We start from the raw sequence: 54,863 nt of genomic DNA on the forward strand, positions 1-54,863 counted from the left end.
TGATTTAATCCTATTGGCTTTGGGACCAACCGCGACTGTCCTATCCTATGATTTTTCTAAAATTTCAAATATTCAAATAATAGATACAGGAAATATGGATTTGGAATATGAATGGATGAAATTAGGGGTGGCTAAGCCAACCAAAATTGATCATAAGTATAGTATCGAAGTAAAAAACGGGACAGAGACTGTTGATATTGAAGACGGTGTCTATGAAAGTCAAATAATTAAGAGGATAGGTGTCAATGGTGTTTAAAATATCAGAAGTTCAATTACTCCAGTTTCTGTTACTAGTGCTACCATTCGTGGATACCCTCAATGGATATTTGAATAATGGTGCAAATGAATCGGGTCTATCTTTTGGGATCGTTTATCGAATCATCATATTGACTTGGTGTATATTTTTGCTTTTACGACATGGTATGCTGAAACAGGACTTTTTTTCTATGGTATTGATAATATTCGGTGTTGTATTAAGCTTCTTTTCAAGTCATAGTTCAGAATATTTTGTTTTACTATCAAAATTATTATTACCGATTTTACTGATTTTTGTATTTAAAATCTATACGTTTAAAGGTGTCCTACCTAATACTTTCTTTGAAAAAATATTTAGTTGGTGGAATTTATTGTTTGTTTTATCAATTTTAATACCATTTTTTTTGGGGATTGGCTTTAGAACTTATGGCGAGGGATCAGTTGGATTTAAGGGCTTTTATTATTCACAAAATGATTTGGGCATTGTGTTAATTTTGCTATTTGCCTATTCATTGATTAGAATATCTAGACATTTTAGTTTGATAAATTTGTTTCTCACTATGAGTAGTTTATTTTGTGGAATACTTCTAGGTCTAAAGAGTGTTTATATTATAGATTTCGTACTCATTATATATTTCATGTATAGTAAACGTCTCACTGTAACAAATATGATAAAGAATGTTATGTACACCATATTAGGTTTTTTTGCAGTCTATGGATTCTATATTTGGTTTTTTGAAGATATAAACGGAATCATTAAAAGATGGGAATATTTTCTAAATCAGAGTGAGTCATTTTTTTCGTTTTTTACAAGTTCAAGAATTGATCGTATTCCACGTGTATTTTCATGGCTTTCTGAAACGAATTATAGAGGTCTAATATTCGGAACCGGTTTGGAGTATACAAAAATAACTTCTAATTTTATTTCCTCGATTCAAATAGAAATGGATTTCTTTGATATTTTATTTCAATTAGGAATAGTAGGCTTATTAGGAGTATTGTCAGTATATTTTCAAACTGTCAAATCAAGTCCAGCACCAAAAATATATCAATTTATATTTGTTATTGCATGTTGTTACAGTTTTTTTGTAGGACATGTATTAGAATCGGCATTGTCAGGTATGGTTTTTGCAACCTTTGTTGGGCTTATTTTAGAAAAGGGACAGAACGAAAATGTTGACAAGAATGCAGTATATTAAAACCAATGTTATTTATGGACTAGTAAGCAGAATTGTATTCATATTATTAGAATTTATTGCGAGATTTTATTTTATAAAATTCTTAGGGAATGAGCTACTTGGAATTACCAATGTATTTATAAATATCTTACAGGTCCTTTCCGTAGCAGAACTAGGACTGAATAATGTTGTTATGTACAGTTATTTCAAGCCCCTTGCACAGAACGATTACAAAAAATTATCTCACCTAAATGGTCTTTTTAGATATATATATAACTGTATTGCGGCAACCATTTTCATTCTAGGTATGTGTATTCTTCCATTTGTACATATGACCATTAGTCTGGATAATGCTAATTTTAATGTATACTGGATTTTTTTCTTATTTCTGATAGATTCAGTATTATCATACCTATTTGTTTATAAAACTATTATTTTATCGGCTGCCCAAAAAAATTATATTATATCTAAATATGATATGATTTGTAATTCTATTAGAACGGTTCTACAAATAGTTGTTTTAGTTACTATTCAGTCATTCACAGTTTATTTTTTATTAAAGATTATTTTTACTCTAATAGCAAATTTATTGAAGGTGAGAATAGTAGATAAAGAATATCCAGAAATTAGCAATCATAATGGAAAGATTAGCAAGGTTGAACGAAATGAAATTTTTGATACGATAAAATCGGGCTTAATCTACAAAATTTCAGGGGTATTGTTAAATGGGACGGATAACATTATTATCTCTAGCTTTATTGGCACTGTTTATGTAGGGTTACTATCTAACTATACTATTTTAGCGACATCAATTATGTCATTCATCGTTGTGATTTTCTCATCAATGACTTCCAGTGTTGGAAATCTTCTTCATACAGAGGACAAGAAAATCTTATTAGATAGATTTGAAAGAATTCAGTCTGTAGCAAACTGGCTATCAATAGTTTTGATGACTTGTCTGTTCTTCTTATCCAGTGATTTTATTTTGCTCTGGATTGGTAAAGAGTATATAATGGATAGCACAACAGTTTTATGGCGTACAATGATATTTTACTTAGGATGCTTCTTACAACCAATATACATATTTCGAGAGGCAACCGGCCTTTTTCAAAAAACAAAATATGTCATGTTAATAACAGCAATACTTAATTGTATTTTGAGTATTATATTAGCCAATCTATATGGAGTAGATGGAGTATTACTCGCAACACTTATCTCTATATTAATGACTTATTTTTGGTATGAGCCATTAGTGCTTTTCAGAGATATTTTTGACGCTTCTCCTAAGCAATACTTTATCGAAATTTTTAAAAATTTTATTATCACCTTTCTGTTGATGGTCTTACTTTACATTTTTCCAATTGCTGTCAAGTCATGGATGGACTGGATTTTAAAAGGATTATTTATTTTTATTTTATCTAACCTTGCTGCATTTATGCTATATAATAAAAAATTAGGTATAAGTCGTTTAATAATAGAAAAGTTAAAAAATAATATTAGATAAAATAGCTGATGAACAAAATAAAGGAGATTAATTGCTGATTCAATCTCCTATAGACGACGTTAAAAAACTTATCTAGAAGACCAACGTAATGCGGTGGATGTCGAATCAAATCTCCTGGTTGTCTATTTTAGAAATTATTCTGAACAGTATTTCAAAACAGCGATGGCATCACATCAATAAGATACTAACTAAACTTCAAATTACTCCCAAGTACCTCTCAACTTCATTGAGGTGCTTTTTTCGGTGTTTATTGCGGTTCTTGCAGGCACCTCTCGCTGTCAGTTATTGTATCAACACACTTTCCTTATCTGTCTTCTTGTTTGCGACTCTAGATTCTTTAAAAAATAGGGCTTATCGTTTTAACGGAATCATGCTTATGCTAGTCATGGCATTTTTATATCTATATGTCAATGGATGGACCTGGTCAGGCATAACTTGGTGTGATATCATATCCGTTAATTTTCCTATACTTGCTGAAGTCTTTAATGACTTTGTGTTAGGAAATAACCCATAGGACTGAATTTTCCATCATTTCATGTTATAATACTTATTACGGATGAAAACGCTGTTACCTTTTTGCTGATGTAGAGAGGATATGGCTAAGAATGAAGAAGGAGTTTGTACATGTCTACAATTGATTTTAAAGCTGAAGTTGATAAGCGCCGTGAAGCCATGATGGCGGATTTGTTTACGATTTTGAGTATTAATTCAGAGCGTGATGATAGTCTAGCGGACAAGGAGCATCCATTTGGTCCTGGGCCTGTTAAGGCTTTGAAGGCCTTTCTTGAGATTGCAGAGCGTGATGGTTATCAGACACGTAATATTGATAACTATGCGGGTGAGCTAGAGTTTGGTGATGGTGATGAGGTTCTTGGGATTTTCGCCCATTTAGATGTGGTTCCAGCGGGTTCTGGTTGGGATACAGATCCTTACACACCTGTTATCAAAGATGGTCGTCTTTATGCGCGTGGAGCTTCAGATGATAAAGGGCCTACCATGGCATGTTACTATGGTCTCAATATCATTAAAGAATTGGGTCTTCCAGTTTCGAAAAAAGTTCGTTTTGTCTTAGGAACAGATGAAGAGTCTGGTTGGGCAGACATGGATTATTACTTCGAACATGCTGGTGTGGCTAAACCTGATTTTGGTTTCTCACCAGACGCTGAGTTTCCAATTATTAATGGGGAAAAAGGGAATATCACAGAGTATCTTCATTTCCCAGGTGCCAATGACGGTGCAGTAGTGCTTCATAAATTTGAAGGTGGTCTCCGTGAAAATATGGTTCCTGAGTCAGCGACAGCCTTGATCTCAGGTGATCTTGATTTTGATCAGTTGTCAGAAGCTCTCCGTACCTTTAATGCGAATAATAATGTGACTGGCGAAGTGTCTCAAGATAGCGAGGGCAATATTGCTATCACGATTAATGGGAAGTCTGCGCATGGGTCAATGCCATACAAAGGGGTCAATGGGGCAACTTTCTTGGCTAATTTCTTGAAACCATTAGCTTTTAATGGTGCAGCACGTACCTATATTGATGTGATTGCAGATGTGCTTCATGAAGACTTTGAAGCAGAGAAACTTGGTCTTGCCTACACGGATGATAAGATGGGTGCGCTTAGCATGAATGCAGGAGTCTTCTCATTCTTGAAAGAAGCTGAGGACAATACGATTGCTCTTAACTTCCGTTTCCCACAAGGGACAGATGAAAAGGTCTTGAAAGCCGGTCTTGAAAAAGTGGCTGGTGTTGAAAAGGTGACCTTGTCTGACCACTTGCAATCGCCTCATTATGTACCAGCTGATGATCCGTTGGTGACAACGCTCTTGTCTGTTTATGAAAAACACACAGGTCTTAAAGGTCATGAGCAAGTCATTGGTGGTGGGACTTTCGGTCGTTTGCTTGAGCGTGGTGTTGCCTTTGGTGCGCTCTTCCCAGATTCTATCGATACTATGCACCAAGCGAATGAATTTTCAGATGTTGAAGAGCTCTTCACAGCAGCTGCCATCTACGCAGAAGCTATCTACGAGTTAATCAAATAGACTTTTTAGTCATTTTTCAGAATTTCTTTGACAGTCATGTCATATTCCGCTATAATATTCTCAAATACAATAACCTTTAACCAAGTCCAGAGAGGCATGGAAGGTTGAAATCTGCGGATTTCGAACGGATGAAGACGTGTCTTTGGGGATACGACAGAGAGGACTGATCTCCTCATTTTCGTCAAGCCTTACCAACTCTGGTGAGGCTTTTTGTCTTGAAAAGGAGAGATCATGTTTGAACCCCGCCCTATTATTGCCCTTGATTTTCCCGATATGGCAAGTGTTAAACGTTTTTTATCCCACTTTCCTAGCGATGAGAAACTTTACCTCAAAGTCGGCATGGAGCTCTTCTATGCTTGTGGTCCAGAGATTGTGACTTACCTAAAGGAACAAGGTCATAGTGTTTTTCTAGATTTGAAGTTACACGATATTCCCAATACGGTTGAGTCTGCTATGAGAGTCTTGGCCAAGCTTAAGGTCGATATGACCAATGTCCATGCAGCTGGTGGTGTGGAGATGATGAAAGCAGCTCGTCGCGGTTTTGGTCATGAAGGTATCTTGATAGCTGTTACCCAGCTCACCTCTACCTCAGAGGAAGCCATGCAGGCCGATCAAAATATCCAAACCAGTCTGGTGGACTCGGTGCAGCACTATGCGCAGAAAACAGCAGAAGCTGATCTCGATGGTGTCGTTTGTTCTGCCCAAGAGGTCGCTGTGATTAAAGAGGCGACCACAGCCGGCTTTTTATGTCTGACGCCGGGCATTCGTCCTAAAGGTGCAGCAGTCGGCGATCAAAAACGGGTCATGTCACCTCAAGAGGCTCGCGCTATAGGCAGTAACTTTATCGTTGTCGGTCGCCCAATCACCCAAGCTGAGGATCCTTTAGGAGCTTATCACGCTATCAAGACAGATTGGAATGCCTAATTATTGTCGTTAATCATCATTACTAAGAGTCAGGGGAGTATCCTGTCTCTTGCAAACCAATAGAAGAAGGAGTTTTATCATGACACTTGCAACACAAATTGCTGCAGATTTGCTAGACATCAAAGCTGTTTACCTCAAGCCTGAAGATCCTTTCACCTGGGCATCAGGTATTAAGTCACCGATTTATACGGATAATCGTATTACCCTATCTTACCCTGAGACACGTGACTTAATTGAAAATGGTTTTGTTGAAACGATTAAAGAGCAGTTTCCGGAGGTTGAGGTCATTGCAGGAACAGCAACTGCAGGAATTCCACATGGTGCCATTATTGCCGACAAGATGGGGTTGCCTTTTTCATACATTCGCTCAAAGCCAAAAGATCATGGGGCTGGTAATCAGATTGAAGGTCGTGTGGTCAAGGGTCAAAAGATGGTCATTATCGAAGATTTGATCTCAACTGGTGGTTCTGTTTTAGACGCAGTTAAGGCTGCTAAGGAGGCTGGTTTAGAGGTTTTGGGGGTCGTTGCGATTTTCACTTACGAACTGCCAAAAGCTACAGCCAATTTTGACCAAGCTGGGGTGAAACTAGTCACGCTATCAAACTACAGTGAGCTGATCAAGGTCGCCAAAGTTAAAGGCTATATCACAGCTGATGAATTAATGCTTTTGAAGAAATTCAAGGAAAATCAAGAAAACTGGCAAGACTAAGAAGCGAGAGTTGACCAATCAACTCTCTTTTGTTACACTGAAACATAGCTAGCTATACAAAAATGATTTAGAGATGAAGGAGACATGACATGATTAAGAAAGAAAATAAAAAATTAGTGATTGATCTAGGACTTGGCTTAGTATTGTCTATCGTGATGCCCTTATCAGGGGCGCTATTGTCGGGCCATTTTACTTGGGAAAGCTTTTTGCAAGGGTTTGTTGTGGCCTTTGTGGCAGGTTATACTGTGATCGAGTTGACGCCTGTATTACGGTGGTCAGATGAGTGGACAAAAGGGATAGGCAATCGCGCCTTTCGCTATATTGCCAAGAACATGATTATAGCCGTTTTGACTGGTCTTTTGATTGGTGGTATTTCTGTCTTTGTAGAGCGTGGTTTTGCAGCTTTTCCGGGATTCTTCTTTAGACTTCCTATCATGACTGTGGTTGTCTTTGTGACCTTTTCGATTTGGCCACCGATTTTGTTTGCCTTGGTTGATCGATTTAGCGAAGAATGACAATCATTATAAAATGGCTCAGGGTCTTATCAGCGTGTTTGGAGTGTGTCTTTAGTTGAGCTTGACTATTGGTGGCATCTTGAGTAGGTGCTTCTCGCTCGATGAAGGGTACGCTACACCACAAGGCTGCTGTTTTTTATCAATGGCTTATCAAAGAGGAGAATCAGGTATTTGGCCTGATTTTTTATCTGATGACTTACCCGTCCCCTTTTTCATTTTTTGTTATAATAAAGTAATATTTGGAGGTGACTAACCATGCCGTATAAAGCATTATTGGAGTCTAAGGTAACGCCATTTTTAGAGACGGAGCGCTTTAAGCATTTTAAGAATCCCATTTTATCTGAAAAATATTATGAAAACTATATTTCCTACAAAGAACAGCCAGTTCTGGACATGTTAACCTCTGACTTAGCTTACTTAGCACACGAACAGACTGCCTATCCTAGCGACTATGCTATGATTTTTTTGGCTGAAAATGTTTCTTTAGATCAAGAGATCAGGGAGTATCTAGAGCATGAAGGGTTTGCATTGGAAAAGCATGTGATTTTTATCGCAGCTATTGACGATCTCAACTTGAGTGATAAAGACATTGCCCCCGTTACCATTAGCCCACTGACAGCTCAGACATTTTCGACTTATCTCGACTATGATTATCAGCATAATCTCCTTTACGGGCAAGCTTATGCGGATCAGATGAGAGCATTTAACGTTCAAAAGGGGTTAGCTTTATCAGAAAGTATCTACCTTGCCATGGAAGATGATCAGATTATTGGTGTTTTGACAGCATGGGATTTCGGAGACTATGTGGAAATGGATGATTTTCAGGTAGAAGAAGCTTTTCGTGGTCGAGGCATTGGTAGTGCCCTTCAAAAAGAAGCTAGTAAGGGACATCGTTATGCTATCTTGATCGCTGAAGAGATCAATCGCGACATGTACCAGCATCAAGCCTATCAAGAAGTGGCTTATTATTGGACAGCACTTAGAACTGGAAAGTAAGAAAAGGAGACAGTATGTTTCGAGATGCAACTGACATGGCTGAAGCGGTCAACAATCGTAAAGTATCTGCAAAAGAGTTAGTTCTAGATACCATTGATAAGGTGGAAGGTCTCAATCCTGGACTCAATGCCATTACCAGTACACGCTTTGAAAAAGCGCTAATGGAGGCTGAAACGCGTGATTTTTCGGATAAACCTTTTTCTGGTGTTCCTATCTTTTTGAAGGATTTAGGTCAGGAACAAGCGGGAGAGCCGTCAACGTCGGGATCAATTCTCTTTAAAGATTATTATGCGAGGAAGTCGGATTATTATGTTGAACGTTTGGAGGCACTTGGTTTTATTGTCCTAGGTAGGACAAATACTCCGGAATTTGGTTTTAAAAATATCTCTGATAGCCGTCTTCACGGTCCGGTTAATCTGCCTGATGATCCGACACGTAATGCAGGAGGATCTTCGGGAGGCGCAGCGGCAGTGGTTGCTTCAGGTATTAGCCCCATAGCAGCTGCTAGCGACGGTGGCGGATCCATTCGTATCCCTGCTTCTTTTAATGGACTCATTGGCCTAAAACCGACTAGAGGGCGTATTCCCGTTGGACCTGGGTCTTATCGTGGTTGGCAGGGAGCTTCTGTTAATTTTGCCCTGACCAAGACTGTACGTGATACCAGACGACTACTAGAGCACTTTCAAGTGTGTCAAATGGAGAGTCCCTTTGTGCTACCAAAGTTGAGCCATCAAGATCTCTTTACTCCCGTTCAAAAACCGTTAAAAATAGCTATTCAAGAGGAGTCTCCCATAGGTGGAGCTGTGTCTGAGGAAGCTAAACTGGCTTTAAAAAATGCTGCTAAGTTTTTAGCAGATTTAGGCCATGATGTCAAACCCTTAACTAAGCAGCCATTGGATGGGATCGAGGCTATGCGGTCTTACTATGTGATGAACGCAGTTGAGACAGCTGCCATGTTTGATCACATTGCTGCTAACCTGAAACGCCCCTTGGTGGTTGAAGATATGGAAGTCATGTCTTGGGCCTTGTATCGTAGTGGGCAAAAGATTCCTGCTAAAAGGTATTCACACATCCTGTCACGATGGGATCAGTACAGTAGGATCATGCATGCCTTTCATCGCAGCTATGATATCTTGTTATCGCCAACGGTGGCAGATGTCGCCCCTAAACATGGTCAATTTGCATTGTCAGAGAAACGTCGTGATCAATTGCTTCATATAGATGATTGCAGTCAAGAAGAACAACTAGAGTTGATCTGGCAGATGTTTTCAAAGAGTTTGGATTGGACGCCTTTTACACAGCAAGCTAATCTGACCGGTCAACCGTCGATTAGTTTACCAACTCATCGTACAGTAGCAGGATTAGCCATTGGCATACAGGCAACGGCAGCCAAAGGAAGAGAGGATTTGTTGATGCATTTGGCAGATGTGTTTGAAACGAGTAGCAGTCATTCATAAGCGAAATTTTTTAAGCAATAGTATTGAAAGCTTTGAAAAAAAAGAGTAAACTGATTCAGTAAGCATTTACATTTTTAAAAATACATGAGAAGGGCATGGTAATGATTAAAAAAGTTTCGACGCTATTAACTCTAGGTCTAGCAGCAAGCATCTTGGTAGCTTGTTCCAACAAGGAAGAGACCAAGTCTCAGTCAAATTGGGAAAAGGTTGAAGAAGCAGGTGTTTTAAAAGTGGCAACACCGGGGACGCTGTACCCAACTTCTTATTACAACGATGATAAGGAATTAACCGGTTATGAAATCGATATGTTAAATGAGATCGGAGAGCGCCTGGATATTGACATCGATTATCAAGAAATTGGTGTCGCAGAAGCTTTCACCTCCGTCGATAGTGGTAAGGTCGACATTGCTGTTAACAACTTTGATACCACACCAGAACGTTTGGAAAAATACAACTTTTCAATCCCTTACAAATATTCAGTAGGTGGCATGATTGTTCGTGAAGATGGCTCATCTGACATTACGGCTAAGGATCTTTCTGACTGGAAAGGGAAAAAAGCAGGCGGTGGTGCTGGTACCCAGTACATGAAAATCGCTGAAAAACAAGGAGCAGAGCCTGTTATCTATGATAATGTGACCAACGATGTTTATCTTCGTGACGTGTCTACAGGGCGGACAGACTTTATTCCTAATGACTACTATACACAGAAAGTTGCGGTTAAGTTTGTTACAGAACAATACCCTGATATCAAAGTTAAGCTTGGAGATGTGCAGTACAACCCAACAGAGCAAGGGATTGTGATGAGCAAGACTGATAATTCTCTTAAGAAAAAATTGGACAGTGTTATCGAAGAGATGAAAGAAGATGGTACACTGAAAGCTATTTCTGAGAAGTATTATGGTGGCGAAGATTTGACAGAACCTAAGAAAGGCACTGAAAATCTGCCAACAATTGACGTTTCAAAACAAAACTGATGGTTTGATAGTGATAAAGATGTCGTAGAAGAAGGACTGGGCTAGAGTTCAGTCTTCTTTTTATGGCAGTGTTTAGGCATTTTTATGAGGAGGTATCATGTCTATTAATTGGCAAGCACTGCTTAATCCTGAATTGGCAATAGAAGCGATTCCAGTCATTTTAGAAGGACTGCCTTACACGATTGCCTTATCTCTTATTGGTTTTTTACTTGGCACTTTTTTAGGCTTTTTTGTGGCTATTTTTAGGATGTCACCTATTCTGCCTTTGAGATGGTTGGCTATGATTCATGTTTCCCTTATGCGTGGCATTCCGCTAATGGTTCTCTTATTTTTTATCTATTTTGGACTGCCTTTTATGGGGATCGAGTTGGATGCGATAGCTGCGACGATTGTTTCCTTTACAGTGATGTCCAGTGCCTATATTTCGGAGATTATTCGTTCGTCATTAGCAGCGGTTGATGTGGGACAGTGGGAAGCCGCACGTTCCTTGGGATTAAGAACGCCAACGATTTACCGCAAGGTGATTATTCCTCAAGCCATACGAATCGCGCTACCACCACTCAGTAATGTGCTCTTAGACATGGTGAAAAGCACCGCACTAACAGCTATGATTACTGTTCCAGAAATGTTCAATAAAGCTAAAATCATCGGTGGGGCTAAGTCGGATTATATGACTGTCTATATTGTTGTTGCCCTCATGTACTGGATGATCTGTACCTTGTATGCTATTGCTCAAGATAAGATGGAAAAACGGTTGTCTTTTTAGACAAAACAGAGGTTCGGACAATCTTCCGAACCTTTTTTGCCTCCCTTTATGCTAAAATAGAATCAAGAAAGTTGAGGTGGTTTTGATGAAAATTCAACTGCAATTTGAAAACAATACCCTGCCTGATATATACAGTAAGTACACATCTGAGCCTGTGAAGGGGTTCTCGGCTATTTCTTTTCCTTTTACAGTTGATGACTTTCCTAAAGAAACAGTTAGTCTAGCTTGGACATTTACAGATCCAGATGCGATTCCCGTTTGTGGTTTTGAGTACATTCATTGGGTCGTGGCGGATCTTGCTGTCAATACTGATAAAGTAGATATTTCAGAGGATTTTGCGCGTTTGGACCAACAGCATGTCAAGGGCTCCAATAGTTTGACTAGTAAATTCTTATCAGGCGATTTTGGCGATCTGTCTCGCTCTTACATTGGGCCTTGCCCTCCTGACAAAGACCACCTGTATAACTTGAAAGTATTTGCTTTGGATAAGTCTTTAAACCTCTCGGAAGGATTTTACTTAAATGACTTACACCACGCGATGAAAGGGCATATTTTGGCACAGACCAGTCTGGAACTTGTGGGACGTGCTTAGAGGTTTATTATGGAACATTCAAAATGGCATGATCTTCTCAAGAAACGGTTGCCTGCGGGTTATTTTACGCAAATTAATCACTTTATGAATGAGGTCTATGCAAAAGGCACTGTGTATCCCGAGCGGCAGAATGTCTTCAAAGCCTTATCAGTCACAGACTATGATCAGGTAAAGGTCTTGATATTAGGTCAGGATCCTTATCATGGAGCAGGCCAAGCGCAGGGGCTGTCATTCTCTGTTCCTGATGATATGCCGGCACCCCCTTCGCTGCAAAATATTTTAAAAGAATTAGCTGATGACGTTGGTGTGCGACACCACCATGATTTGACGCCGTGGGCTGAACAAGGTGTACTCTTGCTCAATGCCTGCTTGACAGTACCAGCAGGACAGGCTAACGGCCATGCTAACAGGATCTGGGAACCCTTTACAGATGCAGTGATATCACTGCTGAATGACAGAAAAGATCCTCTTGTCTTTATCCTTTGGGGTTCATACGCTCGTAAGAAAAAAGCTTTGATTAGTAATCCCCATCACCTGGTTCTTGAATCACCTCACCCTAGCCCACTTTCTAGTTATCGCGGTTTTTTTGGCAGCAAGCCATTTTCAACAACAAATCGCTTTTTACAAGAACAAGGGCAAAAGTCGATCGACTGGTTACGTTAGAAAGTAGGAAAAGATGTTGCAGCTTCAAACGATAAGAGTAGTTGAAAGTCAGTTTTCAGGACCTAACTTTCCAAAGCTCATCCAAACATTTAAAGAAATGGGAATGGTTAAGCATACCGTTTCATTGGAAACAGGTTTGGTTACTTATACTGATTTTTCAGGAGACACTCTTCAGCAAACAGGCTATCGTGTGCAAACACCAATCGCTCTGAGTTCTGATAAGGTACAAGTGCAACTAGACCTGAGCGCTCACCAAGCTGACCAAATGATCTTTCCAGAATTCTGTGAAGCAATGGCCAAAAGCAGGGGTTGCCCATTGGGTTAGTGACTTAGAAGCCATGCGGTGTACCTATTTTGATAGGAGTGACCACTGTGTCTTTTCAGAAGACATCCCTCAGATATAAAGGAGCAGTATAATGTTATTAATCAAAAATGGTCGGGTTATTGATCCCCAAAGTGGCTTTGATCAGGTAGCTGATATTTTAGTCGATGGTCAGAAAATCGTTAAGATTGCCCAAAGTATCTCAGCTGAAGATGCTCATGTTATTGATGCTAGTGGGCTAGTTGTTGCTCCTGGCTTGGTTGATATCCATGTACATTTCAGGGAGCCAGGACAAACGCATAAAGAAGATATTCATACCGGGGCACTTGCAGCTGCAGCTGGTGGATTTACAACAGTAGTCATGATGGCAAATACCAACCCCACTATTTCAACAGTTGAGACCTTGACAGAGGTTTTAGCGTCAGCTGCTAAGGAAAAGATTCACATCAAAAGCAATGCTTCAGTAACCCTGAACTTTGATGGTGAGAATTTGACTGATTTTGAAGGTCTTTTAAAAACTGGAGCCGTTGGCGTTTCGGATGATGGCATTCCTTTAGAGAATAGTGGCGTGGTGAGAGCGGCTTTCAAAAAAGCTAAGGCTTTAGACATGGTCATTGCTTTACATGAAGAAGACCCTAACCTAAATGGCATTTTGGGACTGAATGAGTCTGTTGCTAGGGAACATTTTGGTTGCGGAGGCGCTCGCGGTGTTGCTGAGTATTCCATGATAGCGCGTGATGCTATGATTGCCTATGAGGTTGGCAATCAATTTCATGTGCAGCATTTATCCAAAGCAGAGTCTGTTAAAGTTGTTGGATTTGTCCGGGAACTGGGAGCTAATGTGACTGCTGAAGTCTCGCCACAACATTTTTCGAAAACAGAAAGCCTGCTCCTTGAAAAGGGGGCAAATGCCAAAATGAATCCTCCCTTACGTTTGGAATCAGATCGCTTAGCAGTAATTGAGGGTTTGAAATCAGGTGTTATCTCGATTATTGCAACAGACCACGCGCCTCATCATCGGGATGAAAAGACTGTTGATGATGTCACAAAAGCACCATCGGGCATGACAGGACTAGAAACCTCTCTATCTTTGGGATTGACCTATTTGGTTGAAGCGGGTCACTTATCTCTAGTTGACTTATTAACGAAGATGACTCTTAATCCAGCGAAACTCTATGGCTTTGATGCCGGGTACTTAGCTGAAAATGGCCCCGCAGATCTGGTTATTTTCTCAGATCATGACAAACGAACCATCAGTGATACCTTCTATTCCAAAGCTTCTAATTCCCCATTTGTGGGTGAAACTTTGACGGGTAAAGTTTATTACACGATTTGTGATGGGAAAATTGTGTATCAAGATTGATAGAAAATAACCTCACTTTGCTTGCTGTTAACGGTCCATATTTAGAGGAGACATAAGGTAGGCAATGTTTATGACATTGGTATGTTCTGTCATCACATTCTCTAAACAGAGACACTTGCTAGAAAAGAGCTAACCCTACTGCAAAGAGGGTACTGAATTTTTTATCCCCTGATTTCCATGATCAGATCTTTCCACTCCTCTAACAATCGTGATCTTGAATTTAAACCTAGTTTCTCTAGAGTAGCTTGCAAAAGTTGCTCTTTTTGGATGTCAAAAAAAACACCATAATTTTGGTGTTTACTATGATTTGGGATGCTGTTTGGTAAGATTTAAACCAAACGGCACGATATTTTCTTTTTTGGCTTTAATCCGCTTGATGTTATCTTGATGTCTTAAGACAATCACAGCTGCCATAGCTAAGACGACGATGGTAAATAAAAGATCATAACCTGTCAAAATGATATCAAAAGCTGGAAAAAGCAAAACACTCAGAGCAGCAATGATAGATACCGTGATACTAGTGAACGAAATCATGCTCGAGAGAAAAAGGGTAATCACAAATAGGACGAACAAATAGGTTAAAAATAAGGGAGCGAATCCTAACAAGACGCCTGCACTAGTTGCCACCGCCTTGCCCCCTTTGAATTGTGCAAAGACTGGGTAGGTATGACCGATGATGGCAAAGAATCCAACAAGCAAAGGTGAGATAGAACTATGGCACCAAACAGCTATAAGGACGGCTAAAGTTCCCTTCAGTAGATCGACAGCTAGTGTTACTAGACCAGCTTTTTGGCCCAAAATGCGGAATGTGTTGGTAGTTCCCATATTACCAGAACCAAAATCACGCAAATTAATATGGTAAATATATTTACCAATCCAAAGCCCAGTAGGAATAGAGCCAAGCAAATAAGCGATTAATACGAGTAAAATTGTTTTCATACAACTATTATAGCATAGCAACTAAAACGAACAAACGTATTTTTAATATTAATACTTTAAATTTTTTTGCAAAATTTTTGGAAAACTTGTAATATAGGAAAGATGAAACTATTTGGAGGCTATTTTGGCTAAAAAAGAAATTAATATAAATAATTACGGTGATGATGCTATTCAAGTTTTAGAAGGTTTAGATGCCGTTCGAAAACGTCCAGGTATGTATATTGGCTCAACCGATGCGACAGGTCTCCATCACTTGGTCTGGGAAATCGTTGATAATGCTGTTGATGAAGCTCTGTCAGGTTTTGGAGAAAGCATTTCAGTAACACTGAATAAAGATGGTTCCGTTAGTGTCGCCGACAATGGTCGTGGTATGCCGACGGGAAAACACGCTATGGGGATTCCAACAGTTCAAGTTATTTTTACGGTTCTCCATGCTGGTGGTAAGTTTGGACAAGGTGGCTACAAAACTTCAGGTGGTTTACATGGGGTCGGCTCTTCCGTTGTTAATGCTCTGTCTTCTTGGCTAGAAGTTGAAATTACCCGTGATGGTGCCATTTACAAGCAACGTTTTGAGGATGGTGGAAAGCCCGTTACAACATTGAAAAAAGTTGGTACAGCACCTAAGTCTAAGACGGGAACAACTGTTACCTTTATGCCGGATGCTACTATTTTTTCAACGACAGATTTTCGTTTTAATACCATATCTGATCGCTTGAAAGAGTCAGCCTTTCTTTTAAAGAATGTCACCATGACTCTGACAGACCTTCGTCCAGAAGAAGAGATTCACGAAGAGTTCCATTACGAAAATGGTGTCCAAGATTTTGTAACTTACCTTAATGAAGATAAGGAAACCTTGACACCAATCATTTCAATTGAGGGGAGCGACCAAGACTTTCAAGTTGATATCGCCATGCAGTATAATGATGGCTTTTCGGATAATATTCTTTCTTTTGTCAATAATGTCCGCACTAAAGATGGTGGGACACATGAAACGGGCTTAAAGTCAGCAATTACTAAGGCTATGAATGATTATGCTCGTAAAACAGGTTTACTGAAAGAAAAAGATAAAAACCTCGAAGGCTCTGACTATCGGGAAGGTCTTTCAGCAGTTCTGTCTATTTTGGTTCCTGAAGAACACTTACAGTTTGAAGGGCAAACCAAGGACAAACTTGGTTCACCTTTAGCAAGACCAGTCGTTGATGGTATTGTCTCTGAAAAACTGACTTATTTCCTCCTTGAAAACGGCGAAGTTGCTTCAAATCTTGTTCGTAAAGCTATTCGAGCTCGTGATGCGCGTGAAGCTGCTCGGAAAGCTCGTGATGAAAGCCGAAATGGTAAAAAGAATAAAAAGGACAAGGGACTGTTATCAGGGAAGTTAACTCCAGCCCAATCTAAAAATGCTAAGAAAAACGAGCTGTATTTAGTCGAAGGAGATTCTGCCGGCGGATCAGCTAAGCAGGGGCGTGACCGAAAGTTTCAAGCTATTTTACCGCTCCGTGGTAAGGTATTGAATACAGAAAAAGCCAAAATGACAGATATCCTTAAGAATGAAGAAATCAATACTATGATTCATACCATTGGCGCAGGTGTAGGAGCTGACTTTAACTTAGATGATATCAACTATGATAAAATTATCATCATGACCGATGCTGACACTGATGGAGCCCACATTCAGACCTTGCTCTTAACGTTTTTCTATCGCTATATGAGACCCTTAGTAGAAGCAGGGCATGTCTTCATTGCCCTTCCACCGCTTTATAAAATGTCAAAAGGCAAAGGGAAAAAAGAAATCGTTGAGTATGCTTGGAGTGATGGTGAATTAGAAGAATTGCGCAAAAGGTTTGGCAAAGGCTCCATTCTCCAACGTTATAAAGGTCTTGGGGAAATGAATGCGGATCAGCTTTGGGAAACAACTATGAATCCAGAATCCCGTACCCTTATCAAAGTGACAATTGACGATTTAGCGCGTGCTGAGCGTCGCGTATCAGTTCTCATGGGAGACAAGGCTGCGCCACGCAGGCAATGGATTGAAGATAACGTTAAGTTCACCTTAGAAGAAAATACCGTTTTCTAAGATGATCACTGTTACTGATAAATATGATCCGGAACAAGATATGAACTCTACCATTGATGGAACAATGGTAGAATAAGAGGTTACATAATGAAAAGACATTTTGATAAAAAACAAGCGATGGTAGAATTACAAAGCCGTTATCAAAAGGCCGATCAATTATTAAGGGATGATGCTAAAATGGAACCATTTCTTGAAAAACTAGAAAAGAAGATAAAATGGATTCCATTTGTTCGTCAAGAATTGAAGATGATCCCTATTTTAATCAGTATGGTTCGTAGTTACTGGAAAAAAGATTACACACGTGTGCCTCGCAGAACCATGTTAGCTATCGTCAGTGCTCTCATCTATTTTCTATCTCCAATTGACGTTATTCCAGACTGGATTCCTGTTTTAGGTCAAATAGACGATGCTCTTGTCGTTGCTACTTGCTGGAAGTTGGTTAATAAAGATGTTGAAGACTACCGACAATGGCAGAAAGAGCGAAAGCAACAGCAACTGAAAAGTTAGCTCCTAAGAGATTAAGTCTTTCTTGAAGTGAAAAGAAGATAGGGTATGCGGATTACTTTGGAAGAGTAGGCGATGCCAAGGCCTTTTCTTTCGTCCTCTTAAGATTTTCAGTAGTTTGTTTTAGTAAACTGTGAATAACAAATTGTGTCACAATTCCTTTTAAGATTGTGGAAGGAGTAAAAGATACTCTAAAAATAAAAATTGGGAAATTAAGATTTCCTAGTGATTTTTCAAATTGATTCTCACTTAGTCATTAGGATTAATACTGTAAACAAAAAACTCTGATAGAAAACAAAACTTTCACTCAAGAATAAAGAGAGGATAAGTCAGTTAGTATTCTAACTAAACGTGGGCTATGGATAGCGCCAAACTCCTTTCTATACACAATAAAAGGAGTTGAATTGGCTCTAACGACTGTTTAAGTTGGAAATGGTTATTATTGGTTGCCTACTAGTAAAGTAACAAAAAATTAAAATTTTTAATAAGGAACAAAGAAAGGAATGTTCAGGTGGTTTTATTGAACGTGGGACTAAATTCCTAGTGAAAAAGATATATTTCTCTAGATGTTTTACATCGCCGATTGATTTTCTATTTCATACGGAGTTTTTCGGCAAGCCGAATCGTCCCTTTGTATCTTGAGATAACGAAACGCGGGCTACGGACTGTGTCAAAATCCCTTCTACATACAATGAAAGGAGTTGAATCCGCCCTAAAGGCTGTGTAAAAAAGATAAATCGTCGAGAAAATCAGGATTTTCTACCGATTTCCTATTTTTACTTTGCCTTTTACGGGCTTAATATCCTATGTCAAATATTCAAAATATGTCCCTCGAGGATATCATGGGAGAGCGCTTTGGTCGTTACTCCAAATACATCATTCAAGAGCGGGCCTTGCCAGACATTCGTGATGGCTTGAAACCCGTCCAACGCCGTATTCTTTATTCTATGAATAAAGATGGCAATACCTTTGATAAAGGTTTTCGTAAATCGGCTAAGTCTGTCGGTAATATCATGGGGAACTATCATCCTCACGGAGATAGTTCTATTTATGATGCCATGGTCCGTATGTCTCAGGACTGGAAAAACCGTGAGATCTTAGTAGAAATGCATGGTAACAACGGTTCTATGGACGGTGATCCACCTGCGGCTATGCGTTATACAGAAGCTAGACTATCCGAGATTGCTGGTCATCTCTTACGTGATATCGAGAAAAAAACAGTCCCTTGGGCCTGGAACTTTGATGACACTGAAAAAGAACCTACGGTCCTACCAGCAGCCTTTCCAAACCTTTTGGTCAATGGTGCAACAGGGATTTCCGCGGGTTATGCAACAGATATTCCACCTCATAATTTAGCTGAAGTCATTGATGCTGTTGTCTATATGATTGACCATCCTTCTGCTAAATTGGATAAATTGATGGAATTCCTGCCTGGGCCAGATTTTCCAACAGGAGCGATTATCCAAGGCAAGGATGAAATCCGAAAGGCTTATGAAACTGGTAAAGGACGCGTCGTTGTTCGTTCACGCACGGAAATTGAATCCCTTCGTGGTGGCAAGGAACAAATCATTATTACTGAAATTCCTTACGAAATCAATAAGGCAGTTTTGGTCAAGAAAATTGATGACGTCCGTGTCAATAATAAAGTTCCTGGCATTGCAGAAGTGCGTGATGAGTCTGACCGCGAGGGCTTGCGCATTGCTATCGAGCTCAAGAAAGACGCCGATACGCAAACCATTCTAAATTACCTCTTCAAGTACACAGATTTGCAGGTCAATTATAACTTCAACATGGTGGCTATTGACCATTACACACCAAAACAAGTTGGTCTTCAAAAAATCTTATCCAGCTACATCGCTCACCGTCGTGATGTGATTGTTGCGCGTTCTCAGTTTGATAAGGACAAGGCGGAAAAACGCCTTCATATTGTAGAAGGACTAATACGTGTTATATCTATCTTAGATGACGTGATCGCCCTTATCCGTGCTTCGGAAAATAAGACTGACGCCAAAGAAAATTTAAAAGTATCTTACGACTTTTCAGAAGAACAGGCAGAAGCAATTGTGACACTACAACTCTATCGTTTGACCAACACGGATATTGTGACCTTGCAAAATGAGGAAGCTGAATTGCGTGACTTGATTGCTACTTTATCTGCCATTATCGGTGATGAGCGTACCATGTACAACGTTATGAAACGTGAGCTTCGTGAGATTAAAAAGCAATTTGGTAACCCTCGTCGTTCTGACCTTGAAGCCCAAGCTGTCGCTATTGAAATCGATACGGCTAGTCTGATCGTTGAAGAAGAAAGCTTTGTCAGTGTTACACGTGGTGGGTATATCAAACGCACCAGCCCACGCTCATTCAATGCTTCAACAGTTGATGAACTAGGGAAGCGTGACGATGATGACTTAATTTTTTATACCCAGGCCAAGACCACCCAGCATCTCTTGCTGTTTACTAATAAGGGGAATGTCATATATCGTCCAGTCCATGAGTTACCAGATATTCGTTGGAAGGATATTGGCGAGCATCTTTCTCAAAATATTACTAACATTCATAATGATGAAGAAGTGCTCTATGCCGAAATTCTAGATAATTTTGATTCAGGGACTTATATGGCAGCTACCCAAGAAGGGCAAATCAAACGTTTTGAGCGTAAGGACTTATCCCCTTGGCGAACTTATCGCACAAAATCGGTTAAATTCGCTAAGCTAAAAAGTGAGACGGACAAGGTTGTCGCAGTGCAACCAATCACCTTAGAAAGTATCATGGTAGTCACACATAAAGGTTATGCCCTCCAATTTAGTGTAGATGATGTTCCGATTGTTGGGCCTAAAGCCGCTGGTGTAAAGGCAATTAATCTGAAAGCTGACGACCATGTTCAGAGTGTCTTTCTTTCCAATAGTTCGAGCTTCTATCTTCTAACGCAAAGAGGAAGTCTTAAGCGAATGAAGACATCTGATATTCCAGTGAGCAAGCGCGCTGGCCGTGGATTACAAGTTCTTAGAGAATTAAAATCTAAGCCGCACCGTGTTTTCCAAGCAGGACCTATCTATACGTCAGATGAAAATATCGGAGGAGAAATGGACCTCTTTTCAGCACCTGTTGAAAATGAGCAAGTTACGCTAGAAATTATGTCAGATACAGGGGAGATAAGAGAAATCGATTTAGTGGCTTTGCCTCTTTCAGAAAGAACGAGCAATGGTTCCTTTGTATCTGAAACTATTTCAGAACAAGGTGTTTTATCAGCAAAAATGGTTTGATAAAACTGGCCAGTAAGGTGATAAAGTGAAAGAAAAATTTGGATCTTTTCTGAATTTTTCTTTTTAAACAAAAGAATTGTCAGAATTTTACAAAAAACTATTGAAAACAATAATAAAATGAGCTATACTAGACAACAACTTTTAAAGAAAAGAGGTCGCTAATGGCAGTTGAACTAGATTGGGAAAACCTTGGGTTTTCATATCACAAATTACCTTATCGTTATGTTTCATACTTTAAAGATGGTAAATGGGATAAGGGTGAATTAACGGAAAATGCTACATTGACTCTTTCGGAAAGCTCACCAGCTCTCCACTATGGACAGCAGGCTTTTGAGGGGTTGAAAGCCTACCGTACAAAGGATGGAAGCATTCAATTATTTAGACCGGATAAAAATGCTGAACGTTTGCAAAATACTGCGGCTCGACTACTGATGCCACAAGTACCTACTGATAAGTTTGTTGAGGCTTGTAAAGCAGTAGTAAAAGCAAATCATGAGTATGTGCCACCTTATGGAACAGGCGGTACACTTTATTTACGTCCATTACTAATTGGTGTCGGTGATGTCATTGGTGTACATCCTGCCAATGAGTATATTTTTGTGGTATTTGCGATGCCAGTGGGCTCATACTTTAAGGGAGGACTCACACCAACTAATTTCATCGTATCAGAAGATTTTGACCGTGCAGCCCCTTATGGGACTGGAGCTGCTAAAGTCGGTGGTAACTATGCTGCCAGTCTTCTCCCAGGAAAGAAAGCAAAAGCAGCAGGTTTTTCTGACGTTATCTACCTTGATCCTGCTACTCATTCAAAAATTGAGGAAGTTGGTGCAGCAAATTTCTTTGGTATCACTGCAGATAACGAGTTTGTCACGCCGTTGAGTCCATCAATTTTGCCATCAATTACGAAATATTCGTTATTAGAACTCGCTGAAACACGCCTTGGTATGAAAGCAATCGAAGGTGACGTTCCTATCGATAATCTTGATCGCTTTGTTGAAGCTGGCGCTTGTGGAACAGCTGCGGTAATTTCACCAATTGGTGGCATTGAATATCGTGGGAAGTTACATGTCTTTTATAGTGAAACTGAAGTTGGTCCAGTAACTAAAAAATTGTACGATGAACTGGTAGGCATTCAATTTGGAGATGTTGAGGCGCCAGAAGGATGGATTGTTAAAGTGGAATGATAAGAACGAAGCTTGCACTCTTGCAAGCTCTTTTATTTTTCGGTAAAATACTTTCTAGTAAGATAAGGAGAAAATATGGTTTTTGACGTTAAGGCTAAAACCTATTCTGTGATTGAAATGAGTAAAAAAGATAAAAAAATAGAAATTCAAGTTAGCGATGCACAAGTAATTGTAAACAACCAAAAAGTAGATGGCTATCAGTTGCAAGCTGGGAAAAAAATAATTGGAGAGATTGCTGAATTAGATAATCGTTTTGCCATTGTTGAAAAAGAAACAGTGACAGAGTTTCATAAAACTCTAGATAGCGCAGTACAAGTCATCATCGCTAATTATAATTTAAACAATTAAAAGTAGGTAAACCTCTTGCAGCCTAACAAAAACTATGATAGAATAGTTTTTGTTGTTTGGAGAGATAGCGAAGTGGCTAAACGCGGCGGACTGTAAATCCGCTCCTTCGGGTTCGGGGGTTCGAATCCCTCTCTCTCCATGAGATAGGATACAAAGGACGTTAAGAAATCCGTATGAAAATAGGAAATTGACGAAGTGTGCCCAACACACAAGGAAGTTTATCTTTTTACTAGGATTTTGGTTTGTGTTCTATTCAGTTATTCAATTGGGGTATAGCCAAGCGGTAAGGCAAGGGACTTTGACTCCCTCATGCGTTGGTTCGAATCCAGCTACCCCAGTCATGGTATGTGGCAAAGCCTAATTGTCTTAGCGATCAGTTGTGCCCTTGCGAGTTACCTTGAGAAAATATATTGGTATCAAGAGTCAGAATAGGCTGGCTTTTGTTGGAGGATTTTTTAGAATGAATGAATTTGAAGATTTGCTAAACAGTGTTAGCGAAGTTAACCCTGGTGACGTTGTCACTGCAGAAGTTTTAACAGTTGATAATGAGCAAGCAAACCTTGTCATTGAAGGAACAGGTGTTGAAGCTGTTCTTACTCTTCGTGAGTTGACAAACGATCGTGACGCTGACATCAACGACCTTGTTAAAGCTGGCGAAACACTTGAAGTGCTTGTTCTTCGTCAAGTAGTTGGTAAAGATACTGATACAGTAACTTTCCTAGTATCTAAAAAACGTTTAGAAGCTCGCAAAGCATGGGACAAACTTGTTGGACGTGAAGATGAAGTTGTTACTGTTAAAGGCACACGTGCTGTAAAAGGTGGCCTTTCAGTGGAATTCGAAGGTCTTCGTGGCTTTATTCCAGCATCAATGATCGATACGCGCTTTGTTCGTAACACTGAACAATTCGTTGGTCAAGAGTTTGATGCAAAAATCAAAGAAGTTGATCCAGCTGAAAATCGTTTCATCTTGTCACGTCGTGATGTTGTTGAAGCAGAAGCTGCAGAAGCGCGTAAAGAAGTCTTCTCAAACATTGAAGAAGGATCAGTTGTTACTGGTAAAGTAGCTCGTTTGACTAGCTTTGGAGCTTTCGTTGACCTCGGTGGTGTTGACGGACTTGTACACGTTACTGAACTTTCTCATGAACGTAACGTTTCACCTAAATCAGTTGTTTCAGTTGGTGATGAAGTAGAAGTTAAAGTTCTTTCTATCGACGAAGAAGCAGGACGTGTGTCACTTTCACTTAAAGCAACTACACCTGGACCATGGGATGGTGTAGACCAAAAATTGGCTAAAGGTGATGTTATCGAAGGTAAAGTGAAACGTCTTACAGACTTTGGAGCTTTTGTTGAAGTGCTTCCAGGTATTGATGGCCTTGTTCACATTTCACAAATTTCACACAAACGTGTTGAAAATCCAAAAGATGTTCTTTCTGTAGGTCAAGACGTTACTGTTAAAGTTCTTGAAGTTGATTCTTCAGCAGAACGTGTATCACTTTCAATTAAAGCTCTTGAAGAGCGTCCAGCACAAGCTGAAGGTGAAAATAACAGTGAAAAACGTCAATCACGTCCACGTCGTCCAAAACGTGAAGCGAAACGTGACTATGAGTTGCCAGAAACTCAAACTGGTTTCTCAATAGCTGATCTTTTCGGTGATATTGAATTGTAATAGAAACAAACATAAAAAGCTTGCCTAGCAGGCTTTTTATTCTCTAGAGTCATTATATTATAAGATATGACTCTAGCTAACCACCTTTAGTGTAATGGATATCACGTAAGATTCCGGTTCTTGAGATGGGGGTTCGATTCCCTCAAGGTGGATAATAGCTAATGCCCCTTTTCTTAATAAAAGAGGGTATTATTTTTTCAACAAGATTAAGAAGCCTTCCCAGCTTTATTAAAATTTTATAGATTTTATGTCTTCGTGTAAGAGTGCACTGACAAGTTGAGTATCGTTGTTTATAGATTGTCTGAAATGAGCCAGATAGAGGGTTTTTCTGCTTTTATTCTGTATCACTTTGAGTTCTTAGCGATAATGATAAGGATATAACTTTGGTATTCTATTTTCTTTAGGCCTCAAAAATACTATTGTTTCCGATAGGTTAGGCCATTTTTATACGACATTCATTGATGTAGGTGATACAAACTTAAAAAAGTTTACCTGGCCATTGTGTAGCTTCTTAAATCATGCAATGACCCAAGGATACCATCATAGTGTTGGGGATTTCAATTATGTTGATTTGTGATAATGACCTATAAATAAGGTATTATAAGTTTTTTATTGTACAGGTCATCGATAATTTAAAGAATATAAAAAAGCGAGAAAACGGATATCCAATACTGTTTGCTCGTTTTTTTATATGTGATATGTGCTTTCCGATTCAACCTATTTGATGAGTACTCAACTTATTCTAATCCGGTTTGTTTCATGTCGGTTAATTTTTGATTGGTAAAAATTAATTCAATTTGTCTTACTTGATTTTTCCCTTGGAGGTTACTGGACCATAGTGCTTGAATGATTTCGCCATCAGAAGAGACAGCTTCTGACATGACATCTGGCTGTCCGAGAGCTTCAGTAGCCTGAGTGAATGTCATATCTTTATGGATCTTGTCGTCAAAGATTTTTTTAGTGATCGTTTGTTTACGATCAAATGAGAAATTAGAAATGGCTCTGGCAATAGTGCTGTTTTCATAAAGTTGTGCATTAACTTTGGCTTCTTCAATGTCCCAACTATAGACATCAAGCGTAACATCACCTGCAGGTTTTGTTGTATGCGAGCTTGGCTCACCATAGAGTGCTTTTAGCTCTTCTAGGGTAGAGCCTCCTTTGAAGTTATTTTCTGCTGATCCTGTCTTGATTTCATTAAACTTCAAACGAATGTTAGGATTTTGTAGGGGGCCTGTTTCGGATTGGAGTGTGGTTATTTCTTTCTTAGCTGGTGTCTTAGTCTCTTGTCCTTTAGATGAACAAGCTGATAATGTTAATAATGTGAGACCAAGTAAAGTGATTGGCAATAGTCGTTTTGTAATCATAAGTCTTCCTCTTTGATGTGTTACTTGATAATATTATAACACAAGTTTTATCTATGATATGTTGGAAATCAACTGGTATCAAAAAATCCCAAGTATTGTTACTCAGGATTAGATTATCATTTAAAACCATTTTTGCGCCCAGTCACCACCGTAGATCAAGATAGCACTATAAGCTACAATGGAGAAGGGTTTGGCTAACATAATGATTAGTAAGAAGCGTTTGACACTCATATTCGTTAAAGCGGTTATCATAACCATGACGTCTGCTGGGGCAAATGGAGCAGCCATGCTGAGGATGAAGAAATTCTCAAAGCCCTTACTTTCTAGACGTTTTTCGTAAGAGTAAAAGGTGTCCTCTTTAACAAAAAGTAAGATGAATTTGCGTCCGAATTTTTTGACTAATAGAAATAAAATAAAGCTACCGATAATAATACCAATGTAGTTATAGATAAAGCCACGCCACCAGCCAAAGACTAGAAAGCCAACAACCGTCGTGACCCCTCCAGGAATAACGGGGAATACCACTTGGATAATTTGTACAACAATAAAAATCAAAGGTCCTAGGACCTCGTATTTGACAACAACAGCTTTTAGCATATTGCTGTCATTTAAAATACCAATTCGGTAAAGCCAGATGATCAATAATCCAGTTGCTATTACTAATAATATTCCTAAAAACCGAATGAGTTTTTGTAATAGTAGGTAGCGTTTGCTATATTTCATTTCCATAGCTTAATCATACCACAATGGACTTTTTTTTGCTATTTGAAATCACATCTGATATACTATTATTATCACTTTTGTTTGGGGTCGTTACGGATTCGACAGGCATTATGTGGCATATTCTGCGACTCATCGTGCGGATGTAAAACGTCAGTTAAATATAACTGCAAAAAATAACACTTCTTACGCTTTAGCTGCCTAAAAACCAGCGGGTGTGACTTCCTTGAAATGGCTTGTGTTTTGAGTGAAGTTTTATTTTAGCAAGCTACGTTTAAGTATTGTCTAGCTACTTAAAAAGAGATGAATAGACTCGCTTAGTATAGGGTTGAGCTATGTGTCGATACTGAGTTAAATGAAGGCATAGCCTATAGTTGTAGACGAATATGATGGCAGGTGTTTGGACGTGGGTTCGACTCCCACCGGCTCCATTATTCCCTTATCAGAGATGATAGGGGTTTTCTTTTATTACTTTTTTCTTAAGTTAGTTTGATTACGCTGAGTCTCGGGAGAAGATTATGTTTGTACCATTAGAAACAAAGACGGTTTACACGTTCATGGAAAGTTTAATAGACATTGATACCTATATTTCCCGTGGTAAAGAGCTCGGTTACCGTTCTTTAGGGATAATGGATCGCGATCATTTGTATAGTGCCTATCATTTTATTAAAAAGGCTAAGGAGAATGGTATCCAGCCTCTAGTAGGGCTTTCGACAGCTTTGATGTATGGTGGTAGTACGATTGAGTGCCGCTTTCTTGCTTTAAATAGCACAGGTTATAGGAATCTGATGAAGCTATCTACCGAGATCATGTCTGCTAACCGCGATTTGGAAAGGCTTGTACCATTTTTGGATCAAGTGCTCTGCATCATTCCGTATGATGAGCAGTTAGAAAAGATCACATTTCCCATTGATTATCACATTGGGGTTTATCCAGATTCTCCTCAAAAAGATTATGACAAACCGATCATTCCTCTATATCCTGTCAATAGTTTTGAGGACTCTGAAAAGGAGACCTTACAGGTCTTAACAGCCATTAAAGATAATGTGCCGTTGAGTGATGTGCTTCCTGATAAAGGTTCAACAGCTTTAAAGGACAGTCAGAGTTTAACGTCTCTTTTTCAGGAGCGTTTTCCGGAGAGTTTAAGCAATCTTGAAGAGATAATTTCTGACATTACTTATCATTTTGATAAACACCTCAAATTACCGCGGTTCAATCGAGATAAGGAAGCAGTTGTTGAGTTACGAGAAAGGACTTATCAAGGATTACGTGATAAAGGAATTGATAGCCCGGTCTATCGTAAACGTTTGGAAAAAGAATTGGTGATCATCCATGATATGGGATTTGATGATTATTTTTTGATTGTTTGGGATCTCTTAGCCTTTGGACGTCAGCGTGGTTATTACATGGGAATGGGACGGGGGTCAGCGGCAGGTAGTCTAGTAGCTTATGCCCTATCAATCACAGGCATTGATCCGATAAAAAACCAATTGCTATTTGAGCGATTTTTAAATGCTGAACGTTATAGCATGCCCGATATCGATATCGATTTGCCTGATATTTATCGAAGTGATTTTTTACGTTATGTGAGAGATCGTTATGGCTCAGATCATGCTGCTCAAATTGTGACTTTTTCAACTTTTGGTGCCAAACAGGCTATTCGAGATGTTTTTAAACGTTTTGGCGCTAGTGAGCATGAGTTATCTGCCATCACCAAGAAGATTTCTTTTCGTGATCATTTGACAAGTGTTTACGATAAGAATCTGGCATTTAGGCAAATCATTACTAGTAATCCGGAGTTTCAAAGAGCTTTTGCGATTGCTAAACGTATCGAAGGAAATCCGCGACAGACATCTATCCATGCCGCAGGTGTTGTTATGAGCGACGATCTCCTAACAGATCATATTCCTCTGAAGACTGGCGAGGAAATGATGATTACCCAGTATGATGCGGGAGCAGTGGAAGCCAATGGCTTGCTAAAAATGGATTTTTTAGGACTGCGAAATCTCACTTTTGTGCAGAAAATGAAAGAAGCGCTGTCCAAAGAGCTCGGTCAAGACTTTGTGATTGAATCCATTGATTTAGAAGACCCTAAAACGCTAGCCTTATTCGCAGCTGGTCGAACCAAGGGGATTTTTCAGTTTGAACAAGCTGGAGCTATATCCTTATTGAAGCGCATCAAACCTGAAACATTTGAGGAAGTAGTAGCGACTACTAGTCTGAATAGACCAGGTGCCAGTGACTATATTGATAATTTTATTGCGCGTAAATATGGTAAGGAGAAAGTTGATTTGATTGATCCGATAGTAGCGCCTATTTTAGAGCCAACCTATGGGATCATGCTGTATCAGGAGCAGGTCATGCAGATTGCACAAGTATTTGCAGGCTTTACTTTGGGTAAGGCGGATCTGTTACGGAGGGCCATGTCAAAAAAGAACGCTGCTGATATGCAGCTGATGGCGTCTGATTTCTTACAAGGTGCCGAAAAACTTGGGCGTGATCCAGAAACAGCTGAGCGGTTATTTGGTATGATGGCAAAATTTGCAGGCTACGGCTTTAACCGTAGTCATGCCTTTGCCTATTCGGCTTTGGCTTTTCAATTAGCTTATTTTAAGGCTCATTATCCCGCTATCTTTTTTGATGTCATGCTCAATCATTCTAGTGGCGACTATTTATTAGATGCCTTAGAGTCAGGGTTTACCTTAGCCAAATTAACGATTAACCAAATTCCTTATACAGACAAGTTGTCGCAAGGACATATTTATCTTGGTTTAAAAAATATTAAGGGACTTCCGAGAGATATGGCTTTTTGGATCATCGAAAATCGTCCTTTTTCAGGAATCGAGGATTTTCTAACGCGTCTACCACAGCAGTTTCAAAAAACGGACCTTCTCTTGCCCTTGATCCAAATAGGCTTGTTCGATAATTTTGAGAGCAATCGCCACAAAGTTGAAGCCAATCTCGATCACTTGATGTTATTTGTCCAAGAATTAGGTAGTCTCTTTGCAGAGTCATCATATAATTGGCAAGAAGCGTCTGACTACTCAGATGCCGAAAAGTACCAGCAAGAAATGGCCATTCTCGGTGTTGGGTTAAGTCCGCATCCCTTAAAAGAACTGATGGCGCACAGTTCACGATCGTTTACCCAAATTGAGCAATTGGTACCGAATGTCCATGTTACTCTACTTGCACAAGTGACAGGCATTCGCGTGATTCGAACGAAGACAGGTCAGCAAATGGCTTTCTTAAAAATAACCGATACGCATCACTCTCTAGATGTGACAGTTTTCCCAGAAACCTATCAGAAGCTAGCGCGTCAAATTAAAGAAGAAGCGATTTATTATTTAATGGGTAAAACACAGGAACGAGATGGACGTATACAACTGATCTTGAACGGATTGGAGCAAGCTACAACAGAAAAGTATTGGATCCAATTACAAAATCATGACCACGATAAAATTGTGGCTAGGATTTTAAAACAGTATCCAGGAAATATTCCCGTTGTTTTGCATTATCAAGATAGTCATGAGACCCTTCAAAGCCAAACTTATTTTGTTTCAAAAACTTCAGAACTTGATGAAATGTTGCGTGACTATGTTATGAAAACGGTTTTTCGTTAAATAATGACGGAAATGCTCCCGTTTCAGGCCTTAGTATGCTATAATGAAGAAGTTAAAAATGTAAAAGGAGTAACATGCAAAATGAAACGTATTGCTGTTTTAACTAGTGGTGGTGACGCTCCTGGTATGAACGCTGCCGTTCGTGCGGTAGCTCGTAAAGCAATTGCGGAAGGTATGGAAGTTTACGGTATTAACCGTGGTTATGCCGGCATGGTAGCAGGAGATATTTTCCCGCTAGAAGCTGGTACAGTGTCAAACACACTATCACGTGGTGGTACTTTCCTCCAATCTGCCCGCTATCCTGAATTTGCAACCCTTGAGGGACAACTTAAAGGTATTGAACAATTAAAAAAACTTGGCATTGAAGGTGTTGTCGTTGTAGGTGGAGATGGTTCTTACCACGGGGCTATGCGCCTAACAGAACATGGTTTCCCAGCGATTGGTCTTCCAGGAACTATCGATAACGATATTGTTGGTACAGACTATACGATCGGTTTTGATACAGCAGTCAACACAGCTGCTGAAGCATTGGACCGTATCCGTGACACTTCTGCTTCACATGACCGTACTTTCGTTGTTGAGGTAATGGGACGTAATGCTGGAGATATTGCACTTTGGGCAGGTATTGCTTCTGGTGCTGATCAGATTATCATCCCTGAAGAAGAATATCATATCGCTGATGTTGTAGCTAAAATTAAAGATGGCTATGAAAACAAAAACAAAAACCATCACATTATTGTTTTAGCTGAAGGTGTTATGAGCGGAGATGAGTTTGCTGCTAAACTCAGAGAAGCTGGCGACACTAGTGACTTACGTGTCACTAATTTAGGACACCTTCTCCGTGGTGGTACCCCAACAGCTCGTGACCGTGTACTTGCTTCATGGATGGGAGCACATGCTGTTGAGCTATTGAAAGCCGGTAAAGGTGGTCTTGCTGTTGGTATCCACAATGAGGAATTAGTAGAGAGTCCAATTCTTGGTACTGCTGAAGAGGGTGCTTTGTTTAGCCTTGATGGTGACAAGATTGTAGTTAACAATCCACATAAAGCACGCCTAGATTTTGCTCAATTAAATAGAGATTTAGCAAACTAGTCTTTGTATTGTACCTCATAAATTAAGAAATCGTCGGTAATCGACAAAAATAAAGGGAGTTTTTATATATCATGATGAATAAACGTGTCAAAATTGTTGCAACACTTGGTCCAGCGGTTGAAACCCGTGGTGGTAAACGTTTCGGAGAAGATGGATATTGGAGTGAGCAACTAGATGTTGAAACGTCTGCAGCTAAAATTGCTGAGTTAATCGAAGCAGGAGCTAACGTTTTCCGTTTCAACTTCTCACATGGTGATCATGAAGAGCAAGGTGCTCGTATGGCTACTGTACGTCGTGCTGAAGAATTAGCACGTCAAAAAGTTGGTTTCCTTCTTGATACAAAAGGACCAGAAATGCGTACAGAATTGTTTGAAGGCGATGATAAAGAGTTTTCATACACAACAGGTGAACAAATCCGTGTTGCTACCGCTCAAGGTCAAAAATCAACTCGTGATGTTATTGCATTGAACGTGGCAGGTGCGCTTGACATCTACGATGAAGTATCAGTTGGTAATACTATTCTTATCGACGATGGAAAACTTGGTTTGCGTGTTCTTGAAAAAGACATTGCAAAACGTGAATTTATTGTTGAAGTTGAAAACGACGGTATTATTGCTAAACAAAAAGGTGTTAATATCCCTAACACTAAAATTCCTTTCCCAGCGCTTGCTGAACGTGATAACGCTGATATTCGTTTTGGTCTTGAACAAGGTCTTAACTTTATCGCTATCTCATTCGTACGTACTGCAAAAGACGTTGAAGAAGTTCGTGCGATCTGTAAAGAAACTGGTAACGAACATGTTCAATTGTTTGCGAAAATTGAAAACCAACAAGGTATCGACAATATTGATGAAATCATTGAAGCTGCTGATGGTATCATGATCGCTCGTGGTGACATGGGTATCGAAGTACCGTTTGAAATGGTTCCAGTCTTCCAAAAAATGATCATCACTAAAGTTAATGCTGCGGGTAAAGCTGTTATCACAGCAACTAATATGCTTGAAACAATGACTGGCAAACCACGTGCAACACGTTCTGAAGTATCTGATGTCTTCAACGCTGTTATTGATGGTACTGATGCGACAATGCTTTCAGGAGAATCAGCAAACGGTAAATACCCTGTTGAGTCTGTTCGCACAATGGCAACAATCGATAAAAATGCACAAACACTTCTTAATGAGTATGGTCGTTTAGATTCTTCTAAATTCCCACGTAACAACAAAACAGATGCTGTTGCATCAGCTGTAAAAGATGCATCACACTCAATGGATATCAAATTAGTTGTTACCATTACAGAATCTGGAAATACAGCTCGCGCCATTTCTAAATTCCGTCCAGATGCAGACATCTTGGCTGTTACTTTTGATGAAAAAGTACAACGTGCTTTGATGATGTATTGGGGTGTTATCCCAGTCTTGACAGCTAAACCAGGTTCAACAGATGATATGTTTGAATTGGCTGAAAAAGTAGCTCTTGAAACTGGACTTGTTCAATCAGGTGACAATATCGTTATCGTTGCTGGTGTACCAGTTGGTTCAGGTGGTACAAACACAATGCGTATTCGCACTGTAAAATAAGAATTAATTAAAAAGCCTATCATATCAAGGATTGATCTTTGATTGGTAGGTCTTTTTTTTATTTTGGGGTATAACTATGAGGAGAATTCATTGATAATATCCACTACCTTGTCTTATGTTTTATCGTTACTAAAACGATTATTTCAAAATAGCAGGAGAGATGATATAGCTATTCTGAAGGTATAGGCGTTGTATTTCAGATGTCATGTAAATTTTCCCAGTTCTAGCTTTAGTCTCAAATGTTAGATGACTGAGTGGGCTGTTTAAACAAGCTAATATCGCAGTCATCGGAGTGGGTAGCGTAGTTTGCGAATAGGGGCTTAATTGCGAATTTTATCAATCGTGGATTAATCTGAGTGAACAGCATTTTTTGATTTCCCAACTCGGATAGGTGCTCAGATTAATGATGTGAAGCGGAAAGTCTTTTTGCGTGCGCTATGCTCACAATAACAATTATTTTGGTGAATCTCATAATGAAGCTCTTATATCTTGTTGTCGGTGTTTGGAGAATGACTCAAAAGGTTCCTCTACTTTTTTTATGGTGCCAAAAATGGTATAATAAATACAACAAGGAGAAATTATGGTAAAACGCGATCTCATTCGAAACAGTATTTTGGCGCTGATTATCGGCGTTATTGCTATTTTAGCAACTGCTTTTTATTTTTCAACTTATAAGGTTACAGCATTAGATAGCAATCGGTTTGTGAGTGAAAAGGATGTTCTGATTTACAACAAGCAGCAATCCCCTAAAATTGATGATTTTGTCATTTATGAGGTTGATGGCGATTTGCATATGAGTCGTGTGATTGCTGAAGGCGGTGATCAGGTGACTTCTATGGATGACGTTCTTTATGTCAATAACAAAATTAAGTCAGAGGCTTATTTGGAGCCCTTGAAGGCAGATTATTTGACTGAAGTGAATCACCAAGCTAACTTCACGGTTGATTTTACCCTGCAGATGATTTCAAAATCTTTGCAAAAGACGATTCCAGAAGAAGATTACTTGGTTCTGAATGATAATCGTCAAAATACTAAGGATAGTCGTCAGTATGGCTTGATTCATCAGTCCCAGATAAAGGGAGTGGCGATGTTTAATCTATTTCCTTTGGAGAAATTTGGTTTTTTAGATACGAAATAAGGTGACAGGGTTGAGCTACTTGCTCAGCCCTATTTATTTGCTAGTGTAAAATGATGATGGTGGTGCTTTTACTTTAAGCATTTATACCTATTGCCAAGCAGCGTGCCGACTATGTTAACGATTGATTAATAGCACACTAGTATTAGAGGATGTTCAACGTTGTGGTGTTTGGCATATGTTTTCATTCAAGAGAAGTGTCAGGACAAGGGTCTGCTTAGAAGTAGGTGTTTTCTGCTCTCGTTTGAAAGTTTACAAAAGACAAATGACTATACCAATTTTTGTATTGACTTTATGATTGTAACGGTATATACTATTCCTGTATCATTTTTAGGGTATAGATGACTATACCAATTTAGTTTTAAAGGAGGGTGGTTGTTTAGCAACCACAGAATTATTATATGTGCGGAATTGTTGGTGTTGTTGGAAATCGTAATGCAACTGATATTTTAATGCAAGGTCTTGAAAAGCTAGAATACCGTGGCTATGATTCAGCTGGTATTTATGTTGCGAATGGTCATAAGTCTAGTCTTGTCAAATCAGTTGGTCGTATTGCTGATTTGCGTGCTAAAATTGGTATTGATGTTGCTGGTAGCACAGGTATTGGTCACACACGTTGGGCAACGCATGGTCAAGCAACAGAAGATAATGCCCATCCTCATACATCAGCTACGGGACGTTTTGTGTTAGTGCATAATGGTGTGATTGAAAACTATCTTCAGATCAAAGAGCAATACCTTGCTGGTCATGACTTAAAAGGGCAAACAGATACTGAAATTGCTGTTCATTTAATTGGTCAATTTGTTGAAGATGGTTTGTCAGTTCTTGAAGCTTTCAAAAAAGCGTTGTCAATCATCGAAGGGTCATATGCGTTTGCCTTGGTGGACTCTGAAGATACGGATACAGTTTATGTTGCTAAAAACAAATCACCACTTTTGATTGGTTTGGGTGATGGTTACAACATGGTTTGTTCAGATGCTATGGCTATGATTCGTGAAACATCTGAATTTATGGAAATCCATGATAAAGAAATGGTTATTTTGACCAAAGATTCAGCTACTGTAACGGACTATGAAGGTAATGAAATCGAGCGCGGATCATACACCGCTGAACTTGACCTTTCAGATATCGGTAAAGGGACTTACCCATTCTACATGCTTAAAGAAATCGATGAGCAGCCTACTGTGATGCGTAAATTGATTTCAACCTATGCTGATAGCGAAGGTAATATGAACATCGATCCAGCTATCGTTAAATCTGTACAGGAAGCTGATCGTATCTACATTCTTGCAGCGGGAACATCTTATAACGCTGGTTTTGCCTCAAAAACGATGCTTGAAAAATTGACTGATACACCAGTTGAGCTTGGTGTTGCTTCTGAGTGGGGTTACAATATGCCACTTCTTAGTGAAAAACCAATGTTTATCTTGCTCAGCCAATCAGGTGAAACGGCTGATAGTCGTCAAGTACTGGTTAAAGCTAATGAAATGGGAATTCCAAGTTTGACGGTGACAAACGTTCCTGGTTCAACTTTGTCACGTGAAGCGACTTACACCATACTTCTTCACGCTGGACCTGAAATTGCAGTTGCTTCTACAAAAGCCTATACAGCTCAAGTCGCAGCCTTGGCCTTCTTGGCAAAAGCTGTTGGCGAAGCCAATGGTAAAGCAGAAGCGCTTGACTTTGATTTGGTTCATGAGTTGTCATTGGTTGCACAATCTATTGAAGCAACACTTTCTGAAAAAGATATGATTGCTGAAAAAGTTGAAAAACTGCTTTCGACAACACGAAATGCTTTCTACATTGGCCGTGGTAATGATTACTATGTTGCCATGGAAGCATCACTCAAATTGAAAGAAATTTCATACATCCAATGTGAAGGATTTGCTGCGGGTGAGTTAAAACACGGTACCATTTCATTGATTGAAGATGGAACACCAGTTATCGGTTTGATTTCATCAAGTGAACTGGTTGCAGCCCATACTCGTGGTAATATCCAAGAAGTAGCAGCTCGTGGGGCACATGTTCTTACTGTGGTCGAAGAAGGGCTAGAGCGTGAGGGTGATGACATTGTTGTCAATAAGGTGCATCCATTCCTTGCGACAATTGGTATGGTTATCCCGACACAGTTGATTGCTTACTACGCATCACTTCAACGTGGTCTTGATGTTGATAAACCACGTAACCTTGCTAAGGCTGTTACAGTAGAATAAGCTAATTTAATAAGGAAAAATGTCTGATTTGTGTCAGGCATTTTTTTGACACAAAAAATGTGCCAAAGTTTGAGTATTTTAGAAAGCGCTTAAATGATAAGATAAAGAGGTAAAAAACTTAGGAGGCGTTCTTATGGAACAACAATCGTCATTGAAAGTGAAGATCCAGAAACTTGGAACAACCCTTTCTAATATGGTTATGCCTAATATTGGGGCGTTTATTGCATGGGGAGTTATCACAGCTTTATTTATTGAGGCTGGTTATCTACCCAATGAGAAGTTAGCGACTATTGTCGGACCGATGTTGACCTACCTTCTTCCGATTTTGATCGGGTATACGGGTGGTTATAATGTCTATGGTCAACGCGGAGGTGTCGTAGGTGCTATTGCAACCTTTGGTGCTGTTGCTGGGTCTACAGTACCGATGTTTATTGGGGCTATGATCATGGGGCCACTTGGTGGTTGGTTGATTAAGAAATTCGATGAAAAATTCCAATCAAAAATTCCAACTGGATTTGAAATGTTGGTTAATAATTTTTCAGCTGGTTTAATTGGATTTGGACTTGTATTAATCGCCTTCTTTGCGATTGGACCTGTTGTCGCCACCTTGACCGGCTTGGTTGGTGATGGTGTGCAAGCTATCGTTGATGCTAAGCTCTTACCAATTGCTAACTTGATTATTGAACCAGCTAAGGTTCTCTTCTTGAATAATGCGCTTAACCACGGGATCTTTACACCGCTTGGTACCGAACAAGCGGCAGAAACTGGTAAATCTATCCTTTACCTTCTTGAAGCAAACCCTGGACCAGGTCTTGGTATTCTTCTTGCCTATGGTATTTTTGGAAGAGGTTCTGCTAAAGCCTCATCATGGGGAGCAATGGTTATCCATTTCCTAGGTGGTATCCACGAAATCTACTTCCCATACGTTATGATGAAACCGGCTATGTTCTTAGCAGCGATTGCAGGTGGTGTAACTGGTACCTTTACCTTCCAACTTCTTGGTGCAGGTTTGGCATCGCCATCTTCACCAGGTTCAATCATTGCTATTATGGCTATGGCACCTAAAGGTTTTGGGCCCCACTTAGTGGTTCTTGCTGGGGTATTTGCGGCAGCAGCAGTCTCTTTCCTCGTAGCTTCATTGATTCTCAAAACGGATAAATCTACAAGTGATGACCTAGCGGAAGCACAAGCAATAACGGCAGCAGCTAAGGCGCAATCAAAAGGTCAAGAAACTTCAGCGAAATCAGCACCAATCACAGAAGATATCTCAGGGACATCAATTGATCAAATTATTTTTGCCTGCGATGCAGGCATGGGAAGTTCGGCTATGGGTGCTTCAATTCTTCGCGATAAGGTGAAAAAAGCAGGCCTTACTATTCCTGTCACTAATAAAGCTATTTCAAATCTTACAGATGTTGATCGTACTTTGATTGTCACTCAGGAAGAGCTTGCCCCACGTGCTTACCAACGGACCCCGCGTGCAGCCCACGTTTCTGTCGATAATTTCTTGGCAAGTCCTAAATATGATGAAATTGTGGCACTTTTAGCAAATGAAACGATCTCTTCACCTCGTCCAGTTAAAGAAGAGACAACTGAGACTATCCAACAAGTTGATCTTAGCCACATTGACGAAGTTGTCTTTGCTTATGGTCAGTCAGAAGGATCTGCTACAATGGGACAATCAACGCTATCAGCCATCTTCAAGAATAAGGGTGTCGGCATTCCTGTCTCTAAAGCTAATTATGCTGATTTGGGTCGCTTTAATGCCAAAAATATTCTTGTAGTCACCACGATTGCTAATCAATCGCAAGCACAAGCGGCAGCACCAAATGCCCAGTTACTTGTCGTTGATAGTCTTGTGACAACACCAGAGTATGATAAGATGGTTGAGAGAATGTATAAGTAAATCTCTGATCGTCAGGTTATGGGAAACTTAGCTGCTCCAACCTTTTGACAGGATTGAAAGTCTAACGAAAAAAGTAGTATAATGAGCACATGCTATTAACCAAAAGAGAAGAACAGTTATTGAAAGCTTTCCAAGAATATGGGAAGCTTTCGATTAATCAGATGACAGATATCTTACAAGTGTCTAAACGCACGACATACCGAACGATTACCGATTTAACGGAGAGCTTGGACACTATTCAAGTGAGCATTCTTAAAGAATCTGGAAAATATTATTTACACGGTCAATTAGATCGCTTAACGACCTTTGAATCACAGGAATCCTTTTCTCGTGAGGAAAGATTATCATGGATTTGCCTCATGCTCTTGTTAGAAGATGAGGGATTGACAAATGAAGCATTACAAACGACATTTTTAGTGAGTAATGTGACGATTATTCAAGATGTTGCTCAAATTGAGGAGCGATTGAAACAGTTCGACCTGATCCTCAACCGGCAGCACAAGGGGTATCAATTAGTTGGTGATGCTGGAACCAAGCGTTGGTTGGCTGCGGTTATCTTGACAGATGTCTATGCTGTTGCTGATTTCAAGCGCTTAGCGGATGTGACCTTTCCTCAATTCGATGTGGCTCAATTTCAAGTGGCACAACAAGTTTTTCAAGAAGAAGTTGAAAATATACCGGAATGCGATACTAAGATGGGACACTTTTTGATTGTGCTGCTTAGCTTGGCCAATGTGAACACCTTGGAGACTAAAACCTATGCTATCAGTCGCATGGCTATGGATATCACGCAATCCTTGTTTAGGTCTTATGCCAAATTAATAGGTCGTTTCTATAGTCTTCAAGAAATTTTATATTTTGCTAGTCGGTTAGATGAGTTCGTGATCAAAAGGCAACCTGTTCCCTTGTTTCAAGAGCAGGTAGATAGTGAATTTTATTATAATATTTCCAATTTGATTGATAAGGTGTCACTGTATACCAAAATTAATTTTGCGAAAGATCAAGTGTTATTTAAATTCTTGTTCAATCATGTCCGGCTCAGTCTGGCAGTTCCTGAAATGTTTAGAGAAACCAGTAACCCGGCAGTCACTCACCACGCTTTGAAACAATCGAGTTATCTTCATCGTGTCATTACCTTATTGATAAAAGATATTTTTCCACCATACTTACAAACACAGAATGAGTTCGAGCTTATTACCTTGCATTTCGCATCGAGTTTGAGGAGGAGTCCCGATATCTATCCGGTGAGATTGCTGTTATTGACCGATGAACGGCCTTTGGCAAGAGAACTTTTGATGACCCGTATTCGTCATTTAGCACCATTTATTGAGCGGTTAACAGTTAAATCATTAAGCCAGTATGAAACGTCAGACGATCGTCTCTATGATGCCATTTTGACGACACGACCCTCGACAGAAGGGCACTATTACATCCCGATTTTTCCAGATGGAAAGGCCTTGCTTGAGTTACAAGACTATCTTCAAGATGTGCAAGAAAATCGAGATATTGTTATGAGAGAGGCATTGCCAGAGGAATCGTCTTATGACAGTCAAGAATACTTGCGTGCGGCGCATGAACTTCTCTCAACCTTTTCGCTCTTTCAAGTAGATAATGCTAAGCATTTTGATCAAAGTGTAGCAACCATAGTGGCTCAATTACCTGGTATTAGCGACACAAACTATTTAACGCAGAAGTTGATTCAGCGCTTTCACCAGAGTCCTATGGCGATACCAGATACGGGTTTGATGCTCTTACACACGCAGTCTCATACCGTCGAAACATCGGGTTTTTATATCTGTGATTTAACAAAAACGATTTCTGCTGTTTCGATGAATCAGCAAACAGAGAACGTTAGCCGTGTCTTGATAATGTTGACTAAAACTTCTGAAAATGACAGTGTGCGCGACTTGATGACGGCAATCGGCCAATCCATTATTGAAAACCATCTCTATACTGAGATTTACAAAACGGGGAATAAAGCGATTATTTATCAGCTCCTCAATCAGATATTTACCAACAAGATCAAACAATTGGAGAATTAATATGCAATTTGATAAACAACTGATTAAATTAAATCAATCTTTTGAAACGAAAGAAGATGCCATCCGTTATTGCGGTGAATTACTTCGCGATGGTGGCTATGTCAAACCTGACTACATCGATGCAATGATCACACGAAACGAAGAACTATCTGTTTATATGGGGAATTTTATTGCCATTCCTCATGGTACTGATGATGCTAAAAAAGAAGTGCTCAAATCAGGTATTACAGTCGTTCAAGTGCCTAAAGGGGTTAATTTTGGTACAGAGGACAGCCCTCAAGTTGCAACTGTCTTGTTTGGCATTGCAGGTATTGGAGATGAGCATTTGGAAATGATTCAAAAAATTTCCATATTCTGTGCTGATGTTGACAATGTGGTCAAATTAGCGGATGCTCAGAGTGAAGATCAAGTCGTTCAGTTATTGAATGGTGTTGAGTAGGGAGGAGTTATTATGAAAAAAGCGGTACATTTCGGTGCTGGAAATATCGGACGCGGTTTTATTGGAGAAGTTTTAGCAGTGAATGATTTTGCAATTGCTTTTGTCGATGTTAATGAAACCATTATCGATGCCTTAAATAGTCGCCATTCTTATGAAATTGAGATTGCAGAGGATGGCAAACGTCGCATTGCGGTCTCTCATGTTTCAGGGATTAATAATTCCAAAAATCCTGCTGATGTGATTGCAGCAGTCGCTGAAGCAGATCTGATCACGACAGCGATTGGGCCTAATATTCTCCCATTTATTGCAGAACTTATTGCAGAAGGCCTTAAAGTTCGTCAAGAATCTGGAAAAACCCAAGCGATTGATGTGCTAGCTTGTGAAAATATGATCGGTGGCTCACAGTTTTTATACGAAGAAGTCAAAAAATACTTGTCAGAAGATCGGTTGGCTTATGTTGATGAGTACGTCGGTTTCCCTAATGCTGCCGTGGACCGCATTGTACCGGCGCAAACACATGAGGATCCTTTGTTTGTTGTGGTAGAACCTTTTAAAGAATGGGTGGTTGAGACCAGCCGCATGAAAAACCCAAGCTTAAAATTAGAAGGTGTTCATTACGAAGAGGATTTGGAACCTTTTATCGAGCGAAAACTCTTTTCGGTCAACTCAGGTCATGCCACATCAGCTTATTCAGGTGCTTACTATGGTGCAAAAACGATTTTGGAGGCTCTTCAAAACAACGACGTCAAGCGGCAACTGCAAGCGGTTTTAGCAGAGATTCGTTCCTTGCTCATCGCTAAATGGCAATTTGATGATGCGGATTTAGCAGCTTATCATGATGTTATCATTAGTCGATTCGAGAATCCATATATCGTTGATGATGTGGTTCGTGTAGCACGCACACCGATTCGCAAACTGGGTTATGACGAGCGGTTTATTCGTCCAATTCGTGAACTAAAAGACCGTGGGTTAGACTACAGTCATCTCTTACAAACAGTTGCCTATGTTTTCCATTATCAGGATGCTAATGATGAGCAAAGTTTAGAATTACAGCAATTGTTGGCACAAGAGCCTTTGGAAGATGTTATTGCCAAAGTCACTGGTTTGAGCGATCAAGCTCTGATCACTGAAATTGCAGATAGCGTTAAGCGTTTAGAGTAATAATGGTTAACTAAAGCTATCTTACGGAGCTATTTGAGAATACAAGGTATTAACAAAATGACTCTATCCCTATTTTAGATGATTAATCACTGTGCTGAGTTGTCCATTGGAATGCTAAACAGCAGTAGGATAGGGTTCGGCTCAAGAACTAAAGGCAAATCATTTCTCAAAAATACAGTGTATCTACATTTAGAGGTTGGACTTGATGTCCAACCTTTTTGATGTCGCAAAATAGTGCTTTATATCAATCATTTGATAAAAGACATGTACCACCTTTGGAAGATAAACTTAGGGATTATTGACATCACCATTTATTTTGCTGCCCTGATACTGATAGTTCCCTTTTTCAGTGCTTGTCAAAAAGGGATTTCTAAAGTAAAATAAACAAATATAGAATTGTAACATATGAAAGTAGGAAAAAACATGATCCCAAATTGCCCTAAATGCCAATCAGAGTATGTCTATGAAGACGGTCATTTACTCGTTTGTCCAGAATGTGCCTATGAATGGTCACCAGAAGACGTTGTTGAAGAAGAAGGTCTGGTTGTCAAAGATAGTAACGGAACCGTACTCAGCGATGGTGACTCAGTGACTGTCATTAAAGACTTGAAAGTCAAAGGTGCTCCCAAAGATATCAAGAAAGGGACTCGTGTGAAAAATATTCGCCTAGTAGAAGGTGATCATAATATTGATTGTAAGATCGATGGTTTCGGAGCGATGTCCTTGAAATCAGAATTCGTTAAGAAACTGTAATTTAGTCAGTTATTTAAATATTGTATTTTATTGATATTTTTTTAATGAAAACAGTAAAAAAATAACTATTTTCTTCAAAAAACGTCTAGTTTTTGATATAATATACAGAAATATAATTTTTTGGAGTCTTTTATGACCTATTTATCACAGGTATTACCTAGTTTGATTGAAGGAACGGCTATTACGCTACAAGTTTTTTTCATCGTCATTCTTCTTTCTATACCAATTGGAGCTATCCTTGCCTTTATCATGCAGCTCAAGTTTAGACCACTTGAGTGGTTGATCACTTTATATATTTGGGTAATGCGAGGAACCCCTCTTTTGCTCCAATTAATTTTCTTTTACTATGTTTTACCAAGTGTAGGTGTGACGATGGATCGCATGCCTGCAGCGATTCTAGCCTTTACTTTAAATTACGCGGCCTATTTTGCTGAAATCTTCCGTGGTGGGATTGAAGCTATTCCAAAAGGTCAGTATGAAGCGGCTAAGGTTTTAAAGTTTAGCCAAATCCAGACAATCCGCTATATCATTTTGCCTCAAGTTTTTAAAATTGTTTTGCCAAGTGTTTTCAACGAAATTATTAATTTGGTAAAAGATTCCTCTCTTGTTTATGTATTAGGAGTGGGAGATTTGCTATTGGCAAGCAAGACAGCTGCCAACCGTGATGCGACTTTGGCACCGATGTTTATTGCAGGAGCGATTTATCTCATCTTGATTGGGATTGTGACGATCATTTCCAAAAAGGTTGAAAAAAAATTCAATTATTACCAGTAACAGAATCTTTGTTAAGATAGGCTTGCTTAGTAAACCAGAGTCGAATCGTCACAGGATAGTTGATATTACTGAACTGCCAATTTGCATGACAAAGGCTTAGTTATTGTCGGTGAAGCATTGCTATTTGAATGAAGAAGTGGCCATGAGGTCGTATTAGAAAGGAAGCCAGATGTTAGAATTAAAGAATATCTCTAAGTCTTACGGCTCAAAAGTGATTTTTAAAAATTTCAATTTGACAATATCTGAGGGTCGTATTTTGGCCTTAGTTGGTCCGTCTGGTGGAGGTAAAACGACTCTGCTTCGTATGCTAGCTGGATTAGAAAAAGTCGACTCTGGTCAAATCATTTACAACGGTGAGGCGGTTAGCATTGATCACCTTGAAGAACGAAATTTACTAGGCTTTGTGTTTCAGGATTTTCAATTATTTCCGCACATGACAGTGCTTGAGAATTTAATCTTATCACCTATGAAAACCATGGGTACCCCAAAAGAAGCTGCCAAACAAAAGGCGATTGAGCTCTTAACACGCTTAGGATTGGGGGAACATGTTGAGGTGTATCCCCATTCTCTATCTGGCGGTCAAAAACAAAGGGTCGCCCTAGCGCGTGCGATGATGATAGATCCGCAGGTTATTGGTTATGATGAACCAACCTCAGCCTTGGATCCTGAACTTCGTAAAGAAGTGGAACAATTGATACTACAAAACCGTGAGACGGGAATCACCCAGATTGTGGTTACGCACGATATGGCCTTTGCTGAGAATATTGCAGATGAAATTCTAAAGGTCAATCCCAAGTAAGGAAAGGAAATACCTATGAAAAAGAAATTATGGACAGTTCTAGTAACTTTGGTAGCGAGTCTTATTTTGGTAGCTTGTGGCTCATCAAAATCAGCTGAAAAAACAAGTAGCGACAACTGGGAAACCTACAAAAAAGAAAAAACAATTACGATTGGCTTTGATAATACCTTTGTTCCGATGGGGTTCAAAGACAAATCTGGTAAAAATGTTGGTTTCGATATTGACCTAGCTAATGCGGTGTTCAAAGAGTACGGTATTAAAGTTAAATGGCAACCGATTAACTGGGACCTTAAAGAAACAGAACTTGAAAATGGTAACATTGACTTGATTTGGAATGGTTATTCCGTTACCAAAGAACGTGCGAAAAAAGTAGCTTTTACTAATGCCTACATGAAAAATGAACAAGTCCTCGTAACTAAAAAATCAGCTAACATCACTGACTTTTCAGGTATGACAGGTAAGGTTCTAGGAGCTCAGTCAGGGTCTTCGGGTTACGAAGCTTTCTCAGATAGTCCAAAAGTCTTGAAAGACTTGGTAAAAGACAATGATGCGACCCAATACGAAACCTTTACTCAAGCTCTAATTGATCTAAAAAATGATCGTATTGATGGTCTTTTGATTGACCGTGTTTATGCCAATTACTATCTAGAGCAAGAAAGCGATATTGACAATTACAACATCATTACTGGCGATTTTGAGGGTGAAGACTTTGTGGTCGGTGCTCGAAAAGCTGACAAAACCCTAGTGGCTAATATCAACAAAGCTTTTGAAAAACTGTATCAAGATGGCCAGTTTCAAGAAATCTCTGACAAATGGTTTGGAGAAGACGTTGCCTCTGATGCTATCAAGTAAATCTAAATCACAAGCAAACAGCCCAGCAAGAATGATTCTTGCTGGGCTGTTTCTATAGTTTTCCTAAAAATCGTCAAAGTCTCCGTTTGATATTGAGGCACCGGATGTGGCATCAGACCACCCAACCAAAGCTTGACCAGATTCTTTTAAATAGGTTTCCAAGAGAGGTTTGAGATCTACGATTTGTGATAAGACGCCGTGAAAAGTGCCGTCTTTGGCATAGAGTCCTTGGTAGTCTTGCATTAAGATCTGATCGAAAGAGGCCGCAGGCACAGACATGGTAAGACGGTGGTTGCTAGCTGCTTTAAGCTGTTCTTGTATCCAAGGTTCGAGTTTTTGGTCCTTATCTGTATGGAAAGAGAAGAAGCTACCATCGAAGCCGTAGTTATCATACACCAAGTCACCTGATGGGCTGTAGGATTTGACTTGAAAAGGGTAGTAGTCCAAATGAGCTATCTGCTCGTGATAAAAAAGTGTCAGTTTTCGCGCCAATGAAAGCAGAAAAGATGCCTTTTCGTCGTAATCTTGTGGGAAGGTAATGGTGTTTTCTGGGTTTGAGAGTATCAATGTGAGATCTTGGCTTGTGTCGCGCTTAAAATCAAAAGTCAGGCTCTGGGCATCGTGCTGTTCATTGCCATCACTGATAGAACGGCTTTGTTGAATGGTGATATGAAAGAGATGGTTAAAGTGCGTGTCAAGAAAGACTAATACATTTTTTTCATCCTGATTTTGGTAATATCCTTGAATGGTTAATGCTTCTAACATAGGCATATTGTACACCTTATGATGGTTTGCTGCAACTATGTCGTACCGATTTCAGGTAAGATTTGAGTTTATTGTTCGCTTTTAACGAACGTTTTTTCTGGATTTTTCCTAAAAATTGCAAAAAGATAGAAAGACTAGTACAATTCTATAAGGAAGGACAGGGGAAATAACTGTCTAGCGATGCTACTATTCAGTAGTTATAGGAAGGTCATTAGAGTTTAAGGATTGCATGTTCCGGTGGAAGTGTAGGCTTTTGACGAAAGATGACTGAAATACCCAATTTTAGATCTTCATTTCGCAAGGCCGGTCTGCCCTGCAATAGAAATGAGGATTTTTTATGTTTAGCGATTTACCGGTTTTTGACTATGAAGATATTCAGTTAGTGCCTAATAAATGCATTATCAATAGCCGATCTGAAGCTGATACCAGTGTGAAATTAGGGAATTATACCTTCAAAATGCCTGTTGTACCTGCTAATATGCAGACGATTATTGATGACAAGATAGCAGAGCAGTTGGCAAAAGGTGGTTACTTCTACATCATGCATCGTTTTGATGAAGAAGCGCGTAAACCATTTATCAAACGCATGCATGAGCAAGGTTTGATTGCTTCTATCTCTGTTGGTGTTAAAGACTATGAATACGATTTTGTGACCTCTTTGAAAGACGATGCCCCAGAATTTATTACGATTGATATTGCTCATGGTCATGCAGACAGTGTGATTAAGATGATCAAACATATCAAATCTGAGCTTCCAGAAACTTTTGTTATCGCTGGGAATGTTGGTACACCTGAAGGGGTTCGTGAGTTGGAAAATGCAGGTGCAGATGCGACTAAAGTTGGTATCGGACCTGGTAAAGTTTGCATTACTAAGGTTAAAACAGGCTTTGGTACTGGAGGTTGGCAACTGGCAGCCCTACGTTGGTGCTCAAAAGCAGCCCGCAAACCGATTATCGCTGATGGTGGTGTTCGTACCCATGGTGATATTGCCAAATCTATCCGTTTTGGGGCAAGCATGGTCATGATCGGATCACTCTTTGCAGGCCACATTGAAAGTCCAGGAAAAACGGTTGAAGTGGATGGTGAAACCTTCAAAGAATATTATGGTTCTGCATCAGAATATCAAAAAGGTGAGCACAAGAATGTTGAGGGTAAGAAAATCCTTCTCCCTACCAAAGGTCACTTACAAGATACCTTGACTGAAATGGAACAAGACCTGCAGTCCTCTATCTCTTATGCAGGTGGTCGTGATGTGGAAAGCTTGAAATTCGTTGATTACGTGATTGTCAAGAACTCTATCTGGAATGGGGATTCTATCTAACCTAAAAAGAGGCTGTTTGGTCTCTTTTTAACTATACAAATGTCCAAAAAGATGGTAGGATACAACTAGTCTAATTATCCAATTACTGATTTTATCTTATAACTTATTTATGCTGGAATGATTTGGATCTCTGTGTCTCGATCAGACACCCTATGTCTGACAATAAGTATAACCTTGTACCTGTCAGATTATGCCTTATTCCAGTCCTTTTAGAAATGGGGCTTTTATGAAATTACTCGAAGATCGTATCCTTAAAGATGGTCAAATTTTAGGTGACAATATCCTTAAAGTTGACTCTTTTCTCACTCACCAAGTGGATTACACATTGATGAAGGCAGTCGGTGCTGTATTTGCTGAAAGCTATCGAGAAGCTGGCATTACTAAGGTTGTTACTATTGAAGCATCAGGTATTGCACCGGCGGTGTATGCGGCAGAAGCGCTTGATGTGCCAATGATTTTTGCCAAAAAACATAAAAACATTACCATGACTGAAGGCATCTTGACAGCTGAAGTATACTCTTTTACCAAGCAAGTCACTTCAACAGTCTCCATCGCTAGCAAATTTTTATCTGAAGATGATAAGGTTCTAATTGTTGATGATTTCTTGGCCAATGGGCAGGCTGCCAAAGGTTTGATTGAGATTATTGAACAAGCAGGTGCGCACGTTGAGGGTGTGGGGATTGTGATCGAAAAATCCTTCCAAGATGGCCGCAAATTGATTGAAGATTTAGGCGTCCCAGTAACGTCTTTGGCGCGTATCGCCAAATTTGAAGATGGTCACTTAGTCTTTGCCCAAGCGGATGCTTAATAAAAGTATATATGGTTAGATAAGCTTATCTAGCCGTTTTCTTTTAGCCTCATTTACGTTATAATGGTAAGGATTGATATCATAGAAAAAGGATTATTATGAGTATTTTAGAAGTTAAAAATCTTAGCCATGGTTTTGGGGATCGTGCCATTTTTGAAAATGTGTCTTTCCGTCTCTTAAAAGGAGAGCACATTGGTCTTGTCGGTGCTAATGGAGAAGGAAAATCTACCTTTATGAGCATTGTCACGGGTCATTTGCAACCGGATGAGGGGAAAGTCGAGTGGTCTAAGTATGTGACGGCTGGCTACTTGGATCAGCACACCGTTTTAGAAGCGGGTCAGACGGTTCGTGATGTCTTACGAACGGCTTTTGATGAGCTTTTTAAGACAGAGACACGTATCAATGATATTTATATGTCTATGGCTGATGATGGCGCTGACGTGGATGCCCTTATGGAAGAGGTCGGTGAGTTGCAGGATCGCCTAGAATCCCGTGATTTCTATACCTTAGATGCTAAGATAGATGAAGTGGCGTGTGCGCTTGGTGTCATGGACTTCGGGATGGACTCTGATGTCACAGAGCTTTCTGGTGGGCAACGGACCAAGGTCCTTTTGGCAAAACTTTTGCTTGAAAAACCTGATATTCTCCTTCTTGATGAACCAACCAACTATTTGGATGCGGAACATATCGACTGGCTCAAGCGTTACCTTCAGAATTATGAAAATGCCTTTGTGCTGATTTCACATGATATCCCATTTTTAAATGATGTGATTAACATCGTTTATCATGTTGAGAATCAGGACTTGGTTCGCTACTCTGGTGATTACTACCAGTTTCAGGAAGTTCACGCTATGAAGAAGGCGCAAAAGGAAGCGGCTTATCAGCGCCAGCAAAAAGAAATCGCGGATTTGCAAGATTTTGTGCAACGCAATAAAGCGCGTGTGGCAACACGTAATATGGCTATGTCCCGTCAAAAAAAATTGGACAAAATGGACATTATCGAACTTGATAAGGAAAAGCCAAAACCTGAATTTCATTTCAAAGAATCGCGGACCCCGAGTCGTTTTATTTTCCAAACCAAGGATTTGGTCATTGGGTATGATCGTCCCTTAACTAGACAGCCTTTGAATCTCACTTTTGAGCGCAATCAGAAAGTTGCCATCACAGGTGCTAACGGTATCGGGAAAACAACCCTCCTGAAGAGTCTTTTGGGAGAAATTAAGCCTCTTGAAGGATCGGTAGAGACCGGTGATTTCCTTGAGATTGGCTACTTTGAACAAGAAGTCGCCGGTGGTAATCGTCAGACACCGCTTGAAGCAGTCTGGGACGCTTTTCCAGCACTCAATCAGGCAGAAGTTCGTGCAGCCTTAGCCAAATGTGGCTTGACATCAAAACACATTGAGAGCCAGATTCAGGTACTTTCAGGTGGTGAGCAAGCCAAAGTTCGTTTTTGTCTACTCATGAATCGTGAGAATAATGTTCTGATCCTTGACGAACCAACCAACCACTTGGATGCTGATGCAAAAGCAGAGCTTAGTCGTGCTTTACAAGACTACAAAGGTTCGATTCTCATGGTTTGCCACGAACCGGACTTTTATCAAGGATGGACAGAAGTCTGGGACTTCAATGAAATGGTCTAAATGCCCTTTAAGCAGAGAAAGGAGGCCGTATGGCTAAGTTTGCGCCTACAGACCAATCCGTTGAGGAAGTTATTTCCAGTTTGAAAACAGCTCGTAAACAAGCAGATGCCTACCAATTGCTGGAACTTTATAAACGTGTTAGTCAGGAAGAAGCTGTGATCTGGTATCCTAATATCATCGGCTTTGGTCTCTATCATTACCAGTATGACTCTGGTCATGAGGGAGATGCGCCTGTGTTGGCTTTTGCCCCTAGACAGGCTAAAATAAGCCTTTACATAGATCAAGACCTGCCTGATAGAGAGGCCTTATTGGCAAAACTAGGCAAGCACAAGGCAGCAGTCGGCTGTGTCTATGTCAATAAATTGGCTGACATTGACCTAAGTGTGCTGGAGGAAATATTACAGAAGTCCTTATCAGCTTACCTTTACAGATGCTTATAAAGGAAAATTTAACAATACCTTAAGTTTTAGTTTTCCAGTACAACGGTCATCACTTTGGCCAAATGAAGAATTTCGTGAGTTAACAGCCATTGTAGCTAATCGAGAAGTCTCTAGTGGGATGTCAGTTCAACTTCGGTTACCAACTTCTTCAAAAATGAGTCAATCACATACGATGTATTATCGCTCTTCTGAGCCAGAGTACACTTTGTACGAAGGTGCAGAAGTTAGTGTTAAGAGTACCAGTGATGATATGTCAGTGACAGTTGTTTACAAGATTGCTGAAGATACATTGGACTATGCACGTTATGATGTGACTAAAATTCGCGAAGAAGGGTTCAATGTTCGTATGGGTGAAGATCGTTCCTATCAAACGGGAACTTTTAACACACTGACGAATGATAGAAGTATTACTGCAACTGTAGACGAAGAAGGAACAACTGTTACAGTGACTGTGCCAACCTTATTGGCAGGGAATGGCTTGGGGATGAGTTTTATCCCACTTTTATTAACAGATACTGCCATTGCTGAAGCAGATAATACACGAGTTTATAACACTGTCATGGAAGTATATCCCTATACACTTAATGCAGTACTCGATCCTAATCAAGCACCAATCATCGCTAATTATTATGCAACAACTTATCCATTCACACCGGGAGGGGCTTCGTCAGAAGCAATTAGCTTAATTGTAAGTCATCGTGTTGGAGATAGTAATGGACCACTTTTAGAAGAACGTTCTATTTCACAGGTTTTGATTGATGATACCTATACAACCTCTCCAGGAAACTTTGATGGTTATAAATTGACAGAAACTCCAACTAATGCGACTGGAACCGTAATAAAAGAAGTTAGTCCCATTCTTGTGACCTACATTTATGGTAAAGTCGGTTCTGATGTTATTGTCAAATATCAGGATGAACAAGGAAATACTTTACAACCTGATGTTGTTGATACTAGTAATGACATCATTGGAGCTGCTTATGATACTATTGATCATAAAGATGCTAGTATTTCCTACAATGGTGTTACTTACCTTTTAGTGGAAGATGATTACTCAAATGAAATAGGTCATGTTGGTGAGACTCCTATCCTTGTTGTTTACAAGTATACCCCTTAATTAGAGACAATCACGGAAACAAAAGATACCACTTTGACGGTTCATTATCAGGGAGCAGGTGATAAGACACCAGCTGATAAAATAGTGAGCGTGAGCTGGACACGTCAGGTGCAAAAAAATCCCGTTACAGGTGAGATTGTAGTAGGTACAGAGACACCGTGGACTAGCGATACAAGCACTTATCCGACAGTCATCACACCAGAAGTGGAACATTATACGGCAGATAAGGCTCAAGTTGCTGATGAACTTGCCAGTCCAACAGATTCTAATAGGATTGTAGTTGTCACTTATACACCTAATCCACAACCTGTTATTCAAGAAGAGTTTGGAACGGTTATCGTTCGATATGTGGATACTGAGGGAAATCCTATCAAAGCAGATGTTGTTGATACGCCGACGACCTTGGTTTCAAAAACAGTTGATGGTCAAGTTGAGGCAGTAGAGCCAGTACTGTATTACACAGTCGATCATAAACTGTCAACCATCATTGTCAATGGGCAGACCTACCAACTTATTCCTAAGGCAACTCAGGGAAATGAATTTGGGTTAGTGACTGTGGGTACTACGATTGTAACTTACGTTTATCAATTGGGATCAGATGAGACGCCTGTAGCGCCTGAAATACCAGATTCTCCGTTCACACCGGGACAAGCTAATCAAACCGTATCCCAAACGTCTAGTCGATCTCAAGAGACTTACCAGCCAAACGAAGAACATAAACAACCAGTTGCGGAATATAGTGAAACTGAGAAAGTCAATGTCCTTCCTAAGACAGGTGAATCAGATTCAGCCATTTTGACAGCTTTAGGTATCTTTGGCCTGATGATAAGTTATGGTCTTGGTAAGAAAAAAAGCAAAGAAAGCTGATTGTTTTGCTTTTTAGGTTTTACATAGCCTAAGCCTTATTTTTAACCTATCCGCATACCGCTCGAAAGAGTTGATGGAAAGCTTTTTAGGTTGGAAACAGTCGTATTACCTCTTTCTTGGGAAAAATAAGAAAGAGCGCAATAAGCCCCATATCTTCTAACTAAGATAGAAGACTTAACACAGGGCCATTGTCGGATGTAATAGAGGCAATGAAATAGCGAATAATAAATCCTTGAACAGTTCGTTGATGGATTCAGCCTGTTTATTAGCTAATCTACAAGCCAGGACAAAATGTGGTTGACGTTCCACTAAGTTCATAACGACAGCCTCTTCCTTGGTCTTTTTACCTAATACATTGTGAGACATGTTCGTCGCCTTTCTATACTGAATTGGGGAATTCTAGTATATCAGGCGAACATGTCTTTTATGCTGTACTTCATTTTAACGAAGATTCGGTTTTTTTAGATAAAATCCCTTTTTTACCTCTAAAAAATTGACTAATAGACGTTTTTATGTTACGATTATAATGTATTTTAATACAAATATTATTTTTAGGGAGAGATATATGTCGATTTTTAATAAGAATCGTGATTTATCACAAGCTAGCCAACGCTACAGCATTAAGAAATTCAAATTTGGTGCTGCCTCAGTTTTGGTTGGTCTATCATTTTTAGGGTACGGTGCACAAACTGTACTTGCTGAAACGCCTGCATCTGTTTCGACAACAGACACAACAGCGAATTCAGAAGCAGCAACATCAGAAGCAGCTCCAGCAGTGGCTTCAGAAGCAGCAACATCAGAAGCAGCTCCAGCAGTGGCTTCAGAAGCAGCAACATCAGAAGCAGCAACATCAGAAGCAGCAACATCAGAAGCAGCAACATCAGAAGCAGCAACATCAGAAGCAGCTCCAGCAGTGGCTTCAGAAGCAGCAACATCAGAAGCAGCTCCAGCAGTGGCTTCAGAAGCAGCAACATCAGAAGAAGCAGCTGAAAGTGTAACATTACTACGTGCTGCAACAGTAGCTGAAGGAACTGCCAGCCGTGCAGTTACGACCTACGCAGCAACGTCTGACCTCCAAGAGGCAGCGCAAGATGGTGCTATCTATAGTCCAGGTCTTGCTACTGATAAACAAACCTATTCAGGTAAAGCCTGGTTGTACCGTAACGGCACACACACAGACTCAAATCAAGCAGATGCAGTAGTGATGCCAGGTGTCAATGTTTACCTCCAATGGGTAAATGGAGATGGTTTTGTATCGCCAGTCTACTACACAACGACTAACAATGACGGTACCTTCGCCATCGACCTTTCAAAACCTGTCACAGATTCGCTAGGAAACACCTACGAATTTATCTTGGCAGGAGATTCACGCTTTGCAGTCCGCACATGGGTAGAAAATCCAGATCCATCGCTTTACAACGTTATTAAGCATGGTGACCAAAAGTATGGTTTCCATACACGTCTCGATCGGAAAAATGAAAACTGGGATTTCACAGCTGGTGTTAACCGCATCATTAACTCTCAGGTTGTCTTTCAAGAAATTCCAAACAATGTGGACTACCTGACAAAACCAGAAGCTGAGTGGGAAGCATCTCCTAATTCGGATGGTGTTTGGCCAGATACAGGAAACTATGGTACTGTTCGAGGCAATGTTTGGTATGAGAACGGTGATGGAGCAGGAACACTTGCTAACTGGTGGATTCAAGATAGCAACGATGTAAATGCAGCAGGTACTAAGGTAGTAGCTTCTTATGTTAATGACGAAGTAACACGCTTGTTTGACACTTGGAAGACCAATAATCCTAACTATATCTTGGATGACTTTAAGGCAGCCCAAGCACAGATTATTGCAGACTATGAAGCAGCAAATGGTGTTGGTTCTCACATCGCTGAATCTGTTGTAGCAACAGTTGAAGCAGATGGTAGCTACTATATCCCATTCCGCGGTTTGTATGGTATCTCAGCTTACAAACAAAACTCAGGTGCATCTATCTCGCATACCATCTCTGATGATGAGTACGGCACAGTCGTTCTTGATCAAGATGTTAGCCACAATAACTTAATGGCCTGGAACGGTACGATTGGTCAAAAACACCGCCACATCAACTCAGACTATATGTACGTAACGACTCTTGTTGAGGATTATGCGGTTTGGGGTACAAACTTCCAGACAAACATGTTTGAGCGTATAAATGATACATTGGTAAATGCTGAGGCAAGTTATAATTTCTATAACGTTAGCTTTGCTCTACTTATGCCACAGCCAATGCACGATGTTTTGGTAAAAGATACGACTGCAAACTATGGCTTCCCAGGAGATGTCGTTGACAACGCAACGGGTGGCTTGTTCCCACAACGCGAATACCAAATCCAATGGTTCCGTGACGGAGTTAAGTACGGCGAGCCTGTTACTGTAACTTCTGATGTCAATGGTCTTGTTGGTTCAGTACCATTGACTGTACCAGATGATTTGACAGGGGAGACCCTCTTCACATCAGCAGTCTTTGAGCAAGGTGAAAGTACAGATAGTCTTTCTTCATCTTTGGCAGCGGACTCATTCCTAGCGAGAATTCCTGTAGCTGAAAGCTTAGAACCTTCTTATGAAGATAAGGTTGTAACACCAGGCAATGCTGCAACTTCAGAACCTGCATTTACAGATGCTGATGGCAATCCAACAACTGCTCCTGCAGATGCAACCTATGCTATCCCAGATACCTTTACAGCACCAGCTGGTTACACTGTTTCAATTGCCCCTGACACAGGTGTTGTAACAGTTACAGCTGCTGACGGTACAACTGTAGAAACCTTGGATGTTCCTGTAACAGTGACCTATGTAGATGGTTCAACAGATTCAACAACAGCTAAATTCTTGTTGAATACAGATGGCGACGGTGTTACAGATACAACAGATGCAGATAAGAATACTCCAGAAGGTAAGGATCAAACTGTTAATGTTGGTGAAACACCAAAAGCAGAAGATTCAATCAGCAACTTGCCAGATCTTCCAGATGGAACAACAGTTGAGTTCAAAGATCCAATTGACACCACTACTCCAGGTGAGAAAGACGGTACAGTTGTAGTAACTTACCCAGATGGCTCAACAGATGAAGTGCCTGTCAAGGTAACTGTAACAGATCCACGTACAGATGCAGATAAGAATACTCCAGAAGGTAAGGATCAAACTGTTAATGTTGGTGAAACACCAAAAGCAGAAGATTCAAT

At 39.9% G+C, this 54,863-nt stretch carries 46 protein-coding genes, 3 tRNA genes, 1 other RNA gene and 1 pseudogene (1 of these 51 only partly in view); 46 read left to right on the top strand and 5 right to left on the bottom strand.

The features are described from left to right. From G574_RS0101020 to G574_RS0101095, 16 genes are all read left to right on the top strand, one after another. Nucleotides 1-256, top strand: partial view of a GT-D fold domain-containing glycosyltransferase gene (locus G574_RS0101020; RefSeq protein WP_051130510.1) — the end only. 638 nt of this gene lie to the left of the window's left edge; 256 of the gene's 894 nt are visible here — the last part of the coding sequence; the start codon falls outside the window, past its left edge; it ends in the stop codon at nucleotides 254-256. Next, entirely contained in the window at nucleotides 240-1,454 is a 1,215-nt protein-coding gene (locus tag G574_RS0101025) for an O-antigen ligase family protein (protein WP_156828087.1), read from the top strand. Before G574_RS0101020 ends, G574_RS0101025 begins: the two co-directional genes overlap by 17 nt. Next, a complete protein-coding gene (locus tag G574_RS0101030; protein WP_051130511.1) occupies nucleotides 1,441-2,937 on the top strand; it encodes a lipopolysaccharide biosynthesis protein in 1,497 nt (498 codons plus the stop codon). Before G574_RS0101025 ends, G574_RS0101030 begins: the two co-directional genes overlap by 14 nt. A 624-nt stretch (nucleotides 2,938-3,561) precedes the next feature. Beyond that, nucleotides 3,562-4,974, top strand: coding sequence for a dipeptidase PepV (gene pepV, locus G574_RS0101035; protein WP_029690564.1), 1,413 nt, complete (start codon nucleotides 3,562-3,564; stop codon nucleotides 4,972-4,974). A gap of 231 nt (nucleotides 4,975-5,205) precedes the next feature. Continuing rightward, on the top strand, nucleotides 5,206-5,898 hold the full coding sequence (gene pyrF / locus G574_RS0101040) for an orotidine-5'-phosphate decarboxylase (RefSeq protein WP_017770394.1): 693 nt from the start codon (nucleotides 5,206-5,208) through the stop codon (nucleotides 5,896-5,898). Nucleotides 5,899-5,977: 79 nt separating this feature from the next. Further along, nucleotides 5,978-6,607 carry an orotate phosphoribosyltransferase gene (gene pyrE, locus G574_RS0101045; RefSeq protein ID WP_029690565.1) on the top strand — a complete coding sequence of 210 codons (630 nt, stop codon included), beginning with the start codon at nucleotides 5,978-5,980 and terminating at the stop codon, nucleotides 6,605-6,607. Nucleotides 6,608-6,696: 89 nt separating this feature from the next. Further along, nucleotides 6,697-7,122, top strand: a complete 426-nt coding sequence (locus G574_RS0101050) for a hypothetical protein (RefSeq protein WP_029690566.1) — start codon at nucleotides 6,697-6,699, stop codon at nucleotides 7,120-7,122. A gap of 255 nt (nucleotides 7,123-7,377) precedes the next feature. Then, nucleotides 7,378-8,118, top strand: coding sequence for a GNAT family N-acetyltransferase (locus tag G574_RS0101060; RefSeq protein WP_029690567.1), 741 nt, complete (start codon nucleotides 7,378-7,380; stop codon nucleotides 8,116-8,118). A gap of 14 nt (nucleotides 8,119-8,132) precedes the next feature. Continuing rightward, entirely contained in the window at nucleotides 8,133-9,575 is a 1,443-nt protein-coding gene (locus G574_RS0101065; RefSeq protein WP_029690568.1) for an amidase, read from the top strand. Nucleotides 9,576-9,679: 104 nt separating this feature from the next. Next, nucleotides 9,680-10,549, top strand: a complete 870-nt coding sequence (locus G574_RS0101070) for a transporter substrate-binding domain-containing protein (protein WP_029690569.1) — start codon at nucleotides 9,680-9,682, stop codon at nucleotides 10,547-10,549. Nucleotides 10,550-10,646: 97 nt separating this feature from the next. After that, nucleotides 10,647-11,315: an amino acid ABC transporter permease gene (locus tag G574_RS0101075; RefSeq protein WP_029690570.1), complete on the top strand. Its 669-nt coding sequence runs from the start codon at nucleotides 10,647-10,649 to the stop codon at nucleotides 11,313-11,315. An 85-nt stretch (nucleotides 11,316-11,400) separates the two neighbouring features. Beyond that, complete coding sequence (locus G574_RS0101080; RefSeq protein ID WP_017770385.1) at nucleotides 11,401-11,907, top strand: YbhB/YbcL family Raf kinase inhibitor-like protein; 507 nt, start codon at nucleotides 11,401-11,403, stop codon at nucleotides 11,905-11,907. 9 nt (nucleotides 11,908-11,916) lie between these two features. Continuing rightward, a complete protein-coding gene (locus G574_RS0101085; RefSeq protein WP_017770384.1) occupies nucleotides 11,917-12,570 on the top strand; it encodes a uracil-DNA glycosylase in 654 nt (217 codons plus the stop codon). A gap of 13 nt (nucleotides 12,571-12,583) precedes the next feature. After that, on the top strand, nucleotides 12,584-12,895 hold the full coding sequence (locus G574_RS10660; RefSeq protein ID WP_051130512.1) for a DUF1398 family protein: 312 nt from the start codon (nucleotides 12,584-12,586) through the stop codon (nucleotides 12,893-12,895). Beyond that, complete coding sequence (locus G574_RS11990; protein WP_084677553.1) at nucleotides 12,855-12,974, top strand: DUF1398 family protein; 120 nt, start codon at nucleotides 12,855-12,857, stop codon at nucleotides 12,972-12,974. Before G574_RS10660 ends, G574_RS11990 begins: the two co-directional genes overlap by 41 nt. A 12-nt stretch (nucleotides 12,975-12,986) precedes the next feature. Next, nucleotides 12,987-14,255, top strand: a complete 1,269-nt coding sequence (locus G574_RS0101095) for a dihydroorotase (protein ID WP_029690571.1) — start codon at nucleotides 12,987-12,989, stop codon at nucleotides 14,253-14,255. A gap of 300 nt (nucleotides 14,256-14,555) precedes the next feature. On the opposite strand, the gene plsY is transcribed toward G574_RS0101095, so the two are convergent. Next, nucleotides 14,556-15,194 carry a glycerol-3-phosphate 1-O-acyltransferase PlsY gene (gene plsY, locus G574_RS0101100; RefSeq protein WP_029690573.1) on the bottom strand — a complete coding sequence of 213 codons (639 nt, stop codon included), beginning with the start codon at nucleotides 15,192-15,194 and terminating at the stop codon, nucleotides 14,556-14,558. 124 nt (nucleotides 15,195-15,318) lie between these two features. Between plsY and parE the strand changes: the two genes are divergently transcribed. The 9 genes and pseudogenes from parE to G574_RS0101145 all read left to right on the top strand — a co-directional run bounded on the left by parE (nucleotide 15,319) and on the right by G574_RS0101145 (nucleotide 24,388). Further along, complete coding sequence (gene parE / locus G574_RS0101105; RefSeq protein ID WP_029690574.1) at nucleotides 15,319-17,268, top strand: DNA topoisomerase IV subunit B; 1,950 nt, start codon at nucleotides 15,319-15,321, stop codon at nucleotides 17,266-17,268. 87 nt (nucleotides 17,269-17,355) lie between these two features. After that, nucleotides 17,356-17,775, top strand: a complete 420-nt coding sequence (locus G574_RS0101110; protein ID WP_029690575.1) for a YkvA family protein — start codon at nucleotides 17,356-17,358, stop codon at nucleotides 17,773-17,775. 803 nt (nucleotides 17,776-18,578) lie between these two features. Continuing rightward, the gene (gene parC / locus G574_RS0101115) at nucleotides 18,579-21,038 is read left to right on the top strand and encodes a DNA topoisomerase IV subunit A (protein WP_029690576.1); all 2,460 of its coding nucleotides are present in this window, start codon (nucleotides 18,579-18,581) and stop codon (nucleotides 21,036-21,038) included. A gap of 158 nt (nucleotides 21,039-21,196) precedes the next feature. After that, a pseudogene (locus G574_RS0101120) lies at nucleotides 21,197-22,222 on the top strand (branched-chain amino acid aminotransferase); the annotation flags it as partial. A gap of 117 nt (nucleotides 22,223-22,339) precedes the next feature. Further along, nucleotides 22,340-22,570 carry a DUF2969 domain-containing protein gene (locus tag G574_RS0101125; RefSeq protein WP_029690577.1) on the top strand — a complete coding sequence of 77 codons (231 nt, stop codon included), beginning with the start codon at nucleotides 22,340-22,342 and terminating at the stop codon, nucleotides 22,568-22,570. A 58-nt stretch (nucleotides 22,571-22,628) separates the two neighbouring features. After that, nucleotides 22,629-22,709: transfer RNA gene (locus G574_RS0101130), tRNA-Tyr, on the top strand. 127 nt (nucleotides 22,710-22,836) lie between these two features. Then, nucleotides 22,837-22,908, top strand: a tRNA-Gln gene (locus G574_RS0101135). Nucleotides 22,909-23,030: 122 nt separating this feature from the next. Next, entirely contained in the window at nucleotides 23,031-24,236 is a 1,206-nt protein-coding gene (rpsA, locus tag G574_RS0101140) for a 30S ribosomal protein S1 (protein ID WP_029690578.1), read from the top strand. Nucleotides 24,237-24,316: 80 nt separating this feature from the next. Continuing rightward, nucleotides 24,317-24,388: transfer RNA gene (locus G574_RS0101145), tRNA-Arg, on the top strand. 585 nt (nucleotides 24,389-24,973) lie between these two features. Here the strand turns inward: G574_RS0101145 and G574_RS0101150 are convergent. Beyond that, nucleotides 24,974-25,600 carry a DUF3862 domain-containing protein gene (locus tag G574_RS0101150; RefSeq protein ID WP_029690579.1) on the bottom strand — a complete coding sequence of 209 codons (627 nt, stop codon included), beginning with the start codon at nucleotides 25,598-25,600 and terminating at the stop codon, nucleotides 24,974-24,976. Nucleotides 25,601-25,720: 120 nt separating this feature from the next. Next, entirely contained in the window at nucleotides 25,721-26,329 is a 609-nt protein-coding gene (locus tag G574_RS0101155) for a TVP38/TMEM64 family protein (RefSeq protein WP_029690580.1), read from the bottom strand. 77 nt (nucleotides 26,330-26,406) lie between these two features. Here G574_RS0101155 and ssrA point away from each other — a divergent pair. From ssrA to G574_RS0101220, 14 genes are all read left to right on the top strand, one after another. Further along, nucleotides 26,407-26,754, top strand: a transfer-messenger RNA (tmRNA) gene (gene ssrA / locus G574_RS11195). An 84-nt stretch (nucleotides 26,755-26,838) separates the two neighbouring features. After that, nucleotides 26,839-29,940 carry a DNA polymerase III subunit alpha gene (locus tag G574_RS0101160; protein ID WP_029690581.1) on the top strand — a complete coding sequence of 1,034 codons (3,102 nt, stop codon included), beginning with the start codon at nucleotides 26,839-26,841 and terminating at the stop codon, nucleotides 29,938-29,940. Nucleotides 29,941-30,021: 81 nt separating this feature from the next. Further along, entirely contained in the window at nucleotides 30,022-31,032 is a 1,011-nt protein-coding gene (gene pfkA, locus G574_RS0101165; protein ID WP_029690582.1) for a 6-phosphofructokinase, read from the top strand. Between the two features lie 74 nt (nucleotides 31,033-31,106). After that, entirely contained in the window at nucleotides 31,107-32,609 is a 1,503-nt protein-coding gene (pyk, locus tag G574_RS0101170; RefSeq protein WP_029690583.1) for a pyruvate kinase, read from the top strand. 580 nt (nucleotides 32,610-33,189) lie between these two features. After that, the gene (gene lepB / locus G574_RS0101175) at nucleotides 33,190-33,747 is read left to right on the top strand and encodes a signal peptidase I (protein WP_017769641.1); all 558 of its coding nucleotides are present in this window, start codon (nucleotides 33,190-33,192) and stop codon (nucleotides 33,745-33,747) included. Nucleotides 33,748-34,145: 398 nt separating this feature from the next. Next, nucleotides 34,146-35,957, top strand: coding sequence for a glutamine--fructose-6-phosphate transaminase (isomerizing) (gene glmS / locus G574_RS0101180; protein ID WP_029690584.1), 1,812 nt, complete (start codon nucleotides 34,146-34,148; stop codon nucleotides 35,955-35,957). A 133-nt stretch (nucleotides 35,958-36,090) separates the two neighbouring features. Further along, complete coding sequence (locus G574_RS0101185) at nucleotides 36,091-37,863, top strand: PTS mannitol transporter subunit IIBC (protein ID WP_029690585.1); 1,773 nt, start codon at nucleotides 36,091-36,093, stop codon at nucleotides 37,861-37,863. Nucleotides 37,864-37,952: 89 nt separating this feature from the next. Continuing rightward, nucleotides 37,953-39,905: a BglG family transcription antiterminator gene (locus G574_RS0101190; protein WP_029690586.1), complete on the top strand. Its 1,953-nt coding sequence runs from the start codon at nucleotides 37,953-37,955 to the stop codon at nucleotides 39,903-39,905. 1 nt (nucleotide 39,906) lies between these two features. Continuing rightward, nucleotides 39,907-40,344, top strand: a complete 438-nt coding sequence (locus G574_RS0101195) for a PTS mannitol transporter subunit IIA (RefSeq protein ID WP_029690587.1) — start codon at nucleotides 39,907-39,909, stop codon at nucleotides 40,342-40,344. Nucleotides 40,345-40,356: 12 nt separating this feature from the next. Then, complete coding sequence (locus tag G574_RS0101200; protein WP_029690588.1) at nucleotides 40,357-41,505, top strand: mannitol-1-phosphate 5-dehydrogenase; 1,149 nt, start codon at nucleotides 40,357-40,359, stop codon at nucleotides 41,503-41,505. Nucleotides 41,506-41,928: 423 nt separating this feature from the next. After that, nucleotides 41,929-42,258, top strand: coding sequence for a zinc ribbon domain-containing protein YjdM (locus G574_RS0101205; protein WP_029690589.1), 330 nt, complete (start codon nucleotides 41,929-41,931; stop codon nucleotides 42,256-42,258). 132 nt (nucleotides 42,259-42,390) lie between these two features. Continuing rightward, complete coding sequence (locus G574_RS0101210) at nucleotides 42,391-43,032, top strand: amino acid ABC transporter permease (RefSeq protein ID WP_029690590.1); 642 nt, start codon at nucleotides 42,391-42,393, stop codon at nucleotides 43,030-43,032. A gap of 169 nt (nucleotides 43,033-43,201) precedes the next feature. After that, nucleotides 43,202-43,831: an amino acid ABC transporter ATP-binding protein gene (locus tag G574_RS0101215; RefSeq protein WP_017769633.1), complete on the top strand. Its 630-nt coding sequence runs from the start codon at nucleotides 43,202-43,204 to the stop codon at nucleotides 43,829-43,831. Nucleotides 43,832-43,846: 15 nt separating this feature from the next. Continuing rightward, nucleotides 43,847-44,683: an amino acid ABC transporter substrate-binding protein gene (locus G574_RS0101220; protein WP_029690591.1), complete on the top strand. Its 837-nt coding sequence runs from the start codon at nucleotides 43,847-43,849 to the stop codon at nucleotides 44,681-44,683. 63 nt (nucleotides 44,684-44,746) lie between these two features. On the opposite strand, the gene G574_RS11735 is transcribed toward G574_RS0101220, so the two are convergent. After that, a complete protein-coding gene (locus G574_RS11735) occupies nucleotides 44,747-45,448 on the bottom strand; it encodes a hypothetical protein (protein ID WP_245540381.1) in 702 nt (233 codons plus the stop codon). Between the two features lie 337 nt (nucleotides 45,449-45,785). Here G574_RS11735 and guaC point away from each other — a divergent pair, with 337 nt between their 5' ends. From guaC to G574_RS0101255, 6 genes are all read left to right on the top strand, one after another. After that, the gene (gene guaC / locus G574_RS0101230) at nucleotides 45,786-46,769 is read left to right on the top strand and encodes a GMP reductase (RefSeq protein ID WP_029690593.1); all 984 of its coding nucleotides are present in this window, start codon (nucleotides 45,786-45,788) and stop codon (nucleotides 46,767-46,769) included. 226 nt (nucleotides 46,770-46,995) lie between these two features. Next, nucleotides 46,996-47,577, top strand: a complete 582-nt coding sequence (locus G574_RS0101235; protein ID WP_029690594.1) for a xanthine phosphoribosyltransferase — start codon at nucleotides 46,996-46,998, stop codon at nucleotides 47,575-47,577. 98 nt (nucleotides 47,578-47,675) lie between these two features. After that, on the top strand, nucleotides 47,676-49,217 hold the full coding sequence (locus G574_RS0101240; RefSeq protein ID WP_029690595.1) for an ABC-F family ATP-binding cassette domain-containing protein: 1,542 nt from the start codon (nucleotides 47,676-47,678) through the stop codon (nucleotides 49,215-49,217). 29 nt (nucleotides 49,218-49,246) lie between these two features. After that, nucleotides 49,247-49,657, top strand: a complete 411-nt coding sequence (locus G574_RS0101245) for a DUF1801 domain-containing protein (RefSeq protein WP_029690596.1) — start codon at nucleotides 49,247-49,249, stop codon at nucleotides 49,655-49,657. Then, on the top strand, nucleotides 49,599-50,774 hold the full coding sequence (locus G574_RS0101250) for a MucBP domain-containing protein (protein WP_156828089.1): 1,176 nt from the start codon (nucleotides 49,599-49,601) through the stop codon (nucleotides 50,772-50,774). The genes G574_RS0101245 and G574_RS0101250 overlap by 59 nt, the downstream gene beginning before the upstream one ends. Nucleotides 50,775-50,783: 9 nt before the next feature. Continuing rightward, a complete protein-coding gene (locus G574_RS0101255; RefSeq protein ID WP_084677555.1) occupies nucleotides 50,784-51,641 on the top strand; it encodes a mucin-binding protein in 858 nt (285 codons plus the stop codon). 174 nt (nucleotides 51,642-51,815) lie between these two features. On the opposite strand, the gene G574_RS0101260 is transcribed toward G574_RS0101255, so the two are convergent. Continuing rightward, nucleotides 51,816-52,007, bottom strand: a complete 192-nt coding sequence (locus G574_RS0101260) for a hypothetical protein (RefSeq protein WP_051130513.1) — start codon at nucleotides 52,005-52,007, stop codon at nucleotides 51,816-51,818. Nucleotides 52,008-52,206: 199 nt separating this feature from the next. Between G574_RS0101260 and G574_RS0101265 the strand changes: the two genes are divergently transcribed. Then, a partial coding sequence (locus tag G574_RS0101265; protein WP_037590522.1) for a Rib/alpha-like domain-containing protein occupies nucleotides 52,207-54,863 on the top strand: 2,657 nt, incomplete at its 3' end.

It is taken from the genome of Streptococcus hyovaginalis DSM 12219, assembly GCF_000420785.1.
GTDB classification, from domain to species: domain Bacteria; phylum Bacillota; class Bacilli; order Lactobacillales; family Streptococcaceae; genus Streptococcus; species Streptococcus hyovaginalis.

Coding starts and splice junctions, on each gene's coding strand:
- G574_RS0101030 (WP_051130511.1), top strand. CDS start 1,441: ATGCAGTATATTAAAACCAATGTTATTTATGGACTAGTAAGCAGAATT.
- pepV (WP_029690564.1), top strand. CDS start 3,562: ATGTCTACAATTGATTTTAAAGCTGAAGTTGATAAGCGCCGTGAAGCC.
- pyrF (WP_017770394.1), top strand. CDS start 5,206: ATGTTTGAACCCCGCCCTATTATTGCCCTTGATTTTCCCGATATGGCA.
- pyrE (WP_029690565.1), top strand. CDS start 5,978: ATGACACTTGCAACACAAATTGCTGCAGATTTGCTAGACATCAAAGCT.
- G574_RS0101050 (WP_029690566.1), top strand. CDS start 6,697: ATGATTAAGAAAGAAAATAAAAAATTAGTGATTGATCTAGGACTTGGC.
- G574_RS0101060 (WP_029690567.1), top strand. CDS start 7,378: ATGCCGTATAAAGCATTATTGGAGTCTAAGGTAACGCCATTTTTAGAG.
- G574_RS0101065 (WP_029690568.1), top strand. CDS start 8,133: ATGTTTCGAGATGCAACTGACATGGCTGAAGCGGTCAACAATCGTAAA.
- G574_RS0101075 (WP_029690570.1), top strand. CDS start 10,647: ATGTCTATTAATTGGCAAGCACTGCTTAATCCTGAATTGGCAATAGAA.
- G574_RS0101080 (WP_017770385.1), top strand. CDS start 11,401: ATGAAAATTCAACTGCAATTTGAAAACAATACCCTGCCTGATATATAC.
- G574_RS0101085 (WP_017770384.1), top strand. CDS start 11,917: ATGGAACATTCAAAATGGCATGATCTTCTCAAGAAACGGTTGCCTGCG.
- G574_RS10660 (WP_051130512.1), top strand. CDS start 12,584: ATGTTGCAGCTTCAAACGATAAGAGTAGTTGAAAGTCAGTTTTCAGGA.
- G574_RS0101095 (WP_029690571.1), top strand. CDS start 12,987: ATGTTATTAATCAAAAATGGTCGGGTTATTGATCCCCAAAGTGGCTTT.
- plsY (WP_029690573.1), bottom strand. CDS start 15,194: ATGAAAACAATTTTACTCGTATTAATCGCTTATTTGCTTGGCTCTATT.
- G574_RS0101110 (WP_029690575.1), top strand. CDS start 17,356: ATGAAAAGACATTTTGATAAAAAACAAGCGATGGTAGAATTACAAAGC.
- parC (WP_029690576.1), top strand. CDS start 18,579: ATGTCAAATATTCAAAATATGTCCCTCGAGGATATCATGGGAGAGCGC.
- G574_RS0101125 (WP_029690577.1), top strand. CDS start 22,340: ATGAGTAAAAAAGATAAAAAAATAGAAATTCAAGTTAGCGATGCACAA.
- rpsA (WP_029690578.1), top strand. CDS start 23,031: ATGAATGAATTTGAAGATTTGCTAAACAGTGTTAGCGAAGTTAACCCT.
- G574_RS0101150 (WP_029690579.1), bottom strand. CDS start 25,600: ATGATTACAAAACGACTATTGCCAATCACTTTACTTGGTCTCACATTA.
- G574_RS0101155 (WP_029690580.1), bottom strand. CDS start 26,329: ATGGAAATGAAATATAGCAAACGCTACCTACTATTACAAAAACTCATT.
- G574_RS0101160 (WP_029690581.1), top strand. CDS start 26,839: ATGTTTGTACCATTAGAAACAAAGACGGTTTACACGTTCATGGAAAGT.
- pfkA (WP_029690582.1), top strand. CDS start 30,022: ATGAAACGTATTGCTGTTTTAACTAGTGGTGGTGACGCTCCTGGTATG.
- pyk (WP_029690583.1), top strand. CDS start 31,107: ATGAATAAACGTGTCAAAATTGTTGCAACACTTGGTCCAGCGGTTGAA.
- lepB (WP_017769641.1), top strand. CDS start 33,190: ATGGTAAAACGCGATCTCATTCGAAACAGTATTTTGGCGCTGATTATC.
- glmS (WP_029690584.1), top strand. CDS start 34,146: ATGTGCGGAATTGTTGGTGTTGTTGGAAATCGTAATGCAACTGATATT.
- G574_RS0101185 (WP_029690585.1), top strand. CDS start 36,091: ATGGAACAACAATCGTCATTGAAAGTGAAGATCCAGAAACTTGGAACA.
- G574_RS0101190 (WP_029690586.1), top strand. CDS start 37,953: ATGCTATTAACCAAAAGAGAAGAACAGTTATTGAAAGCTTTCCAAGAA.
- G574_RS0101195 (WP_029690587.1), top strand. CDS start 39,907: ATGCAATTTGATAAACAACTGATTAAATTAAATCAATCTTTTGAAACG.
- G574_RS0101200 (WP_029690588.1), top strand. CDS start 40,357: ATGAAAAAAGCGGTACATTTCGGTGCTGGAAATATCGGACGCGGTTTT.
- G574_RS0101205 (WP_029690589.1), top strand. CDS start 41,929: ATGATCCCAAATTGCCCTAAATGCCAATCAGAGTATGTCTATGAAGAC.
- G574_RS0101210 (WP_029690590.1), top strand. CDS start 42,391: ATGACCTATTTATCACAGGTATTACCTAGTTTGATTGAAGGAACGGCT.
- G574_RS0101215 (WP_017769633.1), top strand. CDS start 43,202: ATGTTAGAATTAAAGAATATCTCTAAGTCTTACGGCTCAAAAGTGATT.
- G574_RS0101220 (WP_029690591.1), top strand. CDS start 43,847: ATGAAAAAGAAATTATGGACAGTTCTAGTAACTTTGGTAGCGAGTCTT.
- G574_RS11735 (WP_245540381.1), bottom strand. CDS start 45,448: ATGTTAGAAGCATTAACCATTCAAGGATATTACCAAAATCAGGATGAA.
- guaC (WP_029690593.1), top strand. CDS start 45,786: ATGTTTAGCGATTTACCGGTTTTTGACTATGAAGATATTCAGTTAGTG.
- G574_RS0101235 (WP_029690594.1), top strand. CDS start 46,996: ATGAAATTACTCGAAGATCGTATCCTTAAAGATGGTCAAATTTTAGGT.
- G574_RS0101240 (WP_029690595.1), top strand. CDS start 47,676: ATGAGTATTTTAGAAGTTAAAAATCTTAGCCATGGTTTTGGGGATCGT.
- G574_RS0101245 (WP_029690596.1), top strand. CDS start 49,247: ATGGCTAAGTTTGCGCCTACAGACCAATCCGTTGAGGAAGTTATTTCC.
- G574_RS0101260 (WP_051130513.1), bottom strand. CDS start 52,007: ATGTCTCACAATGTATTAGGTAAAAAGACCAAGGAAGAGGCTGTCGTT.